At 63.0% G+C, this 54,136-nt stretch carries 60 protein-coding genes and 2 pseudogenes (1 of these 62 cut by a window edge); 28 read left to right on the forward strand and 34 right to left on the reverse strand.

Features of this window, described 5'->3' with window-relative positions; all coding sequences use genetic code 11:
- Together E4K65_RS37325 and E4K65_RS37330 are read left to right on the forward strand one after the other, a co-directional pair.
- Positions 1-410 (forward strand): IS110 family RNA-guided transposase (locus E4K65_RS37325; RefSeq protein ID WP_135178343.1); only part of this gene is annotated, 410 nt, incomplete at its 5' end.
- 564 nt (positions 411-974) lie between these two features.
- A complete protein-coding gene (locus E4K65_RS37330; RefSeq protein ID WP_135178441.1) occupies positions 975-1,604 on the forward strand; it encodes a helix-turn-helix domain-containing protein in 630 nt (209 codons plus the stop codon).
- A gap of 335 nt (positions 1,605-1,939) precedes the next feature.
- Here the strand turns inward: E4K65_RS37330 and E4K65_RS37335 are convergent, their stop codons facing one another.
- Complete coding sequence (locus tag E4K65_RS37335; RefSeq protein WP_347340980.1) at positions 1,940-2,548, reverse strand: ATP-dependent DNA ligase; 609 nt, start codon at positions 2,546-2,548, stop codon at positions 1,940-1,942.
- A gap of 892 nt (positions 2,549-3,440) precedes the next feature.
- Positions 3,441-4,316, reverse strand: a pseudogene (locus E4K65_RS37340) (IS110 family RNA-guided transposase); the annotation flags it as partial.
- Positions 4,317-4,527: 211 nt separating this feature from the next.
- On the opposite strand from E4K65_RS37340, the gene E4K65_RS37345 reads away from it, so the two are divergent.
- The 3 genes from E4K65_RS37345 (at position 4,528) to E4K65_RS37355 (ending at position 6,505) form a co-directional block, all read left to right on the forward strand.
- A complete protein-coding gene (locus tag E4K65_RS37345; protein WP_135178345.1) occupies positions 4,528-4,761 on the forward strand; it encodes a hypothetical protein in 234 nt (77 codons plus the stop codon).
- Positions 4,762-5,429: 668 nt separating this feature from the next.
- A complete protein-coding gene (locus E4K65_RS47870) occupies positions 5,430-5,627 on the forward strand; it encodes a hypothetical protein (protein ID WP_167771456.1) in 198 nt (65 codons plus the stop codon).
- Between the two features lie 671 nt (positions 5,628-6,298).
- Positions 6,299-6,505 carry a hypothetical protein gene (locus tag E4K65_RS37355; RefSeq protein ID WP_135178346.1) on the forward strand — a complete coding sequence of 69 codons (207 nt, stop codon included), beginning with the start codon at positions 6,299-6,301 and terminating at the stop codon, positions 6,503-6,505.
- A 14-nt stretch (positions 6,506-6,519) separates the two neighbouring features.
- Here E4K65_RS37355 and E4K65_RS37360 read toward each other — a convergent pair whose 3' ends face one another.
- The gene (locus E4K65_RS37360) at positions 6,520-6,729 is read right to left on the reverse strand and encodes a hypothetical protein (protein ID WP_135178347.1); all 210 of its coding nucleotides are present in this window, start codon (positions 6,727-6,729) and stop codon (positions 6,520-6,522) included.
- A 220-nt stretch (positions 6,730-6,949) separates the two neighbouring features.
- On the opposite strand from E4K65_RS37360, the pseudogene E4K65_RS37365 reads away from it, so the two are divergent.
- From E4K65_RS37365 to E4K65_RS37375, 3 genes and pseudogenes are all read left to right on the forward strand, one after another.
- Positions 6,950-8,811 (forward strand): annotated as a pseudogene (locus E4K65_RS37365) (caspase family protein).
- Between the two features lie 147 nt (positions 8,812-8,958).
- Complete coding sequence (locus E4K65_RS37370; RefSeq protein ID WP_135178348.1) at positions 8,959-9,201, forward strand: DUF6894 family protein; 243 nt, start codon at positions 8,959-8,961, stop codon at positions 9,199-9,201.
- Positions 9,202-9,415: 214 nt separating this feature from the next.
- The gene (locus E4K65_RS37375; protein WP_167771457.1) at positions 9,416-9,583 is read left to right on the forward strand and encodes a hypothetical protein; all 168 of its coding nucleotides are present in this window, start codon (positions 9,416-9,418) and stop codon (positions 9,581-9,583) included.
- A gap of 828 nt (positions 9,584-10,411) precedes the next feature.
- On the opposite strand, the gene E4K65_RS37380 is transcribed toward E4K65_RS37375, so the two are convergent.
- Complete coding sequence (locus tag E4K65_RS37380; RefSeq protein ID WP_167771458.1) at positions 10,412-10,651, reverse strand: DUF2798 domain-containing protein; 240 nt, start codon at positions 10,649-10,651, stop codon at positions 10,412-10,414.
- 297 nt (positions 10,652-10,948) lie between these two features.
- Here E4K65_RS37380 and E4K65_RS37385 point away from each other — a divergent pair, with 297 nt between their 5' ends.
- A complete protein-coding gene (locus E4K65_RS37385; protein ID WP_027548608.1) occupies positions 10,949-11,137 on the forward strand; it encodes a hypothetical protein in 189 nt (62 codons plus the stop codon).
- Between the two features lie 159 nt (positions 11,138-11,296).
- Complete coding sequence (locus E4K65_RS37390; RefSeq protein WP_027548607.1) at positions 11,297-11,530, forward strand: DUF6894 family protein; 234 nt, start codon at positions 11,297-11,299, stop codon at positions 11,528-11,530.
- A 9-nt stretch (positions 11,531-11,539) separates the two neighbouring features.
- Here E4K65_RS37390 and E4K65_RS37395 read toward each other — a convergent pair whose 3' ends face one another.
- Together E4K65_RS37395 and E4K65_RS37400 are read right to left on the reverse strand one after the other, a co-directional pair.
- Entirely contained in the window at positions 11,540-11,794 is a 255-nt protein-coding gene (locus E4K65_RS37395) for a hypothetical protein (protein ID WP_167771459.1), read from the reverse strand.
- A 101-nt stretch (positions 11,795-11,895) separates the two neighbouring features.
- Complete coding sequence (locus tag E4K65_RS37400) at positions 11,896-12,192, reverse strand: hypothetical protein (RefSeq protein WP_027548605.1); 297 nt, start codon at positions 12,190-12,192, stop codon at positions 11,896-11,898.
- 380 nt (positions 12,193-12,572) lie between these two features.
- Between E4K65_RS37400 and E4K65_RS37410 the strand changes: the two genes are divergently transcribed.
- Positions 12,573-13,037, forward strand: a complete 465-nt coding sequence (locus tag E4K65_RS37410; protein WP_027548603.1) for a PaaI family thioesterase — start codon at positions 12,573-12,575, stop codon at positions 13,035-13,037.
- Positions 13,038-13,157: 120 nt separating this feature from the next.
- On the opposite strand, the gene E4K65_RS37415 is transcribed toward E4K65_RS37410, so the two are convergent.
- On the reverse strand, positions 13,158-13,451 hold the full coding sequence (locus tag E4K65_RS37415; RefSeq protein ID WP_167771460.1) for an HdeA family protein: 294 nt from the start codon (positions 13,449-13,451) through the stop codon (positions 13,158-13,160).
- Positions 13,452-13,635: 184 nt separating this feature from the next.
- Between E4K65_RS37415 and E4K65_RS37420 the strand changes: the two genes are divergently transcribed.
- Entirely contained in the window at positions 13,636-13,878 is a 243-nt protein-coding gene (locus E4K65_RS37420; protein WP_167771461.1) for a PilZ domain-containing protein, read from the forward strand.
- Between the two features lie 198 nt (positions 13,879-14,076).
- Here E4K65_RS37420 and E4K65_RS37425 read toward each other — a convergent pair whose 3' ends face one another.
- Positions 14,077-14,307 (reverse strand): hypothetical protein, encoded by a 231-nt coding sequence (locus tag E4K65_RS37425; protein ID WP_135178354.1) that lies wholly within the window; start codon positions 14,305-14,307, stop codon positions 14,077-14,079.
- A 154-nt stretch (positions 14,308-14,461) separates the two neighbouring features.
- Between E4K65_RS37425 and E4K65_RS37430 the strand changes: the two genes are divergently transcribed.
- Complete coding sequence (locus E4K65_RS37430) at positions 14,462-14,866, forward strand: hypothetical protein (RefSeq protein ID WP_167771462.1); 405 nt, start codon at positions 14,462-14,464, stop codon at positions 14,864-14,866.
- A 260-nt stretch (positions 14,867-15,126) separates the two neighbouring features.
- Positions 15,127-15,447 carry a hypothetical protein gene (locus E4K65_RS37435; RefSeq protein ID WP_135178356.1) on the forward strand — a complete coding sequence of 107 codons (321 nt, stop codon included), beginning with the start codon at positions 15,127-15,129 and terminating at the stop codon, positions 15,445-15,447.
- A 79-nt stretch (positions 15,448-15,526) separates the two neighbouring features.
- Here the strand turns inward: E4K65_RS37435 and E4K65_RS37440 are convergent, their stop codons facing one another.
- The 3 genes from E4K65_RS37440 to E4K65_RS37450 are packed head-to-tail and all read right to left on the reverse strand — an operon-like array spanning position 15,527 to position 16,807.
- On the reverse strand, positions 15,527-15,883 hold the full coding sequence (locus tag E4K65_RS37440) for a carboxymuconolactone decarboxylase family protein (protein WP_135178357.1): 357 nt from the start codon (positions 15,881-15,883) through the stop codon (positions 15,527-15,529).
- Between the two features lie 22 nt (positions 15,884-15,905).
- Positions 15,906-16,373: a DUF6691 family protein gene (locus tag E4K65_RS37445; RefSeq protein WP_135178358.1), complete on the reverse strand. Its 468-nt coding sequence runs from the start codon at positions 16,371-16,373 to the stop codon at positions 15,906-15,908.
- A gap of 5 nt (positions 16,374-16,378) precedes the next feature.
- Positions 16,379-16,807 carry a YeeE/YedE family protein gene (locus E4K65_RS37450; RefSeq protein WP_135178359.1) on the reverse strand — a complete coding sequence of 143 codons (429 nt, stop codon included), beginning with the start codon at positions 16,805-16,807 and terminating at the stop codon, positions 16,379-16,381.
- 93 nt (positions 16,808-16,900) lie between these two features.
- On the opposite strand from E4K65_RS37450, the gene E4K65_RS37455 reads away from it, so the two are divergent.
- From E4K65_RS37455 to E4K65_RS37465, 3 genes are all read left to right on the forward strand, one after another.
- Entirely contained in the window at positions 16,901-17,221 is a 321-nt protein-coding gene (locus E4K65_RS37455) for an ArsR/SmtB family transcription factor (RefSeq protein ID WP_027548594.1), read from the forward strand.
- A 32-nt stretch (positions 17,222-17,253) separates the two neighbouring features.
- Positions 17,254-18,693, forward strand: a complete 1,440-nt coding sequence (gene ccoG / locus E4K65_RS37460) for a cytochrome c oxidase accessory protein CcoG (protein ID WP_135178360.1) — start codon at positions 17,254-17,256, stop codon at positions 18,691-18,693.
- A 163-nt stretch (positions 18,694-18,856) separates the two neighbouring features.
- Positions 18,857-20,026 (forward strand): GNAT family N-acetyltransferase, encoded by a 1,170-nt coding sequence (locus tag E4K65_RS37465; RefSeq protein WP_135178361.1) that lies wholly within the window; start codon positions 18,857-18,859, stop codon positions 20,024-20,026.
- 7 nt (positions 20,027-20,033) lie between these two features.
- On the opposite strand, the gene E4K65_RS37470 is transcribed toward E4K65_RS37465, so the two are convergent.
- From E4K65_RS37470 to E4K65_RS37505, 8 genes are all read right to left on the reverse strand, one after another.
- Entirely contained in the window at positions 20,034-20,699 is a 666-nt protein-coding gene (locus E4K65_RS37470; RefSeq protein WP_135178362.1) for a DsbA family oxidoreductase, read from the reverse strand.
- A 71-nt stretch (positions 20,700-20,770) separates the two neighbouring features.
- Entirely contained in the window at positions 20,771-21,592 is an 822-nt protein-coding gene (locus E4K65_RS37475; protein ID WP_135178363.1) for a helix-turn-helix domain-containing protein, read from the reverse strand.
- A 217-nt stretch (positions 21,593-21,809) separates the two neighbouring features.
- Positions 21,810-22,277 carry a hypothetical protein gene (locus E4K65_RS37480; protein WP_135178364.1) on the reverse strand — a complete coding sequence of 156 codons (468 nt, stop codon included), beginning with the start codon at positions 22,275-22,277 and terminating at the stop codon, positions 21,810-21,812.
- The gene (locus E4K65_RS37485) at positions 22,261-23,178 is read right to left on the reverse strand and encodes a DUF2950 domain-containing protein (RefSeq protein ID WP_135178365.1); all 918 of its coding nucleotides are present in this window, start codon (positions 23,176-23,178) and stop codon (positions 22,261-22,263) included. Before E4K65_RS37485 ends, E4K65_RS37480 begins: the two co-directional genes overlap by 17 nt.
- The gene (locus tag E4K65_RS37490; protein ID WP_167771463.1) at positions 23,175-24,845 is read right to left on the reverse strand and encodes a DUF3300 domain-containing protein; all 1,671 of its coding nucleotides are present in this window, start codon (positions 24,843-24,845) and stop codon (positions 23,175-23,177) included. The genes E4K65_RS37485 and E4K65_RS37490 overlap by 4 nt, the downstream gene beginning before the upstream one ends.
- Before the next feature lie 120 nt (positions 24,846-24,965).
- Positions 24,966-26,852: a sensor histidine kinase gene (locus E4K65_RS37495; RefSeq protein WP_167771464.1), complete on the reverse strand. Its 1,887-nt coding sequence runs from the start codon at positions 26,850-26,852 to the stop codon at positions 24,966-24,968.
- A 126-nt stretch (positions 26,853-26,978) separates the two neighbouring features.
- Entirely contained in the window at positions 26,979-28,211 is a 1,233-nt protein-coding gene (locus tag E4K65_RS37500; protein ID WP_135178368.1) for an HlyD family secretion protein, read from the reverse strand.
- Positions 28,204-28,638 carry a hypothetical protein gene (locus E4K65_RS37505; protein ID WP_167771474.1) on the reverse strand — a complete coding sequence of 145 codons (435 nt, stop codon included), beginning with the start codon at positions 28,636-28,638 and terminating at the stop codon, positions 28,204-28,206. Before E4K65_RS37505 ends, E4K65_RS37500 begins: the two co-directional genes overlap by 8 nt.
- Before the next feature lie 180 nt (positions 28,639-28,818).
- Here E4K65_RS37505 and E4K65_RS37510 point away from each other — a divergent pair, with 180 nt between their 5' ends.
- Positions 28,819-29,271: a hypothetical protein gene (locus E4K65_RS37510; RefSeq protein WP_135178370.1), complete on the forward strand. Its 453-nt coding sequence runs from the start codon at positions 28,819-28,821 to the stop codon at positions 29,269-29,271.
- A 42-nt stretch (positions 29,272-29,313) separates the two neighbouring features.
- Positions 29,314-30,114, forward strand: coding sequence for a polyphosphate kinase 2 (ppk2, locus tag E4K65_RS37515; protein WP_135178371.1), 801 nt, complete (start codon positions 29,314-29,316; stop codon positions 30,112-30,114).
- 94 nt (positions 30,115-30,208) lie between these two features.
- Here the strand turns inward: ppk2 and E4K65_RS37520 are convergent, their stop codons facing one another.
- The 6 genes from E4K65_RS37520 to E4K65_RS37545 all read right to left on the reverse strand — a co-directional run bounded on the left by E4K65_RS37520 (position 30,209) and on the right by E4K65_RS37545 (position 38,350).
- The gene (locus E4K65_RS37520; RefSeq protein ID WP_135178372.1) at positions 30,209-30,679 is read right to left on the reverse strand and encodes a hypothetical protein; all 471 of its coding nucleotides are present in this window, start codon (positions 30,677-30,679) and stop codon (positions 30,209-30,211) included.
- Between the two features lie 169 nt (positions 30,680-30,848).
- Positions 30,849-31,283: a hypothetical protein gene (locus tag E4K65_RS37525; protein WP_135178373.1), complete on the reverse strand. Its 435-nt coding sequence runs from the start codon at positions 31,281-31,283 to the stop codon at positions 30,849-30,851.
- Positions 31,284-31,315: 32 nt separating this feature from the next.
- The gene (locus E4K65_RS37530) at positions 31,316-33,016 is read right to left on the reverse strand and encodes an aspartate:alanine exchanger family transporter (RefSeq protein ID WP_135178374.1); all 1,701 of its coding nucleotides are present in this window, start codon (positions 33,014-33,016) and stop codon (positions 31,316-31,318) included.
- A gap of 12 nt (positions 33,017-33,028) precedes the next feature.
- The gene (locus E4K65_RS37535; protein ID WP_167771475.1) at positions 33,029-35,782 is read right to left on the reverse strand and encodes a decarboxylase; all 2,754 of its coding nucleotides are present in this window, start codon (positions 35,780-35,782) and stop codon (positions 33,029-33,031) included.
- 196 nt (positions 35,783-35,978) lie between these two features.
- The gene (locus E4K65_RS37540; RefSeq protein ID WP_135178376.1) at positions 35,979-37,670 is read right to left on the reverse strand and encodes a SulP family inorganic anion transporter; all 1,692 of its coding nucleotides are present in this window, start codon (positions 37,668-37,670) and stop codon (positions 35,979-35,981) included.
- Positions 37,667-38,350, reverse strand: coding sequence for a YoaK family protein (locus E4K65_RS37545; RefSeq protein ID WP_135178377.1), 684 nt, complete (start codon positions 38,348-38,350; stop codon positions 37,667-37,669). Before E4K65_RS37545 ends, E4K65_RS37540 begins: the two co-directional genes overlap by 4 nt.
- Positions 38,351-38,493: 143 nt before the next feature.
- Between E4K65_RS37545 and E4K65_RS37550 the strand changes: the two genes are divergently transcribed.
- Genes E4K65_RS37550 through E4K65_RS37560 form a run of 3 tightly spaced genes read left to right on the forward strand, consistent with a single transcriptional unit; the run spans position 38,494 to position 41,693 of the window.
- Positions 38,494-40,182, forward strand: a complete 1,689-nt coding sequence (locus E4K65_RS37550) for an aspartate:alanine exchanger family transporter (RefSeq protein ID WP_135178378.1) — start codon at positions 38,494-38,496, stop codon at positions 40,180-40,182.
- Between the two features lie 11 nt (positions 40,183-40,193).
- Positions 40,194-41,087 carry an alpha/beta hydrolase family protein gene (locus E4K65_RS37555; protein ID WP_135178379.1) on the forward strand — a complete coding sequence of 298 codons (894 nt, stop codon included), beginning with the start codon at positions 40,194-40,196 and terminating at the stop codon, positions 41,085-41,087.
- A gap of 27 nt (positions 41,088-41,114) precedes the next feature.
- Positions 41,115-41,693 carry an invasion associated locus B family protein gene (locus E4K65_RS37560; RefSeq protein WP_135178380.1) on the forward strand — a complete coding sequence of 193 codons (579 nt, stop codon included), beginning with the start codon at positions 41,115-41,117 and terminating at the stop codon, positions 41,691-41,693.
- Between the two features lie 21 nt (positions 41,694-41,714).
- On the opposite strand, the gene E4K65_RS37565 is transcribed toward E4K65_RS37560, so the two are convergent.
- Entirely contained in the window at positions 41,715-42,083 is a 369-nt protein-coding gene (locus tag E4K65_RS37565; protein ID WP_167771465.1) for a response regulator transcription factor, read from the reverse strand.
- 186 nt (positions 42,084-42,269) lie between these two features.
- On the reverse strand, positions 42,270-42,902 hold the full coding sequence (locus tag E4K65_RS37570) for a response regulator transcription factor (protein ID WP_135178381.1): 633 nt from the start codon (positions 42,900-42,902) through the stop codon (positions 42,270-42,272).
- 327 nt (positions 42,903-43,229) lie between these two features.
- Here E4K65_RS37570 and E4K65_RS37575 point away from each other — a divergent pair, with 327 nt between their 5' ends.
- Complete coding sequence (locus tag E4K65_RS37575) at positions 43,230-43,913, forward strand: helix-turn-helix domain-containing protein (RefSeq protein WP_135178382.1); 684 nt, start codon at positions 43,230-43,232, stop codon at positions 43,911-43,913.
- 27 nt (positions 43,914-43,940) lie between these two features.
- Here E4K65_RS37575 and E4K65_RS37580 read toward each other — a convergent pair whose 3' ends face one another.
- Genes E4K65_RS37580 through E4K65_RS37595 form a run of 4 tightly spaced genes read right to left on the reverse strand, consistent with a single transcriptional unit; the run spans position 43,941 to position 48,193 of the window.
- Positions 43,941-44,384, reverse strand: coding sequence for a potassium channel family protein (locus E4K65_RS37580; protein ID WP_135178383.1), 444 nt, complete (start codon positions 44,382-44,384; stop codon positions 43,941-43,943).
- A 60-nt stretch (positions 44,385-44,444) separates the two neighbouring features.
- Positions 44,445-44,795 (reverse strand): phasin, encoded by a 351-nt coding sequence (locus tag E4K65_RS37585; protein ID WP_135178384.1) that lies wholly within the window; start codon positions 44,793-44,795, stop codon positions 44,445-44,447.
- Between the two features lie 17 nt (positions 44,796-44,812).
- A complete protein-coding gene (locus E4K65_RS37590) occupies positions 44,813-45,676 on the reverse strand; it encodes an alpha/beta fold hydrolase (protein ID WP_135178385.1) in 864 nt (287 codons plus the stop codon).
- A 9-nt stretch (positions 45,677-45,685) separates the two neighbouring features.
- On the reverse strand, positions 45,686-48,193 hold the full coding sequence (locus tag E4K65_RS37595; RefSeq protein ID WP_135178386.1) for an alpha/beta hydrolase: 2,508 nt from the start codon (positions 48,191-48,193) through the stop codon (positions 45,686-45,688).
- Positions 48,194-48,323: 130 nt separating this feature from the next.
- On the opposite strand from E4K65_RS37595, the gene E4K65_RS37600 reads away from it, so the two are divergent.
- The 5 genes from E4K65_RS37600 to E4K65_RS37620 all read left to right on the forward strand — a co-directional run bounded on the left by E4K65_RS37600 (position 48,324) and on the right by E4K65_RS37620 (position 51,724).
- Positions 48,324-49,250: an alpha/beta fold hydrolase gene (locus E4K65_RS37600; protein WP_135178387.1), complete on the forward strand. Its 927-nt coding sequence runs from the start codon at positions 48,324-48,326 to the stop codon at positions 49,248-49,250.
- Positions 49,247-49,837 (forward strand): hypothetical protein, encoded by a 591-nt coding sequence (locus E4K65_RS47875; protein ID WP_167771466.1) that lies wholly within the window; start codon positions 49,247-49,249, stop codon positions 49,835-49,837. Before E4K65_RS37600 ends, E4K65_RS47875 begins: the two co-directional genes overlap by 4 nt.
- A gap of 112 nt (positions 49,838-49,949) precedes the next feature.
- Positions 49,950-50,597, forward strand: a complete 648-nt coding sequence (locus E4K65_RS37610) for a CoA transferase subunit A (RefSeq protein WP_135178388.1) — start codon at positions 49,950-49,952, stop codon at positions 50,595-50,597.
- 4 nt (positions 50,598-50,601) lie between these two features.
- Positions 50,602-51,252, forward strand: coding sequence for a 3-oxoacid CoA-transferase subunit B (locus tag E4K65_RS37615; RefSeq protein WP_135178389.1), 651 nt, complete (start codon positions 50,602-50,604; stop codon positions 51,250-51,252).
- Positions 51,253-51,265: 13 nt separating this feature from the next.
- The gene (locus E4K65_RS37620) at positions 51,266-51,724 is read left to right on the forward strand and encodes a MaoC family dehydratase (RefSeq protein WP_027548561.1); all 459 of its coding nucleotides are present in this window, start codon (positions 51,266-51,268) and stop codon (positions 51,722-51,724) included.
- Positions 51,725-51,753: 29 nt separating this feature from the next.
- Here the strand turns inward: E4K65_RS37620 and fabI are convergent, their stop codons facing one another.
- The 3 genes in view from fabI to E4K65_RS37635 are tightly spaced (at most 5 nt apart) and all read right to left on the reverse strand, a layout consistent with a single transcriptional unit that may run on beyond the window.
- Positions 51,754-52,542, reverse strand: coding sequence for an enoyl-ACP reductase FabI (fabI, locus tag E4K65_RS37625; RefSeq protein ID WP_135178390.1), 789 nt, complete (start codon positions 52,540-52,542; stop codon positions 51,754-51,756).
- Entirely contained in the window at positions 52,539-53,753 is a 1,215-nt protein-coding gene (locus tag E4K65_RS37630) for an acetate/propionate family kinase (RefSeq protein WP_135178391.1), read from the reverse strand. The genes fabI and E4K65_RS37630 overlap by 4 nt, the downstream gene beginning before the upstream one ends.
- A 5-nt stretch (positions 53,754-53,758) precedes the next feature.
- On the reverse strand, positions 53,759-54,136 hold the 3' portion of the coding sequence (locus tag E4K65_RS37635; RefSeq protein ID WP_135178392.1) for a phosphate acetyltransferase. The gene runs 585 nt beyond the window's last position; only the last 378 of its 963 coding nucleotides appear in the window; its start codon lies off the right edge, out of view; it ends in the stop codon at positions 53,759-53,761.

The following is a 54,136-nucleotide window of genomic DNA, read 5'->3' on the forward strand; positions in this document are numbered from 1 at the left end:
CAAACGCGACGAGCAAGCGACTGGATGCGATCCCTGGCGTCGGTCCAGCGCTGGCAACGGCGCTAGTCGCGAGCGTTGCCGATGCCAAGGCCTTCCGATCGGGGCGGGACTTCTCGGCCTGGGTCGGGCTCGTGCCGAAGCAGAACTCCAGTGGGGGCAAGGACAGGCTTGGCAGCATCAGTAAGCAAGGCGATCGCTACCTACGCAGCCTGTTCACGGCAGGTGCACTCGCCGTGATCCGCTATGCCAAGATCCATGGTGCGCGGCATCGGCCCTGGCTCACAGCGTTGTTGGCGCGCCGTCCCACCAAGGTCGCCGCGATCGCGCTCGCCAACAAGCTCGCCAGGATGGCATGGGCGATGATGGCCAGGAACGAACGCTACAGGGAACCCGCCGCTCTCACGGCGTGAACGAGATCACAGCCGGACATTCGGGTGTGACGTAACGGTTGGAAGGGCGAACAGCACTTAATGCAGCGCCGGTCGATCCGGCGATCAGGACAACCCACATGGGCCATGGCATCTTCGAATGCGTGCTTTTGATCGGGACCTGATCCGCGGAGGGCATTATGGCCAGCGGTCATGAGTACCGCGCAAAAAGGCCGAACACATGGCTGCTCCGACCAACGCCGCAAGTGAAGATTCTCCTTGCCAACCCGGAGCCGTCCACAGGGCATTAGCTCCATCTGGCATTCATTTGATCTAGATCAACATGCGAGACTTTTTTGAGCCAAAAGAGGTGTTGCGTAGCCCCACTATGCGACCCCACCCAAAGCCTTCGGCTCCTCAATGGCCACCGGCTTCTTTTTGTCTGCATTTCCCGCCCGTCTTGAGAAACACCTCCGGGTGATTACGGAGGTCCGATGCAATTTGCGCCTGTTCGGGGATTTGCTCTATGCTCTACTCCTTGCCAAGTTACAAAACAGGGAGGGTTGAACGGTGCTGGTCAATGCGAACGCTGCCGCCCGCCAGCCTATTGACGGGCACCTCGCCGATCTCGCTGGCGAGCACGTCTTTTGCAGTGAGTTCAAGTATCGCAAGGGCATCGAGATTTTTGGTGAAGGGGAGGACGCAGAATACGTCTACCAAATTACTTCCGGAGCGGTGCGGACGTATAGGATGCTTCCAGATGGTCGCCGCCAGATTAATGCGTTTCACCTCCAGGGTGACATGTTCGGATTTGAGAATGGCGTCGCGCACCGGTTTAGCGCCGACGCTCTCGTCGAAACCCAGGTTCGCATCATAAAGCGAAGCAGCATCCTCGATGCCATGCAAAATCGAGTAGTCAGCAACAAAAACCTCATTTGCTTTGTTACGCAAAATCTGCAGCACGCGGAAGATCACATGCTTCTCTTGGGGCGGAAGTCTTCCCTGGAGAGAGTTGCCACCTTCCTTCTTGAAATGGATGAACGGCTAGCACATCCCTCGATGATGTTGCTGCCAATGAACCGCCGCGACATCGCCGACTATCTCGGTCTCACCTTGGAAACCGTCTCCCGCGCGTTGTCCATACTTCGAGACGAAGCGCTGCTGCGCTTTGACGGAAACACTCAACGGCGGCTCGAATTGCTAGACCGTCATGCTCTCGCGGAGTTCGACGTCTGACTTCCTGTATTGGCCCTTAGCCGAAGGTCGCTGGAGCCTCTGTCATGTCGGCTCTCAGGGGCAAACCGGGCGTCGGTTCAGCCTACCTACTGCCGGGCGGGGCGGGCTGTTTCCTGCGGCAACTTAATCCAGAATCTTAACATTTGTTATCGCAACTGAATTTCGGAGAAGACGATATCAAACTAGGCGTGCCGCCTTGAGTGGTGCGCCGGGCGACCCCGTAGCGTCCGGCTCCAGCCCCGAGATGCCCGGGGTCGTTCCGTAAAAAACGCGTCCGTCTTGGCGAGCTTTTCGCAACAAAGCTTCTCACTGAGCCCCTGGCGGCAATGTCTTGGCTAGAATTCCCGCGCCATTGCAGGGTGTGTCCGGTTCTTGACCTTGATCCACTCCTTCGTGCGCCCCGCGACATAGCGCCGATCGCTGCGCTTGGACACCAGGCCCTCGAGGCCAAGGCGGCAGGCGGCGCCGAACAGCTCGGTGCCGATCTCGCCTGGCTCGAAGGGCGCGACGAACATGCCATCCGGCCGACCGCGTAGCAGCCGCGCAAGGTTGGTCTTGCGCAGGCTCAGCGGCAGCTGGCGCAGATCTTCGCCGCCGAGCGCGAGGACGTCGAATGCGTAGAGCTGCACCTCGTTGTCGTGCCGGCGCGAGTGCAGGGCGTTGAAGTCGGAGATGCCGTCGACACCGAGCACAACGGCCTCGCCGTCGATGATGAATTGCTGCTCGCGGTTCTTCAGCGCGGCCTCGACGATCCAGGGAAATCGCTTGGTCCAGTCGTGACCGTTGCGGGTGATTAGCCGAACGGTCTTGCCGTTGCGCTCGACGCGCAAGCGGTAGCCGTCATACTTGATTTCGTGGATCCAGTCGGGCCCCGGAAGGCACGGCTTTGGCGGCGGCTGGCAGGCAGAACTCGAACGCGCGGTACATGCGAACGAGATAGTCACGCGGCTGCGAATATGCGAATCTCGCTCCCGTTTCGGCATCGGAATTCGCCAGCGAGGGACCGATGACAATTGCATTGCCGTATCTTGGAATTGCGCTCTGCTGCTCGCTCAGTCTCTGGTTGGTGATCCTGGTGCTATAGGGCGTTAGCCGCAGTCGCCGCCGTCGCTCCAATGCAGCGACGACCTCAAAAAGCCCCAGCTCGCGGGCAAGCGCCCTTGTCGTTCCTCACAAACAAGGGCCGCCGACTTGCCGTCAGCGGCCCCGTCCGGGTTTCAATAGTTCCGAGATCAAATGGCCTAGCCAGCCCCGGATTGCCGATTTTTCCCGATCCTCAAGGTTCTCGCAACCACATATGTGAATCGTCTAATTGATTTTTTCGCCGCCCCCTCTGCGCGGTTGCAGCCGCGGAAGTAGCCGTCGCCATCGGTCTTTGATTTATCTCAATGACTCCGCTTGGTCCCGCCCGCTCGCTGGGACCATGAGCCAATCCGACAAGCCGGATTCAGCTAAGCCGCCACCTCCTCGACCGACGCGCTTGGATGAGGTGCGGCAGGCCGTAGAAGAGTATGCTGCTGAACTCCGGGAGATCATCAGGAAGCTCCGGCGGAGGCTGCTGCATTGAGGCCGCCTCATGTGTGGATGGCCCCCGTCTTGCAAGAATTATTTTCGTGATGAGCAGTGGTCGCTTGCAGTCATGTGTCCGGCCTTTGTGCGCGGTCGTACCTAACCGCTGGCCTTGATGGATTCCGCGGATCGAGGCCTTATCAGTTGGCCGGGTTCGAACGCCACTGAGGCGGTCAGGTTTCTCTCGATGCGTCGGGTGACCGACTCTGCCATCACGTGTTTTCACTCTCGCAAGCTGGCGGCACGCTCCTTAGCGGGTCATGCCGCCAATGCTGCGTTGCGGTAGGTGTCCTGTGCACTGTTAACGAGCAGGCGGCGGAGATAACTGTCACCTCGTTTGCTAATCCGGCCGAGACGCGCTTTGCCACCGGTGGAGTTTTGTCGCGGTACCAACCCAAGCCAAGCGGCGAACTCTCTACCGCTGCAGAATGTCTTTGGGTCGGCAACAGTTGCTGCAATCGCGGTGGCGATGATCGGCCCTATTCCCGGGACAGTGGCCAGACGTTGGCTGACTGGATTGTTCTTATGCCATGCTAGGATCTGCTTCTCGAGTCCTGCGATCCGGGTCTGAGTATCTTCGATCTGGCTAACGATCACCGTCAGCACCTGGCGGGCAATATCCGATATACGCCTGTCCTCCTCATCCAGGACAATTGCGATCAGTTTCGCCACTTTGTGCAGCCCCTGCGCCTCAATAAGACCGAACTCGGCCAAGTGCCCACGCAGAGCATTAACTAGCATGGTGCGCTGACGGATCAGCAAATCGCGAGCCCGATGTATCATGAGGGCCGATTGTTGCTCCGTCGTTTTTATCGGCACGAAGCGCATCGATGGACGTCTAACTGCCTCGCAGATCGCCTCGGCATCGGCCACGTCGTTCTTGTTGCGCCTTACATAGGCTTTTACATAAGCAGGCGGCATGAGTCGTGGCACATGGCCGAGCGCAGTTAACTCGCGCGCCCAATGATGCGCCGTCGCGCAGGCTTCCAGCCCGACGAGGCACGACGGAAGCCCTGCAAAGAAAGCGAGAACTTGGCCTCGTCGCAGTTGCTTGCGCATGATTACGCTGCCCGCCTCATCGACCGCATGCACCTGGAAAACCTTCTTTGCCAGATCAAGACCGATTGCTGTAATATTGCCCATGGATGGCTCCCATTACTGGTGATCTTCGACGACCACCATTATGGCACTCGATGCCGCGAGAGGGGGCCATCCACCCCATCAGTTGGCGGCCAGACCAATCCTTGGGACAGATCAAGGTATTCAATCCCAAAGAACATGTAGCGAACCTTGCAAGGAATGGAACAAGAGCATTTAATGGGTTCCATTCATCGCGGCTGCTGAGGGCCGTCAGATGCCTGAGTACCAAGCCTATGTGATTGGCAAGGATGGGCACATCAAACAGCGCCTCGACCTGATATGCGCGGATGATGCCGCGGCCAAAGAACGGGCCAAGTCCCTCGTGGAAAACGACGCGATAGAGCTATGGCAATCCGACCATAAGATCGCGACGTTCGACCCTGACCCACTGAAAGCTGAACAAGTGCAGGGCTGGCTCAAGAGCGAGTTGCATCCGCCGAAGCGATAAGGCCGCCTCGGTTGGCGGCCTCTTTGAACGAAAAAGGCCCCAGCTCGCAGGATTAGGGGGGCGTTGAGCTGGGGCCGACGGGGTGCCCTTGGGGAAGGGCACCGGGAAAACCTGGCAATCCAGCAATCGTTCCTAAGGGCTCCCGCCCCAACACTTCCCGGTGTCCCGATCTGTCTCTGCGGGTGTGCCAATCGGGACAGCGCCCGGATGTGGGGTGCTGTCCGTATTTGATCCTCTGGTGCCCCAAGCTGAACGCGTTCGGGTCCCTCTGGAGCTCTATCGGCATCAAGATGTCCCGCTCCAGCACAATGAACCTTGGCATGGAGTGTGCAGACAAAGCATTACCGGGGTTTTGCATCATCCCCCCTGGGGCTGGAAAGCCGCCGCCCGCGCCATATTGAGCGGGCGGCGTTTTTATTGCGGATAGCAGAAAGGCCCCAACTCGAGCGCGACCGGGGAGCTGGAGCCAAGGTGCCGGGCCAGCTAAGGCCGGTCTGAAAATCGCAGCGGCCTGATTTGCTTTCGCCAACTTTTCCCGAGGTGGTCAAGATTGACCAGATGTCCGGCAGCGGACATGTCAGGCTATGCCATCACCGCGCGGCCCTTGGCTTTCATCGGTGATGAGAACGCCACCAGCGCTCCCGCTTCCTCTGGAATGGAGCAGCGCCATGCAGCGACGCCGTCTCAAGCAAACCACGTCCCTTGAAGAGCGCCTGGCCGAACAGGCGCAACGACTCCGTGACGAGGCCGAAACGCTTCCACCCGGTATCGAACGTGAGCATACAATCCGCAAAGCCCGGCAAGCCGAGACCGGCGCTCACATCTGCGAGTGGCTGAATTCGCCCGGGCTGCAACCACCGGATTGAACGCTGCAGCCAACTCGCAGGCGCCGGTGGCTGAGAGCGACGCGCTCCCGCCCCGCATTTTCGAGAGCGCTGGCGGTGGGCTGTCGACGAAGTGCGAGCCTTGCTCGCGGCCTGGAGGAAGCCGTCCGCGCGTTGGCCGGCCTCGCATGGGACGCCGTGCGAAACGTCAAGGGCGCGCAGCAAAAGGCCCCAACTCAAGGGAACGGCGAGCTGGGGCCAAGGTACCGGGCCAGCCAAGGCTACCGCCGGCCCATGCACATCAACATGCACCAGGGCGCCATCCCCGTGCGATGGGGCAATCGGCTTAATCAGGATTTGCAAGCGGAGGCCCAACGCGCAGCGGCCCCGCCTCGCTGGTGCGCGGTAGGGCCGCCCCGCTCTCCCGGATTAGGGGCTGGATCCGTCCGGTGGGCCAATTCAGCTTATGCCCGTTAGCGGGAAACCGTGACTGCTCAAAAGGGGCATCCGTGTCCAATTGGGACAGGCAAACCTGTTCCTGAGGAGTTTGGATTAACCCGTTTGAGGTGCAACGAATAAAGGCCGGGCCGCCCGCCAGAAGAAGACCATGAAATGTGAAATGTTCACTTTGGAACAGAACGCGGCGCGTCTGCATATTAGGATCGCTAGAACTCAAACCCAACGGTTAGGACCCGTAAGCCAAGAGGCGAGTCATGCAACATCGTCGCAGGTTCAAGCAGACCCTGTCCCTCGAAGAGCGTCTGGCCCGCGAAGCCGAACGATTAAGAGAGCAAGCCAAGAAGCTCCCGCACGGCCTTGAGCGCGAAACCCTCCTCCGCAAAGCCAGACAAGCCGAGACCGGCTCGCATATGAGCGAATGGCTTACATCGCCGGGGCTTCAACCGCCAAAGCCAGCGTAGATGCAAGGCACGCCTCAGCTATCGAGTTGCCCGGCATAGATCCGGATCCGTCCCGGCGTGGTCATTCGCAGCCTGCCCTGAAGAAAGACCATGTAGCCCAGCGCGATCAATCGGGCGCGATGTTTGGCAGGGATCGCAGGCGCAGCACCGTTTGCAGACGCGTTACCGACCGCGAGCAAGGAGGCGAACTCCTCATGGGTGAGCTTTTTCGCTTTTGCGGTCATGACTGAGCATGGACTGCTTCGGCGATCCTGCATGTGCAATTTTGGTCAGACCCAGGAAATAAAGGCCGCCTCAGCTGGCGGCCTCTTTCATTTGGAAAGCTCGTGGTTGACAGCACAGCAGACGGGAACTGACGACCCGACTAGTGATGTACCTCACATACCATCCGCTTGCCTTTCGGCAGGCTGTGAATACGCTGCTCGCGTTTGATTTGGGGCTGTAATGGGCGCGCTTCGGTTTTTCTTGATCTTTTTTGCGGTGTGGCTCGGATGCGGACCGGCAATGGCCGAACGGCGCGTGGCGCTTGTGATCGGCAATTCCGCCTACAAGAGCGCCCCCGGCTCACCAACCCGGCGAACGACGCCACCCTGGTCGGCGGCATGTTCAAGAAGGCGGGCTTCGACGATGTCGATGTCAGGCTCGACCTCAACGCCGCCGACATGCGCCGGTCGCTGCGCGAGTTCGCGGGCCGGACCCGCGATGCCCAAGTTGCCGTCATTTACTATGCCGGGCACGGCATCGAGCTCGACGGCACGAACTATTTGATCCCCACGGATGCCGCGCTGGAAACCGACGGCGACGTGCTCGACGAGACCGTCGCGCTCGACCGGGCGCTCTTTGCGGTGGAGCCTGCCAAGCAGCTTCGCCTCGTCATTCTGGACGCCTGCAGGGACAATCCGTTCGCCAAGACGATGAAGCGCACGGTCGCTTCCCGCGCCATTGGCCGGGGTCTCGCCAAGATCGAGCCGACCAGCCCGAACACCATGATTGCCTTCGCCGCCAAGGCGGGCTCGACGGCTTCGGATGGCGACTCCAAAAATAGTCCGTTCGCCGCCGCCCTGGTCGAGCGGCTGCCGACGCCGGGGCTCGACCTGCGCAAGGCCTTCGGCTTCGTCCGCGACGATGTCTTGAAGAACACCGGCTACAAGCAGGAGCCCTATGTCTACGGTTCGCTCGGCGGCGACGACGTGCCGCTGATTACAGCGAAGCCGGTCGCCACCGGGCCGCAGGCAAATCCCCAAGATGCAGTTCGCCGCGACTATGAGCTGGCGCTGCAGGCGGGTGATCGCGACGCATGGGAAGCGTTTCTCCAGACCTATCCTGAGGGCTTCTATGCGAATCTTGCGCGGGTGCAGTTGAAGAAGATCGGGGCCGAAGATGCGCGCGCGGCCGCAGCCGAGAAGGCCAGGCAGGCCGAAGACGAGAAGGCGCGGCTCGTCGCGGAGCGAGCCAAGAAGGCCGAGCAGGACAAGGCCGCAGCCGCCGCCAATGCCGCCGAGGATGCCCGGCTGGCGGCCGAGAAGGCCAAGCAGGTCGAGGAAGCAAAGGCTGCCGCAGCCGAGCAGCGCAGGAAAGATGCCGAGGCCGCCGTGGCCAAGGCGCTGGCCGACAAGCAGGCTGCCGAGAAGGCGCTCGCCGACAAGATCGCGAACGACAAGGCAGCTTCCGAGCTTGCAGCAAAACAGGCGACTGAGAGGGCTCAGCGTGACGGCGAGCAGAAGGTCGCGGCAGTTGCCCCAACGCAATCGGCGCCCAGCCTCTCGCCACAGGAGACTGCCAAACTGGTGCAGTCGGAACTCCGGCGCGTCGGATGTCTGACGGGCGCATCGGACGGCGAATGGAACGCCTCCGCGCAGCGCTCGCTGACGCTGTTCAACAAGCATGCCGGAACGAAGTTCGACACCAAGCTGGCGAGCTTCGACGCTCTCGACGCGATCAAGGGCAAGCAAGGACGTGTCTGTCCGCTGGTGTGCGACCGCGGCTCAAGGGCTGATGGCGACGCTTGCGTGAAAATCACCTGCCGCGCGGGCTATCGGGTCAACGACGACAACGAGTGCGAGAAGGTCCAGGACAAGAAGCCGGTCGCGACCCGCGAGGACGCCAAGCCGCGCGACGACGAGAGGAAGAAGGTCGAGGCCACGCCCTCGAAGCCCCAGGCGACTGGGCAAATCTATTGTAACAATGCGGGCTGTCGGCCGGTCCGGCCGGGATGTCACCTCGAAATCTTGAGTGGGGCGTCAGCGGCCCAGCGGGGCGCTAATAACGCGGGCGGCTCTACTGGTAGCGTCGAAGTTTGCAACTGAGCCGCGACTGAGAGACCCGATCTTGCCGACCGGATACCGTCGCCTCACCTTGAGCAACCAACTGGCCGCCAGCTCATTGTCCCCCATCACCGGCCGAGGCTCTGCCGTAGGCGCCGGTGGCTGAGAGAGACGTCGAGGGCGCCTGCGATGGCCATCTACTACTTCGACCTGCGCGACGGGGACGAGATAGTTCCCGACGAAGAAGGACTCGAATTGCAAGATTTGCTCGCGGTCCAGGAAGAAGCCGCCCGCGCGCTGGCCGGCCTGTCATGGGACGCCGTGCGAAACTTCAAAGGCATGCAAAGCCGCAAGATGTCGATTGAAGTCAGGGACGCACATGGTCCCGTGATGCAGGTCAGGTTCGTCTTCGATATCGTCAGGCGGCAGTGAGCCGTCTCGGTTGGAGGCCTCTCGGTGGAGGCTCTCCGAACTTGCGCTTCAACGCCTCTGGCTCCAATCTCGCAGCATCGTTTTTCGACCGAAGCTGACGCGCATCAAAGACGCATGAGCAGAGCGCCGTCATAATTCCGTAATCTTGCGGCATCGAACCTTTTCGCGGCCTGTGGCTTCTCTGAGTTGGAGCGCAACAGTGGGGATCTCGGTCATGACGGAAGACACGCACCAGGATGCAACCAGGCGTAATCGCCTGCTGGAGGCGGCGCATGAGGAGATGGTCAAGTTCGAGCGGAAGGAAAACGAGTTCCGCAAAAAGGACCGCCTGGAGCGTGCCGCCGAGCTCCAGCTTCCGCTGGACGTGATCAAGGTTCACTAGAGCCACCAGGACGGGCTGCGGAGCCGACCAGCCGCGCCGGCAATGCGGCGGGCGTCCGGGGCGTCACCGAAAGCGGCGGCCGGCAGAGGCCGCCCTCGTCAATGCAAGGCCCGGCATCACGCGTCGGCAATATGCCCGGCTTCAGGGCGATCGCGCGCGTAAAAGGTATCTAAATACTACCTCTAAATCATTGACCCAGCAGGCAAATCCCCAACCCGCCTACTGTGCATGGGGTTGTTTTCCAATTTTTTGAAAGACGGGGCCAGCTGCCGCCGGCGCATGCCGGCCAAGTCTACATGAGCGCCAGCAGCCCGATGCCGATCACCAGCACGACAAAGCCAACCGCCGTCGCGGCGGCGAACGACCGCTCTACGTTATCCATGATGCTACCCCGTTGCCGGCAAGCCACGTTTCCCCCATGGCTGCACCGGACCTTGCGGAATCTCGCCTGCGGCTGTGGCCCGAGTGTTGCGATCGGGTGACCAAATTGGGACCGGTGCGGGGCCAGTCTGCGGCCTCTCCGGCGTGTGGGTTTCGATGCCGCCGTCAGGCACCCGTAAGCCTGGTCGCCTAATGTCGTCTCGCCCGGTGGGCCAACACCGGGCCTCCATACCCAACCGACGACCCCGCTCTCCCACGAGCGGGGTTTTCTGTTGGCGGGCATGGGTGAGCGCCGGCCTGGATTCGATTCGCGGGCTTGTCAGGCTGTCGTAAGCTCAGCCGGCTAGGGTCATTGGGCTTATGGTGTTGCAGCCCAGCACCTCAGCCTCCAATAACCTTTGACCCCGCCTGGCTCTCCCCAGGCGGGTTTTTTTCATGCCGGCCGGTTCACGGGCCCCTCTCCTCCCGCGTCAGCCGCAACGAGAAGGCGCGGATCGCGGGCGCCGCCAGCAGCACGACGGGCAGCATCGCGGCCCATGCGATCAGCCATGACAGCATCCAGTGCCGGGCGAACAGCATCGCGCCGTCAGCCGGCAGGCTGGCGATCCCAGCGGCGATCAGCGAGGTCAGTCCGGACTGGAGGACACCGAAAACGAAATGACTGTAGCGGCGGGGAATGCCGAGCATGACGCGCTCATGTTGCTTGCCGTCACGAGGCCAAGCAAGCCACATGCCGTCGCGCGCAGCGAGGCGGGCCTTGGCTCTTCCCGTTCGATCGGGATCGCCGGCGTCACAACCGATCGTTAACCCATCACCATCGAACGAACCCGTGGTTCTCCGACCATGAACAAAGTTCCTGAGCCGCGCTCAGCTGCATCAGCGCGCACCGGGCGATAGTCTAGCATCGCTTTGCGGGCCAGCGTCTTTCGGAATTCGATTGCCAACATGCTACAGTGATCGAAGGTGAATCGTGGGGAGGTAACCATGAATCACAGGGGCGTCGAATTCACCGTCGCCAAGACGGCCATTCCCGGAATCTGGCAATGGCAGTTCCGCATCGGAGAGCAGGTCAAGACCGGCAAGACCGAGACCAAGATCGACCTGCTGGCGATCCGGCGGGTGCAGCTGCGCATCGATCGGGAGCTGAAGGCCATCGGGCGCAAGACGGCCTGAACAAGACGGCCTGAACCGGACGCGCCCGGCGGGCTCACGGCTCCTCCTATGCGCCCCCGGTTATCCCGTAGCCGCCCGGAATTGATCTGCCTGTGGTTTGGGATTGCACTGCGCGCCGTGGGCCTTGGGGGCGGGGCCGTCACGCGATCGGTGCCAGCCATGCCGCTCTATTTCTTTCGAATCCGGAACGGCCGCTATTCCGGCTGTGCGGACCAGGCGTCGGAGTTTGCCGACCGCGATCTGGCCTGGAAGGAGATGACCAGCGTCTGCGCCGACATGGCCGCGGGCATCGCCCGCAAGCTCCAGGAAAATTCCGAATGGCACATGGAGCTCCTGGACGAGACCAAGGAGCCCGTGTTCCGCATCCGCATCGTCGCCGAGACGCTCGACTAGGGGCCGACCTCAGTCGGCGCTGGGCAGCCGCCGCATGGTGAATTCGATGTCGCCGCCGGGCAGCTCGCGCCAGGTCTCGACCGCGCTCATATAGCCGGCCTTGGGGTAGCGGGCGAAGAAGGCCTGCGCCCTCGCCCGCGCCGCCGCGCGCGGCAGCGTGAAGGTCTCGCGCAGGTAACCGTCGCCGGCGTGCTCGCCCGGCTTGCCGCCGATCTTGCGCCGGCGCGCCATCCGCTCGGCGAGATCCCGCGGACGATCGGCCATGACCTGTCCTCCTCTACGCAACACCTGCCGGCAATGTAGGGAGCGGATCGGACGAAGAGGAGTCCCGGCCGAAAGGCGCATGCCGCCTCCGGCCGAAAGGCTCAGTTGGCGGCCGTGCCGGTCTTGGTCTTCTTCGGCGCGCTGGTGGTTGCGGCCGATGCCTTCGGCGCAGCCTGCTTCGGCGGATCGGAGCGCATGCCGCCCCAGGGATCGTTGGACGACTTGGCGTCCGGAATCTTCTTCAGCGTTTCCTTGTAGACCTTTTCACGCTCCGCATCCGCGGCCTTTTCTTCCGGGGACTTGCTCGGCGCGTCCTGCATCAAATTGATATTGGGCATTTGCGCGTAGGCCGGTCCCGCCAGCACGGCCAGCACCGCCGCCATACGGAAAAGCTTCATCATCTACTCCTTGATCATCATGGCGGCGCGGATCAGCCGCGCCGGTCATCCTTATCACAGCCCGTCCGTGACCGCTGGGGTCGCTCAGGGCCGAATGGCCCGCTAGAGCCGGTCCGATCTGCACGATTTCGGCGCGTGCAGCCAGTCGTCCCAGATCGGGCCGCATCTGGTGCACCCGTCCAGCACAATGCCGAGCGCCACCAGCCAAAACACGAGGACACACCGACGCAACATCATCCACCCGATCCCAAGCGCGGCATCATATCGGGCGAAGTCAGGCATTTTCAAGCCGACGGGACCGGCATCAGACCGGGTGACTTTGGCGTGCCGATCCGCGCAGAATGGCGGAAACATCCGGCAACAATGGAGTACACGCCGCAATGCCATCGCAGCCAGAAGCCGAGTTCGGCATCACTGAGGCCAGACGCATCCTCGGCGAGGTCTTTGCGCCCTGGGTCCAGGATCTCAACCTCTCGGTCGAGCGCATCGAGCACGCGCAGCCTGCGGATGCGCCGGACTGGCAGCCGGGTGCGCTGCTCCGGATGGCATTTTCGGAGCGGCTGTGCCGGAACGGCGGCGTGGTCTGCGGCCAGGCGCTGATGGCCCTCGCCGACACCGCGATGGTCATCGCGATCCTCGCCGCCAATCGCGGCTACCGTCCGATGACCACGGTCGACCAGACCACGCATTTCATGCGCGCGGCCACCTCGTCGGACGTGCTCGCGGACGCCCGCGTGGTGCGGCTCGGGCGCACCATGAGCTTCGGCCGCGTCACGCTGCTCTCGGCCGCCGACAACAAGCCGGTGGCCATGGTGTCGAGCGCGTTCGCGATGCTGCCGGGCTGAGCATCGCCGCAAAAGACGAGAGCCGCGTGAGCGCAAGGCGCACCGCGGCTCTCCATCACGTTCGCATCGAAGCGAGAGGCCGAAGCGCGATTGCGTCCGCACTTCAGTCCGCTGCAAGAGTTACTTGCCGAGGATCTCGTCGGCCGCGGTGACGACGCTGACGGTCGGATTCTTTCCGCAATAGGCACCGAACTTCTTGGCGTTCTCAATGAACACCTCGGTATCGATGATCGCGTTGTCCTCGTCGCCCTTGTACCAGCCGTCCATCCAGGTCAGCACGACCGCGATGTTGTCTTCGCCGCTCTCGAGGAATTGCTTGCAAGTCATGGTCGAGAGGTCCCACTTGACGGCGTGGGCGGGCATCGACGACAGCGAAAGCGCTGCGGCGAACAGGATCGAAAGCGTGGTCTTCATCGGAATGTCCATCGGCGCGTAAGGCCATAAAGGAAAGGCTTGTGAGGAAAGTCGGCGGGACGTGACTCACCGCTTCAACGTCGTAAACGAAATCTGAAGCGCTGTGCAAGTAGCGCCAGTATTGAGTTTAGTTCAACGTAATTTCTATGCACTACTTCACAATCATCATTGTGGATCAACGCAGATGACCGAGAAGCGTGCAGCCCAACGTTACCGTGTTTTCAAGGGTGGAACGATCACCTTTGAAAACAACGGCATCGCGTGCACCGTGCGAAACATGTCCGCAGGCGGCGTGGCGATCGACCTCGAGACCCCCGTCACATTGCCGCAATCGTTCACACTCTCGATCGCGCGCGACAATTTCGTGCGGACTTGCCGCCCCGTATGGCGCAGCGACAGGCGCGTCGGTCTCGCTTTCGTGCGATAGCGCGCACGATGTGAACGACTGTTCGTATCGCATCCACAACACGGTTATGAGTGCCTGCTACGATGGCAGCGACGCAAGGCGCAGGCCGCCAGCACGCGCGCGATCGCCGACGACGCCGCAAGCTCTTCCACTGGGCTGATCGAGATCCTCGGTGGCAGCGATCAGATGGCACCGGCCCGTCGTCAGCGCCCATCGGGTTTATTTGGGCTTCTTGGCAGGTTCAGGCGGACGCGCCCCGCCCCACGGATCATACTTCTCCTTGGGCTCCGGAATGCGCTCGAGCGCCGCCTTGTAGGCCCCCTCGTCGATCTTGGGCTTGTTGTCCGCCTTCTGGCCCTCGCTAGGCTGGCGTCTGCCGCCACCCATCTGCGCCTGAGCCGAGCTGCCCACCAACGCCAGCACCGCAGCCGCTATGACCAGAATCCTCATTGGCGCAATCCCCTTCGTCTGGGGTACAAACTAGCCTGCAATCCCCTAATAGCAAATGCCGTGCGTTCCAGGCCTTCAGCAAATCTTGATCGGCCAGGACTTCGCCAGATCGCATTCGTGCCTATCTGTTGGCCCGCAGGGGGACCCTTCACGGATGTTGCGGATCATTGCTCGTGCGGCGCTGCTGGCCGGCGCGCTCGCGCTCGGTGCCTGCGGCTTTGCCGACAGCCGCGCGCCGGTACCCGAGTTCATGCGCATGAAGGAAACCGAGCAGGCGCCGCCCGAGCCGCCCCCCGACGTCAAGCGCGTCGTGCGCGAGCAGATCGACGTCGTCTTCCTCAACACGTCCTATCCGCGCGAGGTGCATGTCGCCCCGCCCCATCGTGAGGTGCGCGGTCCGGGCTGGACAGCCTGCGTCCGCGCGCAGCTCACCTCGGCGACGGGTACGGCGCTGGGCAACCAGACCTACATCGTGACCATCACCGGCGGAAAGGTCATCGATCGCCGCCGCGCGGAAGCCGACGACATCTGCGGGTCCGAGGTTTATGAGCCGATCTGACAGGCCTCGTCGTCAGCCCTGTGTAAGGCGGAACATAGCGGGCGCATCCGAGACCAGATCCGCAGTGCTGCTTCAGCTTCCCCGCCGAGAGGAAATCGGCAAACGGCTCGCAGCAATCATGATGCTTCGCCGAATTGGCGCGTGTCGCCCCGGGGAACATTGTCCGCGCGCCACCAGTTCCGGGGAAAATCCTGCATTTGGGCCGGAACGATCGCCGCCTCCCCTTCTTGTTACCGCAGAGGGCAGTTTCGGAGGAGGATATGATGCGGACATTTACGATTGCACTGCTGGCCGGCGTCGGGGCCATCGCTGCGGCGAGCGGCGCGAAGGCCGCCGACATCTACACGACCAGCGAATACGCCAACCCCGATCTCATCCAGGAAGTCCGGCTCGTCTGCGATGACGCCGGCAATTGCTATCGCACCCGTGGCGGCGCGCGCGTGATCGTGCGCGACTCCTATGCCACCATGCCGCGCGAGCGCTATTATGAACGCCGCACCTATCGCGACTGGGACGACGGCCCGCGAGGCGGCGTCGGCATTCGCGCTCCCGGCGTCAGCGTGGGCGTCGGTGGCTGGTAATCGGTAGAACCAAGACGGACGGGACCGGACGAGACAACTCGCCCGGTCCCTTCCATATGGGTGCATCCGATCACAGGCGTCAGGCGGCAACCGTTTGCTGCTGAAATTGCTCGTAGGCTGCGATCGCATCGGCGGCGTACATCAGCGACGGCCCGCCGCCCATGTAGACGGCCATGCCGAGCGTCTCCTCGACCTCCTCGCGCGTCGCGCCGAGCTTGACGAGGGCCTCGGTGTGAAAACCGATGCAGCCGTCGCAATGCGCGCCGACGCCGAGCGCCAGCGCGATCAGCTCCTTGGTCTTCTTGTCCAGCGCACCGTCACGCGTCGCGGCCTGGGCCAGCGCGGCAAATCCCTTCATGGCGTCGGGAATGTCGTTCCGCAGCTTGCGCATGTTGGCGGAGATTTGCCGGGTGATCTCTGGATAGTTCTTGTCCATGACTTACTCTTTCGCGGTGACTTCAGGTTTCGAGCGGATCGGCCGGCGTGACGAAGCGCGTCAATGACGGCCAGTGAGCGACGAAGCGGACGAGCACCATGCCGGCACACATCGCCGCAACGAAGATGAAGGCGGAGGCCGAGCCGAACCCGAGCGCGGTCAGCGCCGGACCCGGACAGAACCCCGCCAGTCCCCAGCCGACGCCGAAGATCGCGGGACCTGCGACGATCCTGGGATCGATGTCGCTTCGCGTCGGAAGATAAAATCGTTCGGCGAAGAACGGCCGCGCGAGCTTCAGGACGCGACTAAAGCCGATGAAGGTCACGGCCACCGCGCCCGCCATCACGAAGGCAAGGCTGGCGTCCCACGTGCCTGCCGGGATGCCGCCGATGTCGAGGAAGTTCAGAACCTTCGCCGGGTTCGACATGCCGGAGACCATGAGGCCGAGACCGAAGATCAGGCCGATCGCGAATTGGACCAGGATTGCCATCGACATCAGCTCCAGTGCCGCATCAGGAAGACGGTCGCCATGCCGGCCGCCATGAAAGTGATGGTCGCGACCAGCGAGCGCACCGAGAGTCGCGACAAGCCGCAGACGCCGTGGCCAGAGGTGCAGCCGCTGCCCCACACCGAACCGAATCCCGTGAGCAATCCGCCGACTATCAGAACGGTCGTCCCCGCCTCGATCGTCTGCGCCGGCAGGCTTCCGGTGACAAGCCGTACCAGCACGGGCGCGGCGACGAGACCGGCGACGAAGGCGAAACGCCCGGCGAATTCGCCGTCCTCATAGGGTGGGAACAGCCGCGCCGCGATGCCGCTGACCCCGGCAATCCGTCCCGTCGCCCACATCAGCAGAACGGCGGCTACGCCGATCAGTACGCCGCCAGCCAGGGAGGCGATCGGTGTAAATGATGTCGAGACCATGAGCCCTCCGGACCGGGGGCGCCCTCGCGGGCGCCGAATACCGTTATTTTCAGTTGTTTCGTATTTTCGAATATACTAATATATCTGGCAGTCATGAAGCGCAAGCCCCGGAATCAGGAACTGCTCGCTCTGGAGGAGAAGGCCGAAGAGGCCTCCCGCCTCCTCTCCGCCATGGGCAATCCCAAGCGGCTGCTGGTTCTCTGCAACATGCTGGACGGCGAAAAGTCCGTCGGCGAACTGGCCGACATCGCAGGCCTGTCGTCGGCCGCCCTATCCCAACATCTCGGAAAGATGCGCGCATTGAGCCTGGTCAAACCCAGGCGGGACGGCCAGACGATATACTACAGCATCGCGAGCCAGGAAGTCCGCTCGGTGCTGGAGACCTTGTACCGCCTCTTCTGCGCACCGGAATAGGGCTTCGCTGACGCAAACGCGGGAAGCGCAGCATGAGCGACGACACTTTCATCGAGGGACCTCTCTACGAGAAGCGGAGGAAGGTCTATCCGCAATCCGTCCACGGCCCTTTCCGCCGCATCAAATGGGCGATCCTCTGCGTCACGCTCGGGACCTATTATCTCCTGCCCTTCGTGCGCTGGAATCGCGGACCCGGCCTGCCCGACCAGGCCGTTCTGATCGATCTCCCGCATCGGCGCTTCTACTTCTTCTTCATCGAACTGTGGCCGCAGGAGGTCTACTATTTCACCGGTCTGCTGATCATCGCGGCAATGACCCTGTTCCTGATGAACGCGGTCGCCGGCCGGCTGTGGTGCGGCTACATGTGCCCGCAGACGGTGTGGACCGACCTGTTCTACGCGGTCGAGCGCTGGGTCGAGGGCGATCGGCGCGAGCGCATGCAGGGCGACAAGCGCTACTGGACGTTCGATCACATCCGGAAGGTCGTGCTGAAGCACTTTCTCTGGATCATGATCGCCTGGTGGACGGGCGGCGCCTGGGTGCTCTATTTTTCCGACGCGCCGACGCTGGTGAAAGAGCTCGCCACCTTCCAGGCCCCGTTCATCGCCTATCTCTGGATCGGCATCCTCACCGCCACGACCTATGTCTTTGCCGGTCACGCCCGCGAGCAGATGTGCATCTACATGTGTCCGTGGCCGCGCATCCAGGCGGCGCTGACCGATGAATGGGCGCTCAACGTCACTTATCGCCGCGACCGCGGCGAGCCGCGTATGTCGGTGAAGAAGGCGGACGCCGCCCGCACGCATGGGGATCGCGCCGGTGACTGCGTCGATTGCCACCAGTGCATCAATGTCTGCCCGACCGGCGTCGACATCCGCAACGGAATCCAGCTCGGCTGCATCCAGTGCGGCCTGTGCATCGACGCCTGCGACAACGTGATGCGCGAGATCGGCCGGCCCGCCGGCCTGATCGGCTACGACACCGACATCAACATGCAGCGCCGGCGCGAGGGCAAGGCGCCGCTCTACCGCATCATCCGTCCGCGCACGCTGATCTATGCCGCGGCCATCGCCATCGTCGGCGGCATCATGCTCTATGCCCTCGCGACCCGTACGACGATGGACGTCAACGTGCTGCATGAGCGCAATCCCCTCTTCGTCCAGCTCTCGGATGGCGGGGTGCGCAACGACTACACCGTCCGCATCCTCAACAAGGGCGCCCAGCGATCGTTTGCGCTCGCGGTCTCCGGTCTGCCCGGCGCAACCATTCGCGTCGCCGGCATCGACGGCAGCCCCGACGGCAAGCCCGTCATCGAGGTCGGGCAGGACCAGACCCGCGAGGTCAGGCTGTCGGTGCAGGTCGGCCCCAGCGATCTGCCGAAGACCTCCCGCGACGTCGACATCGCCATCACCGACACCGCCGGCGGCGGACGAGCGAGCGCCCGCGATCATTTCGTGCCGGGCGAGCCGTAGCTCCCACATGCCATGGCGCATCCGGCGGCTGCCGCCGGATGCTGAACGAGACGTTAACACTACCGCTCGAATTGAAGCCGCGCTCCAACGGTATTTTCCAATCTTTGCGCTAAGGGTGACCGCATAACCCGGGCTCAGCCCGCGTGAACGGGGACGACGGGACGTGGTCGACATCGCGCACCAGGCAGCGATCAATCCGGCATCGGCAAAGGCTGCCGAGGCTGCGCGCGCGCTCGTCCCGCTTGGTGCGATTGAAGCTGGCCAATGGCGCGCACTGGCGCAGCGGGCGGTCGAGCCGAACGGATATTACCTGCCCGCCTGGGAGCTCGCCGTCAGCGCAACCGCGCGCGGCCGCACGGATGCCTCCGTACTGCCCGCATTCGACGGATCCTCGACGCGGCTGATCGGGCTGATGCCGGTGATCTCGCTGTGGCGGGCATGGAAGATTCCCCTGCCCGCGCTGGTGAGCGCGCATCCCTATGGCACGCTGTGCAGCCCGCTGATCGACCGCGACGCTCCGATCGAGGCGGCGAGCCGTCTGTTGCAGCAGGCGCGCGAGGCCGGTGCCCATGCGCTCGTGCTGAACGACGTCGCGCTCGACGGCGCGGCGATGGCCTCGCTATATCAGGTCCTGAATCGTGATGGCCTGAAGCCGCGTGTCCTCAGCTCCTACATCCGCGCCAGCCTCGACGCGACGCAGGAGGGCGAGACGCTGCTGCGCGATGCGCTGGGCACCAAAAAGCTCAAGGAGTTGCGCCGCCTGCGCCATCGGCTCGAAGAGCACGGCCCCGTCGTGTTCGAGGTCGCGCGCCGGCCTGACGAGATCGGGCCCGCACTCGAAACATTCTTGCAACTCGAAGCCAGCGGCTGGAAGGGCAAGCGCGGCACCGCGCTGATCCAGCATGCGGGCGATGCGACCTTCATCCGCCGCGCGGTGCCGGCGCTGGCAGAGACCGCGCAGTGCGAGATCGTTACGCTGCGCGCCGGCACGATTCCGGTCGCCGCCGGCATCCTGCTGCGCCATCAGGACCGCGCCTTCTTCTTCAAGCTCGGCATCGACGAACGCTTTGCAAGATATTCGCCGGGCGTGCAGCTCACGCTCGACCTCACCCGCCATCTCTGCGCCGACCCCGCCATCGCCAGCGCGGATTCCACGGCAAGCGCCGACCACCCCATGATCAACCCGATCTGGCGCGGGCGGTTGGCAATCGGTGATGTGCTGATCCCGCTGCGGCGGAACGACCCGCTCGTGGCGCTCATTCACGCAGCACTGGTCGGCCTCAACGCCGCGCACGAGGCCGCGCGACGCGTGGTCCGCCGCCTCCGCAAATAAGCGAAACCTACTCCGCCGCCTGCGCGTTGATCTCCGCCGAGACCTCGCGGATGGCGCGGGCGAGCAGGTTCGGATCCTGCGCGCCGGAGACGGCGTATTTCTGCGCGAAGACGTAGGTCGGCACGCCGGAGATGCCCTTCTCGGAGGCTTCCTGCGCGTCGGCGGAGACGCGCGCGACGTCCTCGTCGGTGGCAAGGCGCCGGCGCGCGTCGTCGGCGTCGAGACCGACATCGGCGGCCGCCTGCACCAGCACGTTCACATCGGTGAGGTCGCCGCCATCGCGGAAGTACAGCTCCATCAGGCGCTGCTTCATCTCGGGCGCCTTGCCGATCGCTTCGGCCCACAGGATCAGGCGATGGCAGTCGGTCGTGTTGGGCTGACGCGCCACCAGCTCCGGCTTGTAGACGAGGCCCTCCTCGCTCGCGGCTGCGACGACGCGCCCCGCAATGCCCTTATAGGCCTCGACCGAGCCGAACTTCTTGGTGAGATAGTCCTCGCGGCTGATGCCCTCGCGCGGCACCCAGGGATTGAGGAAGAAGGGACGGAAATTCAGTTTGACCGGAACGTCGGGCACGAGCGCCAGCGCGCTCTCGATCCGGTGCTTGCCGATATAGCACCAGGGGCACACCACGTCGGAGACGACGTCGATCTGGAGCGGTTTCAGCGTGCTCATGGCAGGCGCCTCCTTCGGGCACTTCAAGGGTTCGCCCAAAGATAGGCAGAACCCGGCCCGAGGCAAGGGCGCTAGCTCATAGCTGCTGCCATCTGCTTCAGCCGCTCGGCGGTGCGCTCGTCGGCCGGAAAGAACGTCTCCAGCGCAAGCTCCGAGAGGGTGATGTCCACGGGCGTGCCGAACACCATGGTGGTGGAGAAGAAACTGAGTATCTCCCCCTCGTGGCGCAGCTTGAAGGGGATGGCGACATTGTCGCTCGACAGCGGCGCCGATCGTGCCGGGATCGGGTAGCGCTTGAGGTCGTTGTAGAGCTTGATCAGCTCCGGATCGGCCGTTGCTTCGCATTGCCGATGCAGCCGCTCCAGAAGATGCCCGCACCACTCCGCGAGATTGACCGTGCGCGGCGCCAGCGCCTCGGGATGGAAAGCGAGCCGCAGCACGTTGAAGGGCTGGCCGAGCAGCCGCTGCGGAATGCCGTCGAGGAGCGGCGCCACCATGCGGTTGGCGGAGACCAGGTTCCAGTGCCGGTCCACCGCAAGCGCGGGATTGGGCTCGTGCGCCCTGAGGACGAGGTCGATCGCCTGGCGGGCTGATTTCAAGGCGGGATCCTCCAGCGGGCGCTGCGGAAACGCCGGCGCAAAGCCGGCGGCGACCAGCAGCACGTTGCGTTCGCGCAAGGGCACGTCGAGACGCTCGGCGAGCCTCAGCACCATATCGCGCGAGGGCGCGGCGCGGCCGGTCTCGACGAAGCTCAGATGCCGCGCCGAGATCTCAGCCTCGCCCGCCAGATCGAGCTGGCTCATGCGGCGGCGCTGCCGCCATTCGCGCAAATGGTCACCGATATGGATTGGCTGGCTGCGTTCGGTCTGTGCCGTGGATGCATGTGCGTTCATGGTCGAAAACCTAGCATGCGGGGTTCATTCGTTCCATTACCCGCGAGGTAATGGATATGGGCATGTACCCACATGAAACAATTGAATTCATTTTTCGCTGGGGAATAGCGTCGATGTCCCTAAAGGGACCGGTGCACGTACCCACGATAAAAGGACAAGGCGCGAAATGCGGTCCGGTTTTGCGCCGGACCGGCGAAAGCACTATTTCAAGATCGCCTCACCTCATCGAAATCGTGATTGTGCTGAGATTGGCGGCGAACTCCATGCCCGCCTTGGGGCCTTGCAGCACGATGGTCACGCCCTTTTCGTTGCGCAGGTGGACGCCATTGATGCCGCCGACCAGGGCAGCGCCGCCGCCGACCGAACTGTAAGTCCCGGCGAAGTCGCCGACCTCGCGGATGCCCGAGGCCCGGCCATCGAGCCGGCCGATGGTCGCGCCGGCCGTGATGCCAAAACTCACGCCGGATACCTTGAACGGATAATCGCGACCACGATAGGTCAAGACGCCGTTGCCCGCGCCGCCGCCGATCAGCAGGCCCGCTTTCACGATCTTGACCCGGACCTGACCGCTCGCCTGCCCAAACGACGGCCTCGCCGGAATGGCGAACGCGAGCAGTGCGATCGCCATCAAGCAAACGGCGATCGCGCGCGGCCGAGCTCGCCTGCTCTCAGGGTTTTGCGGCATCGACCTTCTTCCAGGTCTGGTCCGGATCGAACAGCGTGGTGCGCTGGGCGATAGACTCGGTGCGCTCTCCCAAATCCTTCTGGTAGACGGTGCCAGCATGATTGACCAGGAAGGTCATGACGCCGGAATTGCCGTATTCGGCTGGCCAGGCGATCAGCGCGAAACCACCGATCATCTTGCCCTTGACGACGTAGTTGAGAGCACCGCCGGGCGCATCCGATCCCTGCCCCTTCAGGATACGGAAATAGTATCCATGATATGGGCTCGGCCCTACACTTCCGGCCTTGTAGCCTTCGGCCGAGGCGTCCGCCGCCAGTGCACCGAGTGGGCTCGGGTCGCTGTCGTCGCGCCAGAACAGGCCGTCCTTCTTGCCCGGGCTGCTGACGATGCGTTGCGCATAGACGCCAACGCCCTCACCACGATCCTTCTCGGCATATTCATTCTGGGCATCGACATAGGCGAGCGCGGTCTGGATCGCGTCGAGCTCGTTGCGGCCGATGCGACGATAGAGAACCTCGATCCGTCCCTCGGCCGTGTCGAATTCCCAGCCGCTCTTTGCATTGACGAGTGGAATTGGGAACGGGAAGTCGTCCGGCCCCAGCATCAGCGTGGCCTTCTTGTTGCCTTCCGCCTTGATCGAATGCTTGGCATCATACATCGACGTGAAGCGCTGGCGTATGTCTGCATCGGCGACCTCGTCGCCGGACGAGACGATGTCGTCGGCAGCCCTGCCGAGCACCTTGAGAATATCGCCCGGACCGCTCTTGACCGCTGCGGCAAGAGCTGCCGCTGCATCCTCGGGCGTAGAAAAGGATTGCTGCGCAAGCGCGGTCGAACCCAGCAGCACCAGCGCCATGATGCCCGGCAACGCCGCGCGATGAAGTGACTTCAGACCGATCATGGCGTGATCTCCGCGGGGATCCTCGCACCGCCGGCGAGCCAATCGCTGTAGGTGCGGAATTTCAATCCGAGCTTGTCGTAGTAGACAACCAGGTAACCGTCGTTGCCGCGGGCCACCGCCTCCGGGTTCACGCGTTCGACCTCCTGCGCCATGACACCGACATAGGCCTTGTTGCTACCGAGATAGCTGAAGCGGTAATAGCCGAGCCCGTTGGCGAGATAGCCGAGCAAGACGACGTCGTGCTTCAACGCGATATCGGAACGCCGGCCGCCGCCGCCTCCCCGTCCGCCGCCACCGCCGCCTCGGAAGCCGCCTCCGGCAGACATGCCGCCACCGCCACGCCCGGCGAAGCTCGGCCCACCGCCACCGCGGGGCATGCTCGCCATGCTCGACCGCCCGCGGGCGGAGGCCGCTGCAGCCGCTCTGCCAGAGGAAACGTTCATGGCACCGCCGCGGCTGCCTCCACCACCGCGATTGGCAGAAGCTGCGCGATTGCCGCCACCGGCGCTGCCGCGGTTGGCGGCCTTGGCGCGGTCGCCACCACCCTTGGCTCGATCGCCTCCGCCCTTCGCACTCCCCTTGGCGCGATCCGCAGCGCCGGCGCGATCGCCGCCACCGGGCCGGTCCCGCGTACCCGCACGGTCGCCGGCGCGGTCACCCGCTCGATCTCCTGCACGATCGCCCGCTCGATCAGCTGCACCGGCGCCCGGTCGATCCTTGAGGACCTGCTGGCCGTCGCGGCCGCGAAAGTCCATCCGGTCCGCGGCGCCCGCCTTCAGATTGTTGTTGCCAAAACGCTGCTGAACATTGGTGTTGTTGTAGCGCACGCCCTGGCGGTGCGCCGGATTGTGCTGCCAGCCATTTGCGATGTTGGTGGTCCGGTGATTGACATAGACGTTGCGGTTGCCCCAGTTGCAGCCGCCGCCCCAGTAATTGCCCCAGCGTCCGATCGCCCAGGCGGTCCCAAACGCGAGACCTGCCGCGACCACGCCTGCGCCGATATAGGACGGATAGCCGAAGTAATATGGCGGGTACTCCGCGTAGGGCCAGTCCCCGTAAACGGCGGCTGGCTCGTAGTACGGCACGTACATCGTTCCCGGCTCGGCCGGTTCGATGACGACCACCTGCCTGTTTTCCTGCGTCTGAACACTGACCTTCTGCTGCTTGGTCGTGACGAGCTTCTTGTTGTCATAGGCCTTGGTGCGCAATCGCTGGATCGCATCCATCACGTCCGGCTGCTGCGCGAGCACGGCGTCACCCAGGCTCTTGGTCCAATCGAGCTTGTCATTCATCATCGTCAGAACGTCCGCCGTGCTGGCGAGCGCCTTGACGCTGTCGTCCCAGGCCTGCTTCTCGACCTCAGTCTTGAGCGCATCGCCCTTCAGCGACTTGTGTTCTTTCAGCCAGCGATCGGCCTGCACGACTTCCAGCGGATAGGTCGACGCGGCCAGCACATTGGCCAGCAACTCGTCAGGATAGAGCGCGATCGGCGCCACCAGCGCTTCGAGCTGCTCGGGCTTCAGGAGTTCGGCGCTTGGCGGAGCCTGGCTTGCCGGCTGCGCCTGAGCGGTTGGAGCAGCAGGTTTGTCGGCCGTCTGCGCCGAGGCGACGGCCGGGATGGCCATCAAAAGCGCGAGCGCCATCACGATCCTGGCACAACGAAGCATCACACCCTCCATCCGAGTCACCCTTGGAGGATCGATCCGCGGCCCGATCGTTCTTTGACAAAGATCAAGGGAAATGCCTGCGTCCCGGTTGCGTTAATCGTGCTGCTGCAACGCGAAAGCCTAGCGCGCGATCGGGAGCTTGATCTTGAACAGCGCCCCGCCGGAGGGCGCGTTCTCGGCGGAAATCGTGCCATGGTGCGCCTCGACGATGGTCCGGGCGATCGCGAGGCCCATGCCCATGCCCTGCGGCTTGGTGGTGAAAAACGGATTGAAAATGCTGTTGAGATCATCCATCGCGATGCCTCCGCCGGTGTCAGCGATCCGGATCTCCGCCCAGGCACCGGAAACGTTCGTCGTTACACTGATGTCGCGTTTGCCGGCCTGAATTTCGGACATCGCGTCCAAGGCATTGACAATGAGATTGAGCACAACCTGCTGGAGGTGAATCGGATCGCCCCGGACGTAAAGTTCGGCCGTCACCGGAACGTAGTTCAACACGACGCCTCGTCCCTTGGCCACATCTGCGACGAACCCGATGACATCCCCCACGGTATCGTTCAGTTCGATGTATCGAAGTTCAAAGGGCGTCTTTTTCAGCATGCTGCGCAGCCGTCGGATCACTTCGCTCGCCCGGTGATCGTCGCGCCTGATGTCGGCCAGGATGGCTCTGAGTTCATCGAGGTTCGGCGAGGCGCTCTTCAGCATGAGCTCCGCTGTCTCGGCGTTGGTCAGGATCGCGCCGAGCGGCTGGTTCAGCTCGTGCGCGATGGAGGTCGTCATCTCGCCGGCGGCCGCATAGCGGCTGAGATGCGCGAGCTCCGCCAGGCGTTGCCGCGACTCGACGTCCGCCAGTCGGCGTCGGCGACGCTCGTGGAGTAGCCCGCTGATCAGCCCGCCCTGGACCAGGAACGCCGCTGCGATCATTGCCAATTGCCAACGATATCTTTCCCAGAGCCCCTGCTCGCGAAATAGAACCTCGCTTCCCGTCGGCAAATCACTCTCGCTGATGCCCCAACGCTGCATCTCGCGCCAGTCGTATCTCGGCGCGGCAAATCCGATCGGTTCGATCTTGATGTCGCCCGGCCTCTCGCCCGCGAAGATTCGGAGCGCCACGCTGACAGTTGCCTTGCTGGACTCGGATATCGAGTGCATCGGGCCGCCGACGGTTTCACGACCGAAAAATGCTTCCTGGTAAGAGAAAATCGGCGCGTTGGCGACGGCGTGCAGCCTGCGCAAGGCCAGATCGCCTTCGTGGGCGACGCCGGCACCGTCGACCGACATCAGTTGCCAGAACAGCACCGTATGCGGAGGCAGCGCGGAGGCACGCTTCAATATCTCCTCGAACGACAGGTCTGCGTACCAGATCAGTTCGAACCGGTTCTCGAATGGCTTGACCTCCCGTTTGAGTTCATTGAGCCAGAACCTCTCGATAGGCGATGCGCCGATGACCACGGCAATTGTCCGGGTTTCCGGCAACACCTGAAGAATGCTGCCGAAGAAGGCTCCGAAGTCGTTACGCACGGGAACGACGACGTCGTTTTTGGCCATGGCCGCCCGGTTCACCTGCCGTTCCTCGACCGCCGTCATCACCAGCGGCGTATCCGGGAAAAGCTGCTCGCGATATTTCTGGACGAAGCGCGCTGCCGGTGCTCCGAGAGTCATCACCATATCGGGCGGGCTAGTGCGGTACAGGGAGCGCAGATAGTCGACAAACGGCTCTTCAGGTCCTGGGTTGTTGAACCGGGCCGTCAGCAGCGCGTGCTCCTGGATGTCGAGTGGAAACGCGGATTGCTGTTCGAACTCGGCCTTGATGCTCCGGGCATATTCGCTCCAGGGCCGGAAGTCCCGACCAAAGGAATGGAGCAGCAGGAGCCGTTTGGGTTCGTTGTGATCGGCGGCAAGGGCCGGCGGCAGCAGAGCGGCCCAGACCAGCAGACATAGACTGAACCGTGCAACGACGATCAGCCAGCTCGACTTGATCGGGGCCGTAGCAATGCGCCCGCTCATGCTTTCTCCAGGAGAGTAGCCGCCTACTGGCCACACTCTAGCGCAAATTGTCCAGGCGCCAATCGTCCTCGCGCCATCGCATCAGCAGCGCGTGGTGAACCGGCCGTGGGCGTCCACGCCCCCGCATCAGTGCCCGCTCAGGACGAGCGTCTTGATCGGCAACAGCAGTGCCTGGATACGTAACAGCAACGCGTGCACGAGGCCGACGCCATCGACCACATGCAGCGCGATCTTGCGGAAGGTGCCCGTGTCCTTTGCGCTGATCTCTTCGTGATTACTGGTATAGGCGTTCACGATGCAGCTGCTGCCCGCCGTCACGCCGTCGAGGCCGCCTTTGTAGAGCGGTTCAAGAAAGACCAGGATGGTACCGGGACGAGCGATGTTTTGCGGATCGATCAACTGCTCGCCGGAGCGGAACTGGCCGGCGGCAATGTAGTCCTGCACCGTCGTAATCACCATCGGGATGATAACCCAGGGCTTTGACATGCAGGTCGCTTCCGCCACCATCCCTTCCTTCATCACCTGCGCCTCGATCTGGCCGAAGCCCGCCTGTAGGGCCCCGCGGCCGGCGCCTTCCGGGATCAGCACGCCGGCCGGACGCATCAACTGGTTGACGACATCGCCTGGGCGAACCAGGAACTGCTCGACGCGTCCGTCGACGCCGGCGCGAACCGTTGTCTTGTCAAGATCGACCTGGGCCTGAGCCAGCGCTGCCTCGGCGCTCGCCTTTTGTGCCGGAATGAGCGTCGTTACCTGCAAGCTCGCCGATTGCTTTGCAGCGGTGGCCGCGTCAACGCCGGCCTGGCGCTGATCGACCAGCACCTGGAGCTTCTCGATGTCGCGCTGCGGAACGATGCCGGGATTGCGGCGCTGCAGGTCGGACTTGGTGTCGAGCTCGTCCTTGGCTTGCTGATAATTGGCTTTGGCCTCCTGAATCTGCGCTTCGGCCCTGACCACCTCGGATTGCGCCGCCAACATGGACGCTTCGACCTCGGCGACCTTGCGCGCGGCGGTCTCGAACGCGGCCCGCTGCCTGGAACTGTCGAGCGTAAACAGCACGTCACCCTGCTTCACCGGTTCGCTGAATCCGACCTTCACCTCGGCCACCCGCCCTGACCCTTCGGGGAGGATGGGCACGGTGCGGAAATAGAGCGCGGCCGAAGTGGTGGAGGGATGGAAATAGAAGATCATCGTGATCAGCGAGACCGTCAGCATCAGGCAGCCGGTAATGCCCCATCTGAGCTCGTACCAGACCGAGAAGAAGGTGATCTCCTTGCCGAAACGCTTGCCCTGGGCATAGCGGCGGTAGAGGTAGTCGGGCAAAATCGTGAGGAGCGAGCAGAACATGAGCTCAAACATGGCTGCGCTCCTTCTCCTTCGCGGGCCCCGATTGTCCGGGCGGCGATAGACCAGACTCGCGAACCGATGAGGACTCCGCCAGCGCGTCCCCGGTTTCAACCGGCGTCGCATCGGCGATCTTTTCGACGGAGCCCGCAATGCTGCGCAGCGGCGTGCCGAAATCAGGAAGATCGATGAGCGCAAGCAGCAGGCCCGCGACCCAGAAGATGTGCATATGGGTAAAGAGCGAAATCAGGCCGAGTACGGCGACGAATTCGAATTGCAGCTTCTGCGACTTGTGCGCCATCCGCTCGGGCAGGCTGTGCAGTTTCCAATAGAGCGTGCCAACCCACAGCACGGTGCCGATCAGGAAGATGCCCATCACGACCATCAGCGTATCCACCCCGCTTCCCGGCGCGAGATAGAACGGTAGATGATGCGGGGCCATCGGATGAAGCTGCTCGCTCAACGGTCTCTCCTCTTCGGCCCGCGTGTTCACGTCAATGCGGCGAATGCAGTGTCGGTACCGGGTCTTGCAATTGCTTGATCTGAATCAACGGACCTGGAGCGGCCCTACCTAGCCTCGCATGAAAGCTGATGCACAACAGCCCAACAGGAGCCGCCCGCCATGCCCGGCATCGATGACCTGATCCCCAGTGCCACGCAGATCCGCAAGGAAGCAGCCCTCAAGGAGGCCGAGAAGGCGGACGAATATGCGCGGCTTGCCGCCGCCGCCGAAGCCGAGAAACGGGCCCTGATTGAACGCCTCAGCAAGCCCTCTGGCAAGACCGAAGAGGAGAAGGTCAAGCTCGCCTCGACGATCATCCAGCGTGCGGTGCGAAACGGCTTGACCGAGGTTCTGGTCTACCGCTTCCCCAACACGCTATGCACCGACAAGGGCCGCGCCATCAATCAGATGGAGAAAGGCTGGGAAAGCACATTGACCGGCATCCCGAAAGAGATCTTCCAACTCTGGACCGACCATCTGAAGCCACGTGGCTATCGCATCGCCTATCAGATCATCGATTTTCCCGGCGGCGTGCCGGGCGACATCGGCATCACGATTTCCTGGGGTGATTGAGCGCGGGACCGCCGCGTGAGACCTGACGGCGAAAGGGCGAGCATGGCCAAGGACAAGCCTGCCGAGCGGATGAAGCGCAAGGACTACGAGAAGGAATTGGAGAAGCTCCAAATCGAGCTCTGCCATCTCCAGGACTATGTCCGAGAGAACAAGCTTCGCGTCATCGTGCTGTTCGAGGGCCGGGACGCGGCCGGAAAGGGCGGAACGATCAAGGCCATCACCGAGAAGGTCAGCCCGCGCGTGTTTCGCGTGGTTGCGCTACCCGCGCCGTCGGACCGTGAGAAGACCCAGCTCTTCTTCCAGCGTTACATGGAAAAGTTTCCCGCGGGCGGCGAGATCGTGATCTTCGACCGAAGCTGGTACAACCGCGCCGGCGTCGAATATGTCATGGGCTTCTGTACGCCCAAGGAGCACGATCGTTTCCTGACGCTCTGTCCCCAGATGGAGAAGTACGTCATCGACGGCGGAATCATGCTGGTCAAGATCTGGCTCGAGGTCGGGATGGACGAGCAGGACCGCCGCTTCAGGGCCAGGATCGATGATCCAGTAAGGCAATGGAAGCTGAGCCCGATGGACCTGGAATCCTATCGGCGCTGGTACGAGTATTCTCGGGCCCGCGACCTCATGCTCAAGCGGACGAGCACAAAGCACGCGCCATGGTACATCATCCGTTCCGACGACAAGCGCCGGGCACGGCTGAACTGCATCGCCCATCTGCTGAAGGCAATCCCCTACAAGCGTATCAAGAAGGACAAGGTCAAGCTGCCGCCGCGCTCCGACAAGGGACGCTACAATGACCAGGCCGGCCTGCGCGGGATGAAGTTCGTCGCCGAGCGATATTGACGAGGATCGGGCCGCGCGATGACGCGGCTCGATCGCTCGACGCCTGAACCCTCACTGCCAACGGAGCACCGTCCCGACCGTCAGCAGCGCGTTCTCAGTATCGATACTGGTTAGGATACTGCGGACAGACCCAATTGCCGTAGGTGTCCTGATAACAGCCATTATTATTGTAGTTGTTGTTGTAGTATCCATAGGCGCCGATTGCGGCGGCCCCGGCGGCAGCACCGTAGGCTGCGCCGCGGTAGCCGTACCGGGGATAACCAGCGACCGGACGACCTGGCCGACCGGCAACGGGGTAACCTGGACGGCCCGGACGACCGGCGATCGGATGGCTCGGTCGTGGGCCTCCGACGCGATAGCCGCGTCCGCCACCACCGTGGATCCGGCCGGCGTGAACCGCGCCGCCACGATAGCCGCCACCGTGGAAGCCCCCGGCCCGCATGCCTCCTCCACCGCCGCGAAAACCGCCACCACCGCCACCGCGACGGGCGTAGGCATCATCGGGAATGAGCGTAGCGGTGAGAAGAACGAAGGCCGCAACAGCTGCGAGAAGATAACGAAGCATGGCTAGTCCTCCCTCGATATAGGGGGTGCCGTGATCCGCACTTCGACGATGCCTCGCGAATCGCGGGCGGCACCTAATGGCATTCCGAGCGGCGGTCTCCTCCGCTTGGCCTGGACGAGAGGAGCCGCCGCGCATCGAGCCGCGCTGAGGCGGCCCGATCGCTTCGCGTCTATTTCAAACGGATGGTCACACCACCCACGGCAGCCGACACTTCGGCGCCGACCTTCGGACCGCTGAGCTGCAGGATCACGCCGTTGGCGTTCTGCAGTTGAACGGCTCCCGCACCCGCCGCAATGGCGCCGCCTGCTCCGCCCACCGCGTAGGAGCCTTCGATGGATGCAGGGCCCCTCAAATTGAGGGCGCGGCCAACCAGCTTGGTGGTCGAGGCGCCGATCGTGAACCCGACGCTCATGCCGGATACGGTAAAGGGATATTTCTTGCCCCGAAGGAGCAGAACACCTTCGCCACCGCCGACGCCGACGATGAAGCCGCCCTTGGTGAAGACGACTGCCACCTGCCCGGTCTCGGCACGCGATGGCGTGCTGAAGCCGGCGACGATTGCGAGCGAGGTAGCCAGGACTGCGCCGATAGCAAGCTTTCTCATGACGTCGAGTTCCCCTTTGATTGTCGCGCCCGTTATTGAGCCAGGATCATTGCGAAGTAGCCGAACACGGTGAGCAGGATGCCCGACACGGCATAGGCGACCGGGAATCCAATCCAGGGCACCGTGCTCTGGATTTCTACCGCCGCTTCACGACATGGCCCGGAATGCGACCGAGCGCCGGCAACGCCGCCCATCAACACGGCCGGGTTGATCTTGAAGATATGGAAGCCAATCGCCCAGACGATGAACGGCGGGATCGTGCAGGCGATGAAGCCCGCGAGGAAGATTTTCAGAGCGACCGCACCCGTGAGCTGGGCCAGCAGACCGGCGCCGGCGTTGATGCCGACGATGGAGACGAAGACGACGAGACCGAGATCCTCCAGCACGTTGCGCGCCGCGTTCGGCGTGTTGCCGAAAAATCGCAACCGCGACACGATCGAAGACACGATTACGCCGGACAGCAACAGACCGCCAGCATTGCCGAGGCCGATCTTGGCGCCGAAGGCAGGAAATTCGATCCGACCGATCAGGAAACCGAGGATCATGCCCGCGGCCAGAGTCAACAGGTCGGTCGAGGTGTTGGTGCGCGCGATACGGCCCCACATCTCGCCGAGCTCGTTGACGGCCGACTTCAGTCCGACGACCGAGATGATGTCCATCCGCTCGAGCTTGGTCTTGAGACCGGCCGGGATCTGAACGCCGCCGCGTTCGACCTTGGTGACCTGCAACTGGCCGGCAATGGCTGTTTCCCGGAAAGACTCGAAGGTCCGGCCCACCACGTCCTTGTTGGTGACGAGGATGTCCGCCTGGTCCATGGGAATGCCGAGCGTCGTGGCATCGGCGACCTCGGGACCAATCAGGCCCATTTTCTCCGTGAGGTGCTGCGTCGCGCCACCAAGTGCGACGATGTCGCCCTTCTGCAGGACGAGATCGGGATCGGCACCCAACGGCTCGCCGCCGCGCCCGACGTTGACGATGCGATATTCCGGATTGCTCTTGCGGAAGCCCGCAATGGTCAGTCCGATCTGGGCCGCATTTTCCAGCCGGTAGGCGCGCAGGCCGAATTGGCGGAAACCGGTCAGGCCACCACCCTCGAGATCCTTGACGCCAAAGTCCTTCTCGTACTTTTTCGCCGCCGCCTTGGCGTCGATGCCCCACCAGCGCGGCAGGTATTTGCAGATCAGGATGATACCGACGGTGCCCCAGATATAGGTGATGCCGTAGGATAGCGCGATCATGCCGGTCGCGTCCTCGGGCTTCATGCCCTCAGGCAGCTTGACCACGCCCGAGGTGATGGCCTGTTCAGCCGAGCCGATCGCAGCCGACATGGTCTGCGACCCCGCCAACATGCCGCCGGCAGCGCCGGTCGGGAGATCGAAAAGCTTTGCGAAAATGACGACCAGCGCGAGACCGAGAATGCTCGACACCACCGCCAGGACCACGAACTTGATGCCGTCGCCCTTCAAACTGTTGACGAAGGACGGCCCGACACGCAAGCCGACACCGTACATGAAGAGGTAATAGAACAAGCTTTTGGCGAAATTGTTCAGCTCGAGCTTCACGCCGTAGCTCGAAGACCAGACCGCGAGCCCCGCGCCCACAACGATGGCGCCGGCGACCATGCCGAGGCCATAACCCTTGATGTTGGCCCGTCCAATCCAGACCGCGAGCCCGACGACGAAGAACAGCAGCAGAAACGGATTCTGCTGCAGAAAGGTGAAAAAGCCCTGCATGTTCGTCCCCTGTTATGAGGCGGCCTTCAACTTAGGCTGCGCGCCGGGCTTGGGCCGGCCGATCTTCGCCAAGGCCTCGGCCCGCACGAGCTTCAGGCCTTCCTTGGCGTCGTAGCCATGGATTTCCTTAACATCGAGCTTGCGCATGAAGTCGATGGTTTCCTGGGTGATGACCTGGCCCGGCACCATGATCGGGAAGCCCGGCGGATACGGGATCACGAAATTGGCCGAGACGAGCTCGGGCCCGGCCTTCAGCCGCCGGTCGATCTCGGGATCGTTGAGGCGGATATGCTCGCAGCCCGCGACGTTGTAGGCGGCATAGAAGCCGCTGCGGATGTCGCCTTCGTTGGTCTTGGTGCCGGCATCGCCGCGGAAGCTCGGGTGGAAATGCGAGAAGTTCGGCAAGTCAGGCACGTCGGTCATCAAGCTCTTGACCCGCGCCTCGAAGGTCTTCTTCGCATTGGCACCGCCCTGCGCAAGCCCGCGATCGACCTCGCCCGCGATCTCGGCGAGAACGCGGATGAGATGCGCGACGTCGCTGCGGGTGTTGTTGATGTTGGACTGGACGAGCACCGAGTTGCGCGAGGTCTTGTTGACCTGGATGTTGTACTCGTTGGCTAGGATGCCCTTGAACTGGGTGCCATCGTAGCCGGCCATGCCGCACACCAGCGTCATCCGGGTCGGATCGAGGCAGAACTCGTCCTCGTCCAGGCTCTTTAGCATATTCGCCCAGTTGACGCCCGGTGCGAGATAGTCGGTGAAGCCGCTCTGGCGGTATTGCGCCGGCACCATGACGTCGGCGCCGAGAATGCGGAAATACTTCGAGAGCAGCGGGTTGTTGTTGACGGCATGGCGGATGGCGAGCGCGATTTCCATCGCGTTGGCGACAAGACCGTACCCCTCCAGCTCCATCTGACGCCGCGAGATGTCGAGGCTGGCGATGAGCTGCTGGTTCGGACTGGTCGAGGCATGGGTAAAGACGGCCTCCTTGAACTGCTGCTCGACCGTGTGGAATTCGACGTCCTTGACCGAGAGCATGGAGCCCTGCCGGATCGCCGACATCGACTTGTGGGTCGAGTTGGTCTGATATACGCGCAGCCGGATCTGGCGCGGATCGGGAATTAACCGCGTCTTGAGCAGCACCTCGTTCGACGGATTCTTGCCGAGCTCGGCCTGCTGTTTCTCATAGGCCGCGATGGATTTTGAATCGTGCATCCAGGCCTCGATCTCATTAGCCGCTCCCATCGCCGTTCGTCGCCGCAGGAAAGGCGAGAAGCGCGCGAAGCCGAACCACGCTTCATCCCACAGGAAGATCAGATCCGGCTTGATGGCGAGACATTCCTCCATGACCCGGCGGGTGTTGTAGATGTGGCCATCGAAGGTGCAGTTGGTGAGATCGAGCATCTTGACGCGGTCGAGCCGGCCGTCGGCCTTGGCACCGAGCAGCGCCTGCTTGATCGTCTTCAGCGGCACCGCGCCATACATCGAATATTCCGTCATCGGGAAGGCTTCGACATAGAGCGGCTGCGCGCCTGCGAGCACCATGCCGTAATGGTGCGACTTGTGGCAGTTGCGGTCGACGATCGCGATGTCGCCGGGCGCGAGCAGCGCCTGCACCGCCATCTTGTTCGAGGTCGAGGTGCCGTTGGTGACGAAGAAGACACGGTCAGCGCCGAGCGCGCGGGCGGCTTTTTCCTGCGCCTTCTTGATGGTGCCGGTCGGTTCCAGCATGCTGTCGAGGCCGCCAGTGGTGGCGCTGCTCTCGGCCAGGAACAGGTTCGCACCGTAGAACTCGCCCATGTCGCGGATCCAGTCGGACTTGAAGATCGACTTGCCGCGGGCGATCGGCAACGCGTGGAACGTTCCGATCGGGCGCTGCGCGTATTTCTTGAGATTGTCGAAGAAGGGTGTGTCGTAACGATCCTGGATGCCTTCGAGGATCGACAGATGCAGTTCCAGCAGCTCCTCGACCGAATAGAAGATGCGGCGGACGACGCTGGCTTCTGGGTTGCCGGCCAGTTCCTCGACGTCGCGATTCGAGATCATGTAGAGATCGAGCTCGGGCCGGACCCGCTTGATGATCTGGGCAAGCCGCAGCGCGGAAGCGTCCGACTCGTCGTTGAGGCCTGCCGATGCCGTGATCGAACGGAGCACCGGCGCATTGTGACGCGAACGCAGGCCAAAACCCTCATTGATGATGACGGCCGCGATGTTGGGATTGAGCATCGTCGCGCAGAAGGCGTCTTCGAGGCTGCCTACGATGACGGGCTCATAGATGAAGGCATCGACCGGGCGCCGCAACTTGCGCCATTCGGCGGCGAGCGCCGGCCATTGGCCGGGTGCCACCCCGGTGACGATGAGGGTCTCGAAATAGGGCCTGCGTGTCGTATGCGCGCCAAAGGTCGGCGGCACCAGCTCGGGCACATCGCCATTGCCCTCCTCCTTCGTGCTCCAATCGCTGGCGTGCTGACGGAAGGATCTTGTCGTCAGGGCCACGGTGATCCGGGTCGCAAGCGCAAGCGAGGTTGCCGCATCGCCAGCCGCGGCCGCCTCCCGCAAGGCTGCCATCAGCTGCAGGCCAGGATAGCCGTGAAATTCCTCCGTCACGGAGAGATCGGCCAGCGCAGCATCATACTTCGCACGATCTCCGCCGCGGGACCATGCTTTGGCCGCCTCAACCAGATCGCGCCAATTGTCTGCCCGTCCGCCGGGCCCGGAGAAGAACTGATCGATGCGCTGCTGCGCAGGCTTGGCGTCCTTGGGCATGTCTTTCCCCATCCTTGGAGGCTCTTGAGGCGAAGATGATGACGGATCGTGGGTAGTGCGCGGGGGGCTCCATTGATCCAAGTCAACGGTCCGTATGAAATCAGCCGGCCTGCGAGCGGCCTGCACGCTTCGCGATGCAACACGAAACGCCTGACTGAACGAAAGTCGCGCCGGAGACCGGCAAATGTCCCGGACACTACCTGGCCTGGTTGTCGCCGAGCACGCTGTCGAGCGACCGCAACCATTGCCCGCTGTCGGTCCTTTCGGCGAGCCCCTCGGCGCGCAGCAAGTCGCGCAATTGCGCATGCGCGCCGACGATGCAGAACGCGACATGGCGTGACGCAAGTTCGTCGTAGAGATTCCGCAGCATATGCGCGCCGGCCAGATCGATGTAGGGCGACGCCGAGAGGTCGCAGGCAACGAGCCTGACGTCCGACGACCTCTGGAGCGCATTCAGCACGGCCTCCAGGATCGTCTCGGCATTGATATAGAGCAGCGAGGCTTCGGGGCGGAACGCGATGACCCCGACCAGCGGCTCCACGTTCTCATGCCTGGCGCTGTCGGAATACCGGCCACTGCCCGGGAGCTTGCCGAGGAACGCCACATTCGGCTGTGACGCGCGCGCCAGCAGCAGGAAGATGGAGGCGATCGACGCCAGCAGGACACCCTGCAGGATTCCGAGCAGCAGGACGGATACCAATGCGATGGCCGCCGCGTAGAAATCGATGCGGCTGACGCGCCACATCCGCACCAACGTGCGGATGTCGACGAGCCGGTAGACGGCGGCAAAGACGATGGCGGCCAGCACCGCCTTGGGCAGATTGGTCAATAGCCCTGCGAAGAACAACAGGCACAGCGCCAGCGTCACCGAGCAAATGACCAGCGCCAACGGCGTGCGAGCGCCCGCGCTGTCGTTGACGGCGGATTGCGACAATCCGCCTGCCACGGGATAGCCGTGACCGAAGGCCGCGGCGAGATTGGCCGCACCGAGGCCCAGGAACTCCTGCCTAACGTCAAGGCTGTCACCATGCTTGGTGGCGAAGCTCCGAGCCGCCGAAACACCCTCTATGTAGGCGAGCAGCACGCATCCGGCGGCAAGCGGAAAGAGATCGTCGAACTCCAGCAGGCCGAACGTGGGCAAGCCAGGCACCGGCAGCCCCTGGGGGATTTTTCCCGTCACAGGCACGCCGAGAGCCGGCAGGCCGAGCGCGGTTGCCACCACGATCGCCAGCGCCACAACCCCGATCCCGACCGGCTTACCGGGGAGGAGCCGCTCGCCGGTCATGAGAAGCAGGAGTGCCACCAGACCGACGACGAGGATCAGCGGATTCACGTCGCCGAGCTGCCCGGCGAGCTTGATGCCGCGTTCGAAGAAGTTGTGGCCGCCACCGGCAACACCGAACAGGCTTGGCAACTGACTCATGATGATGGTGAGCCCGGCGCCAGCCTTGAAGCCGACCAGAATGCTGTCGCTGACCAGACGCACGAGGACGCTGAGCTTGCACAGCCAGGCGATGAGGCACAACACTGCGACCGCGCAGGCGGCAAGACTTGCGATTTGCCCATAGCGCACCGGATCGCCCGCGGCGAGCGGCCCGACCGTGCCCACGATCATCAGCGAGATTGCCGACGTCGGACCGACCGCAAGCTGGCGCGACGAGCCCAACAAGGCGTAACCGATGCCGCCGAGCATGTAGCCGTAGATCCCCACCTGCGGCGGCAGCCCGGCCAGCGCGGCGTAGGCCAGCGATACCGGAATTGCGTAAGCGGCAAGCGTGACGCCGGCAACTGCATCCGATGGCAGCCACGACCTGCGATAGGTCGCAAGCCAGCTCGACGGCGGAAAGAACCGCAACCAGCTCCCCAGCGGCCCGGACGGAGCGTTCATGGGCTGGCCTCGCTGCGCTTCACCTCGCAGCGCAGCAACACGATCAGCAAGGCGATCACGGGGATGCCGAGCGCCAGGTTCGGGAAGGACTTTGTCGCGAAGGCCCCGACGGCTGCTCCCACGCCGAACATGACGCACAACGCTGCAAACATGCCCGAGCGGCGAAGCGGCCCCGACTGACCTCCGCCGACGACCGCTGCAAACGCGCCCTCGATCGCCTGACGCATGTTGCCGGTGATCATCACCGAACTGTAGACCACGCCTTCGACCTTGGTGAAAACTGCGGTCTGCATCGCCGCGACGAAGGAAATGCCCAGCGTGCCTGCAAGATCGGGCATCCGGTTGTGCAGGATTCCAATTGCGATCAGAAGCATGATCTCGATCAGCGTGCTGATGACGCTGGCCCGCTCTCCCGTCGCGTGGCGCAGCCAGGCCGCAACCAGGACACCGATCGCAAATGACAGGATCGGCGGCACGAAATGAAGCGCCGCGGCCCAATTGCCCACCGAACCATAGACCCAGAGCAGGACCAGATTGGCGGTCTGGGCATTCGCCATGACGCCGTGGATCATCCAGGTGTAGGCGTCGAGATAGCCGCCGGCGAAGGCGAGCAGCAACGCGACCTCAAGCGTCTCATCGCGCCGCAACGATGCGCTCGCAGCTAGATCCAGAGTGCTCATGGTGCGGATTTCGGATGTCGCAGATGCTGCATCAACCAAAAGACGCCGCGGCGATGATCGCTTGGGATTGATCTAAATCAAGCAGTTGCCCGGTTCCCGGGAGCGAATTCGACGTCAATCATTGCGCCCGGGGATTTGCCATCATGGACACTGTCAGGTGGATCATTTCCACCGCTCCGGAAATCTTCCTGCTGCTTGCGGTTGCCATCGGCACCTTGCTTGGGCGCCTCAAGATCCACGGCTTCGCGATCGGCACCACAGCCTGCATCCTGATCGTGTCCGTCCTGATCGGACAACTCGGCACCTTTACGTTCCCCGCGCTGCTGAGGATCGTGCTGTTCAGTCTCTTCGTATTCACGATCGGCTACAAGTCCGGACCAGAGTTTTTCGCCTCGTTGAGTGTCCGCACCCTGGCCCAGGTTGCCATGGCGCTCGTGCTCGGCGGGACCGGTCTCGTGATCGTGCTGGCCTTTGCGTTCGCCTTCAAGCTCGATCCCGGCACGGCATCCGGGCTTGCGGCTGGCGCGCTGACGCAGTCCTCCGTGATCGGCACGGCATCGGGCGCGCTGGCTCAGCTCGGATTGCCGAAGACCGTGCTGGAGCAACAGGAAGCGAATATCGCAGCGGGATATGCTGTCACCTACGTGCTCGGCTACATTCTGACACTGCTCTTCGTCCCCTTCGCGGCGCCGAAACTGATGGGGGTCAATCTCAAGGACGAGGCGAAAAAGCTGGAGACCGAGCTTTCAGGCGGCGCGCCGCCGAAGACCGAGAACCTATCTTATCGCAAGTTCCAGGCTCGTGCCTACCGCGTCACGGCTGCGGCCGGCCGAACCGTCAAGGCGATCGAGGAGGATATCGGCAGCCGCACGGTGATCGAGCGAATCGTGCGTCAGGGCGCCGATATCGAGCCGCGCCTGGACACCGTGCTCGAGACCGGCGACGACATCGTCATCGCCGGTCGAACTGCTGCCATTGTCGCCGCCAAGCCGATCATCGGGCCCGAGATCGATGCCGACGAGATCCTGAAGGCGATCCCCGGCAATGTGCTTGATGTGCTGGTCGACAACCGCAACCTCCACGGCCGATCCATCCGGGACGTGGCCGATCGCATCGGCGGCGATGCACGCGGTGTGTTCTTGCGCGCCCTGACGCGGCATGGGCGCGAAGCACCGCTGAGCGCCGATACGCGCATCTATGTCGGCGACGTCATGACACTGGTCGGCAGCACCCACAACATCGAGCGCGCGGCGAAGCAGGTCGGGCAGATCGTGCGCTCCGGCGACCGTACTGACATTGCCTTCCTTGCGGCGGGTATTGCCGCCGGGCTGCTGGCCGGGCTCGTCAGCTTCAAGGTCGGCGGCATCGCGCTGACGCTCGGCGGCGGCGGCGGCGCACTGATCGCGGGCCTCCTCTGTGGCTGGCTGCGCTCGCGCCGGCCGACGATGGGCGCAATGCCGCCGGCCGCGCAGCAGACGCTGAGCGATCTCGGCCTCGGTGGATTCATCGCGGCGATCGGCCTCGCCAACGGTCACGCCGCCTGGGTCGCGATCCAGGCGCATGGCCTGTTGCTGGTCGGCATGGGCCTCGCGGTCACGCTGGTGCCGCTGATCGTCGCGACGCTGTTTGCCTATCACGTCCTGCGCATGAACCCGGTCATCACCTGTGGAGCCCTCGCCGGCGCCATGACGGTCGATGCGGCCGTGACCGGGGCTTGCGAGATCGCCGAGAGCCAGACGCCGGTGCTCGGCGTCGCCGTGCCTTACGCCGTCGGCAATGTGGTTCTGACCGTGCTCGGGCCGATCATCGTGGCCTGCACCTTCGTTGGTTGAGGGAGGAAGGAATGCGGCCCCGGGCATGGATCCAGCGGCTACTGGTGGTCGCGCAGCTGCTTGCGTCTTTCTTGATTGCACCGTCGCTGGCCGACGATCAGGCCACCTCGCGCAGCATCCAGGAGGAAGTCTGGGCGTTGCCGCTGGCGTTGCCGATGTTCGCCTATGTGGTCCGCCCCGTCGGCGATGGCCCGTTCCCGCTCGCAATCATGAACCACGGCGTGTCGCTCGACCCGATACAGCGCAGCTTCTTTCCACTCGTCGAGTTCCGCGACGCGGCGAAATGGTTCGCAAGGCGCGGCTACTTCGTGGTCGCGCCCGTCGGCACCGGTTACGGCGCCTCCGCCATCGATATTCCCGAGCGCGGGCTCTATGGACCCTTCTTTTCCAAGGTCGGCAAGTGCTCCAATCCCAATTTCCGTGACGCCGGCCTCGCGGTGGCACAGGTCGACCTCTGGATCATCGATTTCCTGGCCGCCGAAAAACGCATCACGCCGGAGGATGTCGTCGTTGTCGGTCAGTCTGCGGGCGCCTGGGCATCCATCGCGCTTTCCAGTCTGAACCCGCCGCAGGTCGGAGCGATCATCGCCTTCGCCGGCGGCCGCGGTGGACGTGTCGCCGGCAAGCCGAACAACAATTGCGCCCCGGACAAACTGGTCGAGGCGACGATGGATTTCGGCCGCACCTCGCGGGTGCCGATGCTGTGGATCTATATCGAAAATGACACGTTCTTCGGCCCCGCACTGTCGAAGCGGATGCATGAGGCCTTCACCTCGGCCGGCGGCAAGGCGCAATACCATCTGGTACCGCCGTTTGGCGATGAAGGGCATTTCTTCATCGGCTCGCCGAATGCCATTCCGATCTGGTCCCCGCTCGTGAGCAAGTTTCTCGACGAACTCAAATAGACGAAATCGATTTCTGGAGGCGACACAATGGCACGCCCACATCGCCAATCCATCCGGGTAACAAGCAATCACGCGACCGCACTTCTCGCGCTTCTGCTGCTCGTCGCCACCGCCACCAGGCCGGCCTTCGCCGAGATTTCACCGCGGGGGCAACGCATGGCGAGCGACATCAAATATGGCGACTGGCGAAAACTGTGCTTCAAGCCGGGCGGCGCCAAGGCCGTGTGCCGGACGTCGATCACCGGCACGTTCGACACGGGGCAGACGGCAGTTCGGCTGGACTTGATCGAACGTGAGGGCGACCACACGGCACGGCTGCAGATGTTCGTTCCGGTCGGCATGTTCGTCCAGGTGCCCGTCAAACTCAGGGTCGACCAAGGCACCACCTATGCCGTGCCGTACACATGGTGCCTGAACAATGCCTGCATTGCGGCCGATGTGGCAAAACCCGGCCTGATAAGGGAGATGGAAGCGGGCAAGACGCTCGCGCTGGAGGTTGTCGACCCCAATCTGCTATCGGTTACCGCCTCGGTGCCGCTTGCCCAGTTCGCCCTTGCGCACAAGGGGCCGCCGGCCCAAACGTTCGACCAGCAAATCGACGAATAGCCCGCAGCCGATTTGTCCAACCTAGCGACCACGGGCTCTTTCCACACTCTCGATGAGCGAGGCCGCGGCAAAGGGCTTGGTCAGATAGGCGATGCATCCCGATGCGATTGCTGCCGCGCGGCTTTCATGATTGTCGTTGCCGGTGACAAAGACAACCGGCACATGGACCTTCTGCTCCACAAGCCTGCGTTGCAGATCGATTCCAGATTCGCCATCCAGATTGATATCCAGGATGATACAGAACGCCTGCTGAAAGTTGCCATGATTTAGCAGCGCATCGGCGGATTCGAACAGCTTTGCCTCGAAGCCATGCTCCTGCAGCAGCCGCTTCATGCTCCTGCGCATGGACGGGTCATCATCCACAACGAAGATGGACTTGCGGTGCGACAAGTGGCCCAACTCCATACACGGAAAGCTCGGCAGAACACGATGGACTTGCGTGAACGCGTCGGGCGCCTCGAGGTTTCCTCGTCTGCCGGTGCGTCAGACACTTCAGCTTGTTGAAATACCCCTCTCGGGGGGATTTCCATTGACCTTTGGTGCAAGTCACAGAAGGGAACCTGAAATAAACACCGCCTAGCCGTGTGAGCCGCTCTCCGGATCGAGCATACCAAGCAGCTGCGCTGTCGAAACCAGTTCCGCGAGCGAGCTCACCTGCATCTTCTCCATCACCTGGTGTCGATGTGCTTTGACCGTGCGTTCGGTCGTTCCCAATTCATACGCGATCTGCTTGTTGATCTTCCCACGCACGATCAGGTCAAACACCTGCCGTTCGCGCGGCGTCAGCAACGCGACGAGAGCGCGACGCGAATCGAGCCGACTACGCTGCTCGCGCGCGATCTGCTGTTGTGACAAGGCGCGCTCGATCGCTTCAATCAACTGCGCCGACGAAACCGGCTTGGTCAGGAAATCCTCGGCACCGGCCTTGATCGTCCGCACCGTCGTCGCGGTATCGGCGTGCCCGGTCAGAAACACGATCGGCACGGTCGATCCAAGCTCATGAAGACGCGTCTGTAGATCCGGTCCGGTCAGGCCCGGCATCTGCACGTCGAGGAGGATGCAGCTCTGCAGCTCTTCGCGGGGCAGACGATCGAGCAGGTCCTGCGAGGAGGCATAGGTCGCGACGTCGTAGCCCGCAAGTTTAAGCCGACGCTCGATCGCCGTTCGGAACGAGGCATCGTCGTCGACCACGTGAACAAGGCCAGGCAATGGGCCCTCTCTGTCTCTTGCAACTGCTTTAACGGCTTACCTAGCACAGGGATGGGCCAGAGTGATCTAGCGATCCCGTTAATGCAGAAGTTTTCGCAAGTCAGAGTTTGTGACGCGAAGCTCGATCGGACGCAGGAGCCGCTCTTCTCGTTCCGCGCACCATCCTACCGACCTGTCCCTTGGTACAATGAACCAAGTGACAATGGTGAAGAATACGGCGTTAGTCGTAAATCGCCCCGCGCGGGAGTTGCGACATCGGCGGCACATTTCTCGTGGCGAAATATCAGTCTAGCAGACCAATTCAGCGATCAGTTGAGGAGTTGGCCTATGTTTGTCCGCATCACGACTGAGGTGTCTCCCCGCCCCAATTCGCTCAAAGACCTCGGCATGACGAGCGAGTCAAATCCAATCGTCAGTTTAAACGAATTTACATATAAAAAGGGCACGGAGATCTACGGCGAGAAGGAACCCGCAGATTACGTCTATCAGGTCAGGTCTGGTGCAGTGCGAAGCTATAAACTTCTGTCGGACGGTCGCCGCCAGATTGGCGCTTTCCACCTCGCCGGAGACATTTTCGGACTTGAGAACGGCAAGGAGCATCGGTTCACCGCCGAGGCGATCGTGGATACCACCGTCCGGCTGATCAAGTGGCAAAGCCTGGAGCTGGTGGCGGAGAGCGACGCGATGGTCGCGCGCAACTTGCTCAGCATGACGACGAGCAACTTGCAGCACGCCGAGGATCACATGCTCCTGCTCGGCCGGAAGACGTCGCTGGAGCGCGTCGCCGCTTTCCTGCTCGAAATGGACAAGCGGCTCTCCGGGGTCGATGTCATGGCACTTCCGATGTCCCGGCGCGATATCGCCGATTACCTCGGCTTGACGCTGGAGACCGTCTCGCGGGCGATATCGCACCTTCATGATCTCGGTGTCCTCGGCTTCATCGGCAATACCCAGCGCCAGATCGTGCTGCTGGACCGGCAGCAGCTCGCCAGTCTCGACCTGCAAAACTGAGCGCGACTGCCATTCGTTAACGTGAGATCACCTGGCGTCCGGCAGTTTGGTCACTCCGAGATCGTCGAGCGTCTTGCGTAAGACCTCGAACAGGACCGCGGTCGACCAGCCGAACATCAAGATGCCGTTCATCGCGGTCATCGGACCCGTCAGCCGCCATGCCTGTATGGGCGTGATGTCGCCGTAGCCCAGCGTGGTGTAGTTGACGAAGGCGAAGTAGATCAGGTCGCTGCCGGCAGGCGCGGCACCGACCATGGCATAGGCCAGCGCCCAGACCAGAACCTCCATCGTGTGCGCCACCATCAGCGCCGACGCTGTTGCGACCATGACGGCCATCAGATGCAACCGCGGCCAGGTAGCATATTGCAGCCCGGCGGTGCGGGCGATGCCGATGGCTCCCACGGTCACCAGGGCGTGGATCATGATGTTGATGACACTCACGATCGCGCCGACAAGGAATTGAACCGCCATTGTGCTCGCATGGGCAAGGCGCTCGGCTGTTCATCGCCTCACGCCGAGGTTTCAGTCCATTCAGTTTTTGGGCGTGAACGCGCCCGTCGCCGCCTTCATCGCCGACTCGCCCATGCTCCTGGCCTGATCGGTCAAGGCCTGCATCTGCCCCTGAAAGAATTCGGATTGAAGCTTGAGCGCGTCCTGAACGTCCCTGGCCTGAACGAGCTTGTCGCCAAAGTCGAACGTCGCGCTGGCGTTGCGCTGCATGAAACTGCAAAACTGCTTGGCCTGGTCCGCGATCGGCAGCGGCGAGGAACTGAGCCCCCGCTCCAGCAGCTCAAAATACTCCTCATTGGCCTTTCGCAACCGCGCAAGCGCTTCGGTAAGCATTTCGCGGATGTTCTCGGCGGATGGATTGATCTCTGCCATGACAATACTCCCTGTGTTTATGCCGAGAGCCCCCCGAACCAGGCGCCGAAATAGCCGGCGTAGAGGGCCGGCACTTCCAGGTTCATCGAATGTCCGATGTTTGGGACGACCACGAGCCGGCAATCCGGCATTGCCTCGGCCATGGCGCGCAGGTCCGTGGGCGGGATCCAACCATCACATTCGCCCCACAGCACCAGATGCGGATGCCGGATCTCCGACATGCGGCGCTCCAATTCCCTGCTCTCCCGCTCCCGGGTGAGATTGACCGGCGTTCCGATCCAGATGCCTTCGGAGACTCCAAAGGTCTGCTCGATGATCCGGTCGAACAGCGCCTGGATTTCGCCGAGCCCTTCACGGAAGCGCGGAATCGCGTTCGGGGCCATGCTGTCCGGCTCGAACAGCGAGGACGCGGCGGTCGCCATCACGGTCCGCGTCAACTCCTTGCTTGCCATCATCGCCCGGAAGAGACCGATCTGGTCGGCATTGAAGGACATGCCAAGCGGCGTCACCGGATCGAGCGCGAACACCCGCCCGAATCGTTGCGGCTGCATCAAGAGCATACGGGCTGCGATGATGCCACCGGTCGAGTGGGTTGCCAGATGGCAAAATCCGATCTCCAGCGCATCGAGCGCCGTCAACATGTCGTGCGCATGCTGCTGCATCGAATAGTTGGAATAGTCGGTCGCGGGCTTTGGCCGCTCGCTTTCGCCGCAGCCGCGCCAGTCGATCCCGATCACCCGCAGCCCGCTCGGAAACATTGGTGCGGCGAGTTCGATCCAGTCCTTGCTGGCGAGATTGCCGTGGATGAAGACGACGGTGACGTCGCCTCGTCCCCACTCCCGCCAGCCCAGTTCGACGTCGCCCGCGCGCACCCTTGGCATGAACCGACCCTACTTGTTGAGACCGGCCGTCGGCGCCGCACCTGGCGGCGTCGGGGCGACGGGGATGGCCGATGCCACGGCGCCCTTGATCATGCGATCGGTGCCGAGCGGCGATGAGGTGTCGACCGTTCCCTTGGTGACGAAGTCCACGACGTCAGCGGAGTATTCCACCGGATTGTCCGTATGGATGAAGTGTCCGGTCTCCGGATAGATCTTGAGCATGGGCCGGTTGCCGGCGTTGGTCATACGCGTCATGAACGGCGTGATGACGTCGCGTCCGAGATCCGTCAGCCCGTTGAATGCGGGCGTCGGGATAAACGGCTCCTTGTCGCCGAACGCCAGGAAGATCGGCTGCTTGATCTCGGTGAGCCGCTCGTAAAGGTTCTTTGGGTCGTCCTGCTGCAACTCCGCTCCGATTGTGTAGATATCGTAGATAAAGACGTTGCACCACTGCTCCAGCTCCTTCGGATTGCCCTTGGTGAGCCCGACGCGCTGCTCGGTGTGGAAGCGGGCGTACTCGCTGTCGCTGAAGAAATAGCCGCTCTTGGCCGCCGACACCGCACCGGTCTCCGGGTCACGCTTCTTGAAGTAGAAGAAATCGCGGATGTTCTGCTCGTCACGCGCCTTCTCGGCGGCCAGGATTCCGGTCTGGTCCCAGGTCAGCTTCCACTTGTCGAAATCGTGGCCGAAGGCTTCATCGAACAGACGCACCTTCTTGTCCTTGGCGATCGTGATATCGCGCGGATACTCCTCAAGACCGGACGGCGCTTCAAGCGCGAGGGCCTGCACCGCATCCGGCCAGGTCAGGGCATAGCCCGTCACAAACTGGCCGCCGAGCGAGTGGCCGAGATAGACCGCCTTCCTGACGCCGAGCTGGTTCACCACGAGGTCATAGATGGCCTCGCGCATGTCCTGCATGGTCCGCGCCGGGGTCTTGTTGAGATTGCCGGGCCCGGACATGCCGTAGTGCGGCAGATCAGGCACGATCACGCGCAAGCCGCTGCGCAAGGCATATTGCATGATATTGCCATAGTGACCGCCGAACGCGCCCTTGCCATGGATGATGACAAGCACCTTCGGATTCCTGTCCGTGCCGGCATATTCGTCCATATAGCCGATCTGCCAGGACATGCCGCTCTTGTCCTTCGTGGTCGCGTATTTGACCGGATAGGGATAGGTCACTGAATCCTTCCAGAACGACTTGCTTGGATCGATGTTCGCGGCGACGCCGGGCACGCGATAGTTCTTGTCGTCGAACTTCTGGGCGCGATCGAGCGCCGCGACGTCGTCCATGAAGGCGACGAACTTCGGATCGTTCTTGCGCTGGTTGATGATCGGGAACACCCCGTAGTGCGCGACCGGACTCTCCTGGGCGATCAGGTCCGCGCCGGGTACGCGATCGACCGCCTTCTGGGCCAGCTTGAAGTTCAGCCAGAGATCGTTGGTGATGTGCATCACCAGCGTGCGCGCCTGGATACGGCCGAGGTAGGGATTGATGTTGTGGGTCTCGCCGACCCGGTTGCGCCAGACGAGGTCGACGGCGTCATAGAGCTTGGCGCGATTGGTGACGCTCAAACCGGCCTTCTCGTTCGGGGAATCCCAGTAGAAGATCTCAGGCTGCACTGCGGCCCAGTTCTGGGTCGTGCGATAGGAAAAGTCGTAGCCCGTCATGCCCAGAATCGACCAGCCGAAGGCAACGCCCGGCACCGGATGCTTCTCCTTGGGCTGCTTGTAGTAGTCGCCCTTGGTCGCCTGCCAGACGGGATCGGACTCGATCGCGGCCGTCATCATCTGGAACGTCCAGTTGCCGACGGGGTCATCGCCGTCCGACTGCGTGGTGCCGCCGATCGGCATCAAGGCGCTCACATATTCCGGATGCATCACGCCCCAGACATAGGTCTGCGTTCCGCCCATGGAGACGCCGGCGACAAGTGCCACACGCGCAACCTTCAGCCCGTCGCGCAGCAGGCGGTAGTTGGCCTGGACCATGTCGTAGTAGCTGTACTGCGGAAACTTGATGCCGAGGCCGTCCGACGGCTTGCTGGCACCCCAGGTGCCCAGCGGATCGACCATGATGACGTAGTACTTGTCGGTATCGATTGGCCGGCTCGGACCGATGATCGGCACGCTGCCGGACAACGGAGCACCGACGACCCACTGCTCGTACATGTCGGTGGAATCACCAGAATAGTAGGAATTGATCACGACGGCGTTGGTGATCTCGCCGGCAGCGTTGCGCCGCGCATTGCCGATCGCAATATAGGCGGTACGCAGCTTGCCGGCACCGAGTGATTCCAGGGTGACGCCGCCCTCCCCGCCGTTCTCCCATTTGGAGGGATTGTCGAGGTCGTACTTGCCGCCGAGACGGAAGTTGGCGATCTCGTACGTCTTTTTCAACTCGTCATGCTTCACCTGCGAGGAACGGCGAGTGAAGGGTTGTGCAACTGCGAGAGCAGTGCCGACCAGCAATACGATCAGGCTGACGAAGCAACGCTTCAAGATCTCGGTCCCGATCATGACGAACTCCTCCCTGGGCAATTTTAGAAAACGCTAGAAAGGAGGACACCGGGAGCATTGATCTAACTCAATGGAATCCGATCGCCGAGGTTGAGGATCGCAGGCATCGGAACGCCGGTAGTTTTGCGCGATGCCCTTCCTCAGCCACGGCTCATATCGGATACGCTATGAGCTCGACGGGCCGGCGGGGGCGCCCGCCTATGTGCTCGTGAACGGGCTCACGCAATATTCCGAACTGTGGGCCGCCTATCGCGAGGCCCTGCTGGCGCGAGGGTTTCGCGTCGCGACCTTCGACCTGCTGGGACAGGGAGCCTCCGACAAGCCGACGCTCTTTATTAACCAGGACGACCAGGTCGCAGCGCTGCGCCTGCTAATCGGCGAGCTCGGCGATGGCCCGATCTTCCTGAGCGGCATTAGTTTTGGCGGGCTGATCGCACTGCGCTATGCCATCGAACATGGCGATCGCATCTCCGGCCTCGTGCCGATGAGCTGCTTCGCCGAGCTGACGCCGCAGCTCCTTCTGCTCGGCAATGCGCTGCGGACCGGGCTGATCCTCGGCGGCACCGGCTACCTCCAGGATCTGCTGTTGCCAATGAACCTGTCTGACCAATGGCTAGAGCCGCTGCTCGACAAGCTCGACAGCGTCAAGCGCCAGGGCTGGCTGGTCAACGACGTCTACGCGCTCCAGAACCTGATGGAATCCTTCCTCGACTTCCAGCCCCTCACCCCGCGCCTGTCCGCGATCTCAGTACCGACGATGATCCTCAACGGCGAGTTCGACTTCCTGACTCCGCGTCATCTGCACGAAACGCTGCGCGTCGAAATCCCCAACAGCTCGCTGGTGATCATTCCAAGAGCCTATCACGCCTTCACGCTGGAGAAGGGTGTGCTCACCGCCGACCTGCTCGCGCGCTTCGCCGACGACGTGCTGGCAGGCCGCTGGCAGGGCAACCAGGCCGTCTGGATCGCGCCGGAAGAAGCCGGCGGTGAGCTCACGCCATTTCCCGCCGGCTATGATCATTTGCGGGCCATCCCCGTTCGGGCAGCGCCGCCATGAGCAGATTTCTCGGACCGCTCGATTCCGAAGGCCGCGTGCCGCCGCACCAGCAGACACGCGTAGCTGCGTTCCTGATCTCGGCGCACGGCGCCTTGGCGCGGCAATTCGCAATGGCCTTGCCCATGCGTATCGAGGCTGCCTGGCAGACCGAGTTGAACGCGCAATTCTATCGGGAGTCCGAGATCGTCTCGCTCTTGCAACGCACGGCCTCCTGGGTGCCCGACATGGCCCTAGGCTACATGGCGGCTTCCTGGGAAACGGCCTGGTTTCCCAAGCCGATCGAGGGGATAACCAATCTACCCTTGGCCCTGCCGATCGATCTTGCGATGCTGGCCCATGCCGTTCACGCCGGAATCCGCCCGGCGGCCCTGCTGCCGCTAGGCGCGAATGCCAACGATCCCTTCGTGTTCGCATTGCGCCGCATTGAATTCGAGAGCGGCCGGCTCTTGCAGGCGCAAATTCTCTTCCTGAAAGGCGAGAGCCTCGTGCCGTTTCGCGACACCGTGAACGCGGCGCTTGAGCAGCGCCACGCGGAAGTCCGAAGACTATGGGCGGACGCCCTTGAGAGCGCCGGCGTCACCACGTGATGCGGGATTGATGACAAGCCTTGACGCAGATCAAAGGAGTGCGCCGACCGCTCGCCAACATCGTCTCATCGTCGCCTTTCTTTGATCGCCTCTGCTGACTGGAGTTCCCATCATGAGGGCCGTTTCCGTCGAAGAAGCCGTTGCGATGATCCCGTCCGGTGCGAGCGTCATGGTCGGCGGCTTCATGGGCGTCGGAACGCCGGAGCGCCTGCTCGACGAGATCGTCCGGCAGAAAAAGGCCGGCCTGACCTTGATCTGCAATGACGCCGCCACGCCCGGCAAGGGCGTCGGCAAGCTGTTCGATGCAGCGCTGGTCTCGAGACTGACCGCAACGCATATCGGCCTCAATCCGAAGGCGCAGCAGCAGATGCTGGCGAACCAGATCGCCGTCGACCTCGTACCGCAAGGCACTTTCGTCGAACGCATCCGTGCGGGCGGATGCGGCCTCGGCGGCGTGCTGACGCCGACCGGCGTCGGAACGCTGGTCGCGGAAGGCAAGCGCCAGATCGAGGTCGACGGCAAGCCGTTCCTGCTGGAGACGGCGTTGCGGGCGCAGTTCGCGCTGGTGCACGCCTTCCTCGCCGACTATCTCGGCAACCTCGCTTACGCACTGACCTCCCGCAATTTCAATCCGGTCATGGCGATGGCCGCGGATACTGTCATCGTCACGGCCGAGAACATCGTCCCCGTCGGCGTGATCGCGCCCGACCACGTCGTGACACCAGCGCCGCTCGTCGACTACCTCATTACGAACGGGTGAGACCATGGATCCGCAAATCATCATCGCCCGGCGGGTGGCCAAGGAGCTGAAGAGCGGCAACCTCGTCAATCTCGGCATCGGCATCCCGACGCTGGTCGCAAACTACGTTCCGCCGGACCTGAAAGTGTTCTTTCAATCCGAGAACGGATTGATCGGCACCGGGCCTATCCCCGAGCAAGGCTTGGCGCATCCGACGCTGACGGACGCCGGCGGCCGCCCGATCAGCGCGCTGCCGGGTGCCAGCACGTTCGACAGTGCGATGTCGTTCGGGTTGATCCGCGGCGGCCATGTCGACGTCACCGTCCTTGGCGGCCTGCAAGTCGATGCGCAGGGCCATCTCGCCAACTGGATGATCCCCGGCAAGATGGTGCCGGGCATGGGCGGGGCCATGGATCTCGTCAGCGGCGCCAGGCGGGTCATCGTCGCCATGCAGCACGCGGCGAAGGGAAAATCCAAGATCGTCGCCAAATGCACGCTGCCGCTGACGTCGGCGCGACCGGTGCACCTGGTCGTGACCGACATGGCGGTGATCGCATTCCCCGACGGCAGGGCTACCCTGCTGGAGACCGCGCCCGGCATCAGTGTCGGCGAGGTCATGGCGGTGACGGACGCCGAACTCGTCGTTCCCGACAACGTCCCGGAAATGAATATCTGAGCAGGTGACCGACATGCGGACATTCAGCGACTTCAGCGAAATCAAATCCGCCGTGGGCACCGAGATCGGCGTCAGCGACTGGGTCGAGGTGACGCAGGATCGCATCAACCAGTTTGCCGAGGCGACCTGCGACCAGCAGTGGATCCATGTCGATCAGGAGCGCGCCAGGAAGGAATCGCCCGGCGGCACCACCATCGCCCACGGCCTGTTGTCGCTTGCGCTTGCACCGCTCTTCATTCGATCGGTGATGGGTCTCAAGGGCCTGCGCAACACCCTGAACTACGGCGCGGACAGGATACGATACCTGGCGCCCGTGCCGGCGGGCTCGAAGCTGCGCGGCCGTGTCACCGTCGCCGAGGCGGAGGACGTGCCGCCCGACGGCTTGCGCGTGAACTACCATCTCGTGATCGAGATCGAAGGTGGCAAGAAGCCGGCCTGCGTCGCCGAGTTGATCGCGCTCCACTATCGCTGAGCGGCGCGGAAGACGCGCGCCGGTCTCGTTCAGTCGATGATGTGATAGCCACCGTCGATATAGAGAACGCCGCCGGTGATCAGCCTGGCTCCGTCGAGCGCCAGAAACGCCGTGGCATTACCGACATCGTCGACGCTGACGAGGCTGCGCGCCGGCGCCTTCGATTGCGCCTTGTCCATCAGCTCGTCAAATTCGGGAATGCCCGACGCCGCGCGCGTGGCGAGCGGTCCCGGCGAGATCGCATGCACGCGGATACCCTTCGGACCTAGTTCAGCGGCAGCGTAGCGAACGGCCGCTTCAAGCGCTGCTTTTGCCACGCCCATGATGTTGTAGTTCTCCACGACCATCTGGCTGCCATAGTACGTCATGGTGAACATCGTCCCGCCGTTCTTCATCAACGGCTCGGCGAGATGCGCCATGCGAAGGAACGACCAGCAGGAGACGTCCATCGTCTTCAGGAAGCCGTCGCGGCCGACGTCCACGACGCGTCCGTGCAGCGCCTCTTTCGGTGAGAAGGCGATCGAGTGCAGCAGAAAATCGAGCTGCCCCCATTCCTTCGCGATCCGCTCGAACACCGTTTCGGTTTGCCCCTCCACCATGACGTCGAGCGGCATGAAGATCGGCGCCTCCAGCGCCTGCGCCAGCGGCTCGACGTGCTTCTTTGCACGGTCGTTCAGGTAGGTGACCGCGAGCTCGGCGCCGAGCGCGCGAAATGCCCTTGCGCATCCCCAGGCGATGGACTGGTCGTTGGCGATGCCGACGATCAGGCCCTTTTTCCCCTTCAGGGCAACCTTGGTATCGGGAAATACGGGAATCATGACACCCTCTCTTGTCTGGGGTTGGTCGATGGCGTGTTGACCAGCAGCGCCAAGGTGTGCTGGGCGATCATCAGTTCCTCGTCAGTCGGCACGACGTAGACGGGGATCAGACTCTCGGAACGCGATATCAGCTGCGAATTGCGGGAATTCTCGGCCGGGTCGAGGCTGACACCGAGCCATCCGAGCTGCCCGACCACGCGCGCGCGAATGGTCGCGGAGTTCTCGCCGATGCCGGCCGTGAAGACGAAGGCATCCAGGCCCTGCAAGGCGGCCGCGAGCATGCCGGCATTGAGGCCGATCCGGTACACGAAATAGTCGATCGCCAGCTTCGCCCGGGCGTCTGCGCTGGCCTCGAGCTCACGCATGTCGTTGCTGACGCCCGAGAGCCCCTTCAGTCCGCAATCGCGATAGAGGAAGTTCTGCACGTTCGACGCCGACATGCCCTTTTCGGAAATGAGATAGAGCACCACACCGGGATCGAGCTGGCCCGGGCGCGTTCCCATCGGCAATCCGTCCAGCGCCGTGAAGCCCATGGTGCTTTCGACGCTCTGCCCTGCCTTCAGCGCGCACATCGAGGCTCCGCTGCCGAGATGGGCAACGATGACCCGGCGTTTCGCGACGTCCGGCGCGATGTGCGGCAGGGTCTTCGCAATATATTCGTAGGACAACCCGTGAAAGCCATAGCGCCGCACGCCCTCGGCGTGAAGCTGGTGCGGGATTGCGTAATGGTCGGCGACCGCACTGTGCGTGCGATGAAAGGCGGTATCGAAGCATGCCACTTGCGGCAGCGTCGGGAAGCCGGCAAGGATCGAGCGGATCGGCGCAAGATTATGCGGTTGATGCAGCGGCGCAAGGCTGACGAACCGCTCCAGCCGGGCGACGACGCCATGATCGATCCGTACCGGCCGATCATAGTCCGGACCGCCATGCACGACGCGGTGCCCAACCGCGATCGGGTCGATGCGAAGCTCGTCACGCAACCAGCTCCCCGCGATCTCCATCGCGGCCGGAACGTCCGCGACCGCCTCGATCGGGTAGGCGCGGTCGGCGAGCGTATCGCCATTCGCGCCGCTCGCCCGCAATCGCGGACGGCTACCAATGCCGTCCATCTGGCCCTTGAGCTGCCGCCGCAGCCTCCCCTCTCCCTCGATCGAAAAGACCTGGAACTTGACGCTCGAGGAGCCCGCATTGACGACGAGAATCGTATCCATGATGGTCACGCGGCAACTGTCGGGGCGTGTTGACGCCGGGCATTGGCATAGAGCGACGCCACCGCGCAGGATGCCATGCGCGCCCGCGGCGAGTCCGCCCGTGACGTCAGCACGACGGGCACCCGGGCGCCGAGCACGATGCCGGCGCCGTCGGCCTTGGCAAAGTAGGCCAGGTTTTTCGCCAGCATGTTGCCCGATTCGAGGTCGGGAACGACGAGGATCTGAGCCCGGCCGGCGACCTCGGACTTGATGCCCTTGATGCGCGCGGCCTCGGGATCGATGGCATTGTCGAACGCGAGCGGGCCGTCGAGCACGCCGCCGGTGATCTGCCCGCGATCAGCCATCTTGCAGAGCGCAGCCGCTTCGATCGTCGAGGGAATCTT

The sequence above is a fragment of the Bradyrhizobium niftali genome (genome assembly GCF_004571025.1).
GTDB lineage: Bacteria > Pseudomonadota > Alphaproteobacteria > Rhizobiales > Xanthobacteraceae > Bradyrhizobium > Bradyrhizobium niftali.

Excerpts from the sequence above, each read along its gene's own strand:
- E4K65_RS37600 (WP_135178387.1), top strand. The coding sequence starts at position 48,324 with ATGCCCTTCCTCAGCCACGGCTCATATCGGATACGCTATGAGCTCGAC.
- E4K65_RS37450 (WP_135178359.1), bottom strand. The coding sequence starts at position 16,807 with ATGGTCTCGACATCATTTACACCGATCGCCTCCCTGGCTGGCGGCGTA.
- E4K65_RS37620 (WP_027548561.1), top strand. The coding sequence starts at position 51,266 with ATGCGGACATTCAGCGACTTCAGCGAAATCAAATCCGCCGTGGGCACC.
- E4K65_RS37370 (WP_135178348.1), top strand. The coding sequence starts at position 8,959 with ATGGCCATCTACTACTTCGACCTGCGCGACGGGGACGAGATAGTTCCC.
- E4K65_RS37485 (WP_135178365.1), bottom strand. The coding sequence starts at position 23,178 with ATGATCGGTCTGAAGTCACTTCATCGCGCGGCGTTGCCGGGCATCATG.
- E4K65_RS37545 (WP_135178377.1), bottom strand. The coding sequence starts at position 38,350 with ATGAGCACTCTGGATCTAGCTGCGAGCGCATCGTTGCGGCGCGATGAG.
- E4K65_RS37615 (WP_135178389.1), top strand. The coding sequence starts at position 50,602 with ATGGATCCGCAAATCATCATCGCCCGGCGGGTGGCCAAGGAGCTGAAG.
- E4K65_RS37415 (WP_167771460.1), bottom strand. The coding sequence starts at position 13,451 with ATGAAGACCACGCTTTCGATCCTGTTCGCCGCAGCGCTTTCGCTGTCG.
- E4K65_RS37595 (WP_135178386.1), bottom strand. The coding sequence starts at position 48,193 with ATGATCGGGACCGAGATCTTGAAGCGTTGCTTCGTCAGCCTGATCGTA.
- E4K65_RS37455 (WP_027548594.1), top strand. The coding sequence starts at position 16,901 with ATGAAGCGCAAGCCCCGGAATCAGGAACTGCTCGCTCTGGAGGAGAAG.
- E4K65_RS37590 (WP_135178385.1), bottom strand. The coding sequence starts at position 45,676 with ATGCCAAGGGTGCGCGCGGGCGACGTCGAACTGGGCTGGCGGGAGTGG.
- E4K65_RS37550 (WP_135178378.1), top strand. The coding sequence starts at position 38,494 with ATGGACACTGTCAGGTGGATCATTTCCACCGCTCCGGAAATCTTCCTG.
- E4K65_RS37495 (WP_167771464.1), bottom strand. The coding sequence starts at position 26,852 with ATGAGCGGGCGCATTGCTACGGCCCCGATCAAGTCGAGCTGGCTGATC.
- E4K65_RS37435 (WP_135178356.1), top strand. The coding sequence starts at position 15,127 with ATGATGCGGACATTTACGATTGCACTGCTGGCCGGCGTCGGGGCCATC.
- ccoG (WP_135178360.1), top strand. The coding sequence starts at position 17,254 with ATGAGCGACGACACTTTCATCGAGGGACCTCTCTACGAGAAGCGGAGG.
- E4K65_RS37420 (WP_167771461.1), top strand. The coding sequence starts at position 13,636 with ATGACCGAGAAGCGTGCAGCCCAACGTTACCGTGTTTTCAAGGGTGGA.
- E4K65_RS37480 (WP_135178364.1), bottom strand. The coding sequence starts at position 22,277 with ATGCCGCAAAACCCTGAGAGCAGGCGAGCTCGGCCGCGCGCGATCGCC.
- E4K65_RS37430 (WP_167771462.1), top strand. The coding sequence starts at position 14,462 with ATGTTGCGGATCATTGCTCGTGCGGCGCTGCTGGCCGGCGCGCTCGCG.
- E4K65_RS37560 (WP_135178380.1), top strand. The coding sequence starts at position 41,115 with ATGGCACGCCCACATCGCCAATCCATCCGGGTAACAAGCAATCACGCG.
- E4K65_RS37390 (WP_027548607.1), top strand. The coding sequence starts at position 11,297 with ATGCCGCTCTATTTCTTTCGAATCCGGAACGGCCGCTATTCCGGCTGT.
- E4K65_RS37425 (WP_135178354.1), bottom strand. The coding sequence starts at position 14,307 with ATGAGGATTCTGGTCATAGCGGCTGCGGTGCTGGCGTTGGTGGGCAGC.
- ppk2 (WP_135178371.1), top strand. The coding sequence starts at position 29,314 with ATGGCCAAGGACAAGCCTGCCGAGCGGATGAAGCGCAAGGACTACGAG.
- E4K65_RS37520 (WP_135178372.1), bottom strand. The coding sequence starts at position 30,679 with ATGCTTCGTTATCTTCTCGCAGCTGTTGCGGCCTTCGTTCTTCTCACC.
- E4K65_RS37400 (WP_027548605.1), bottom strand. The coding sequence starts at position 12,192 with ATGAAGCTTTTCCGTATGGCGGCGGTGCTGGCCGTGCTGGCGGGACCG.
- E4K65_RS37575 (WP_135178382.1), top strand. The coding sequence starts at position 43,230 with ATGTTTGTCCGCATCACGACTGAGGTGTCTCCCCGCCCCAATTCGCTC.
- E4K65_RS37525 (WP_135178373.1), bottom strand. The coding sequence starts at position 31,283 with ATGAGAAAGCTTGCTATCGGCGCAGTCCTGGCTACCTCGCTCGCAATC.
- E4K65_RS37500 (WP_135178368.1), bottom strand. The coding sequence starts at position 28,211 with ATGTTTGAGCTCATGTTCTGCTCGCTCCTCACGATTTTGCCCGACTAC.
- E4K65_RS37395 (WP_167771459.1), bottom strand. The coding sequence starts at position 11,794 with ATGGCCGATCGTCCGCGGGATCTCGCCGAGCGGATGGCGCGCCGGCGC.
- E4K65_RS37555 (WP_135178379.1), top strand. The coding sequence starts at position 40,194 with ATGCGGCCCCGGGCATGGATCCAGCGGCTACTGGTGGTCGCGCAGCTG.
- E4K65_RS37585 (WP_135178384.1), bottom strand. The coding sequence starts at position 44,795 with ATGGCAGAGATCAATCCATCCGCCGAGAACATCCGCGAAATGCTTACC.
- E4K65_RS37470 (WP_135178362.1), bottom strand. The coding sequence starts at position 20,699 with ATGAGCACGCTGAAACCGCTCCAGATCGACGTCGTCTCCGACGTGGTG.
- E4K65_RS37360 (WP_135178347.1), bottom strand. The coding sequence starts at position 6,729 with ATGACCGCAAAAGCGAAAAAGCTCACCCATGAGGAGTTCGCCTCCTTG.
- E4K65_RS37375 (WP_167771457.1), top strand. The coding sequence starts at position 9,416 with ATGACGGAAGACACGCACCAGGATGCAACCAGGCGTAATCGCCTGCTG.
- E4K65_RS37630 (WP_135178391.1), bottom strand. The coding sequence starts at position 53,753 with ATGGATACGATTCTCGTCGTCAATGCGGGCTCCTCGAGCGTCAAGTTC.
- E4K65_RS37445 (WP_135178358.1), bottom strand. The coding sequence starts at position 16,373 with ATGGCAATCCTGGTCCAATTCGCGATCGGCCTGATCTTCGGTCTCGGC.
- E4K65_RS37530 (WP_135178374.1), bottom strand. The coding sequence starts at position 33,016 with ATGCAGGGCTTTTTCACCTTTCTGCAGCAGAATCCGTTTCTGCTGCTG.
- E4K65_RS37440 (WP_135178357.1), bottom strand. The coding sequence starts at position 15,883 with ATGGACAAGAACTATCCAGAGATCACCCGGCAAATCTCCGCCAACATG.
- E4K65_RS37380 (WP_167771458.1), bottom strand. The coding sequence starts at position 10,651 with ATGCTCGGCATTCCCCGCCGCTACAGTCATTTCGTTTTCGGTGTCCTC.
- E4K65_RS37385 (WP_027548608.1), top strand. The coding sequence starts at position 10,949 with ATGAATCACAGGGGCGTCGAATTCACCGTCGCCAAGACGGCCATTCCC.
- E4K65_RS37490 (WP_167771463.1), bottom strand. The coding sequence starts at position 24,845 with ATGCTTCGTTGTGCCAGGATCGTGATGGCGCTCGCGCTTTTGATGGCC.
- fabI (WP_135178390.1), bottom strand. The coding sequence starts at position 52,542 with ATGATTCCCGTATTTCCCGATACCAAGGTTGCCCTGAAGGGGAAAAAG.
- E4K65_RS47870 (WP_167771456.1), top strand. The coding sequence starts at position 5,430 with ATGCAGCGACGCCGTCTCAAGCAAACCACGTCCCTTGAAGAGCGCCTG.
- E4K65_RS37610 (WP_135178388.1), top strand. The coding sequence starts at position 49,950 with ATGAGGGCCGTTTCCGTCGAAGAAGCCGTTGCGATGATCCCGTCCGGT.
- E4K65_RS37355 (WP_135178346.1), top strand. The coding sequence starts at position 6,299 with ATGCAACATCGTCGCAGGTTCAAGCAGACCCTGTCCCTCGAAGAGCGT.
- E4K65_RS37345 (WP_135178345.1), top strand. The coding sequence starts at position 4,528 with ATGCCTGAGTACCAAGCCTATGTGATTGGCAAGGATGGGCACATCAAA.
- E4K65_RS37535 (WP_167771475.1), bottom strand. The coding sequence starts at position 35,782 with ATGCCCAAGGACGCCAAGCCTGCGCAGCAGCGCATCGATCAGTTCTTC.
- E4K65_RS37475 (WP_135178363.1), bottom strand. The coding sequence starts at position 21,592 with ATGAACGCACATGCATCCACGGCACAGACCGAACGCAGCCAGCCAATC.
- E4K65_RS37580 (WP_135178383.1), bottom strand. The coding sequence starts at position 44,384 with ATGGCGGTTCAATTCCTTGTCGGCGCGATCGTGAGTGTCATCAACATC.
- E4K65_RS37505 (WP_167771474.1), bottom strand. The coding sequence starts at position 28,638 with ATGGCCCCGCATCATCTACCGTTCTATCTCGCGCCGGGAAGCGGGGTG.
- E4K65_RS47875 (WP_167771466.1), top strand. The coding sequence starts at position 49,247 with ATGAGCAGATTTCTCGGACCGCTCGATTCCGAAGGCCGCGTGCCGCCG.
- E4K65_RS37410 (WP_027548603.1), top strand. The coding sequence starts at position 12,573 with ATGCCATCGCAGCCAGAAGCCGAGTTCGGCATCACTGAGGCCAGACGC.
- E4K65_RS37510 (WP_135178370.1), top strand. The coding sequence starts at position 28,819 with ATGCCCGGCATCGATGACCTGATCCCCAGTGCCACGCAGATCCGCAAG.
- E4K65_RS37540 (WP_135178376.1), bottom strand. The coding sequence starts at position 37,670 with ATGAACGCTCCGTCCGGGCCGCTGGGGAGCTGGTTGCGGTTCTTTCCG.